Here is a 56,149-nt window from a genome sequence, read left to right on the forward strand (position 1 = left end):
CGGCAAGCCAGCTCCCACAGGTACTCCACTTGGCTGGAAATTACCGCGGCCTGGTGGGAGCTGGCTTGCCGGCGATGGGGCGCAAAGCGGCCCGAATTTCAATCAGTGCCGGTCTTCCCGGTTACAAGAGCGATAACGGGTAATTGAAGATCAAACGGTTCTCATCGAACTCGTTATTGCTGTAATCCCGTCGTATCGACGAATTTCGCCATTTCACACTCAAATCCTTGAACGCCCCGCTCTGGATCACGTACGCCAACTCCGTTTCACGCACCCACTCCTTACCATCGGTCACCACCCCGCTGTGCACGTCGCGCCCGCTGATATAGCGGTTCATCAAGGTCAGCCCCGGCACCCCGACGGTGACAAAGTTGAAGTCATGACGCACTTGCCACGAGCGCTCGTTGGCATTGTCGAAGCTGGAGTTGTAACTGTCGTTGGCCAAGGTGCCGCCACTGGTGCCGTTGACCCGCATCCAGGTATCGCCATCCACTTTCTGCAAACCTACCCAGAAGGTGCTGCCGCCGTACTTGGCCGAGAACATTCCCGAGTAGGTCTTGTTGTCCAGTTCGCCGGCGCGTTCGGAGCCGTCCTCAGCGCCATGGAAGTAGCCCAGGTTTGCACCCAGGGTCCAGTCACCCACCGGCTGGCTGTGGCTCAGTTGCAGGTATTGCTGCTGGTACACGTCCTTCAGTACCGCATTCCACAGCCCTACCAGCGTGCGGTCCTGGTTGAACTTGTACTCGCCGCCGACGAAGTTGAACCGGTCCGACACGCCAGCGCCGTAGCTCATGTCCTCCATGCTGGCGTCGTTACGCGGGCTGTTGCCGCGGAACTGGCCGCCGTACAGGGTCAGCCCTGCGATTTCATTGGAGGTGACCTGCCCGCCACGGAATGTCTGCGGCAACGAGCGACCGTCGTCCGAGCGAAGAATCGGCAGCACCGGCATCCACTCACCAATCTTCAGCTCGGTCTTGGAAATACGCGCCTTGCCCGCCACCGCCAGGCGCCCGTAGTCGTCTGCCGGCTTGCCATCGTCATGGCGGGGCAGCAACGCCGTGCCGTAGGTACCGCCGCCGCCGTCGAGCTTGACCGACCACAGCCCCAACACATCCACGCCGAACCCGACGGGCCCCTCGGTGAACCCCGAACGGGCATCGAGAATGAAGCTTTGCGTCCACTCCTCGGCCTTGCTTTGCGGGTTGCTGGGGTTGGTGAAGTTACGATTGATGTAGAAGTTGCGCAGCCCGAGGGTGGCCTTGCTGTCCTCGACAAATCCCGCAGCCAGGCTGGTGCCCGGCAGGCCGGCGATGACCCCGGCGCCAAGCAGGGCGAAGGGCAAGGTGTGGCAGATTTTCATTATTGTTGTGCTCCCTAAGGGTGTGGCAGCCCGTCCACCGGGCACGCGCAAGCGGCCTGCGGCGGGGGCGGGTAGTTAACGGGCCGGTCAGGGCCAGGGGTGAATGCGCGGTAACCGGGCGCTACGTAGCGGCGGGTGTACGCGAGCTGGCCGGGCGAAGAGGGGTATGCAACAGACGTGGGTGGAGCGGGATGGGTGTCGACATGGGATCGTCCACTGATTGTTGTTTTTGTTATGTGTTGTCGTACAACTGTGGCGATTATTAGCAAGGGGGAGGCGGACTGTCAACGGCTGATAGCTGAGCCGGGAGGGTCCCGGTTGCTGCATTCCACGCCCCGTACGCGGGACATGGTTTACAAATCAAATCCGATTGGCTGTGGACCCTGCCGCTAGCCTGCGCTATCTTCAGATCTGGCCTCGCCCTCGACCACTCAGACTGGCATGTCCAGTCCCGGCATCCTAGTTGGTGCCGTACCCCTCCTGTCGGCGTGGGCGGGGCCTCTTCCTTTTTCGCAACGCTCATCGGCTAATATCGAGCGCTCCCTGGCGCCACGGCCGCCAGCTAGCTTGGCACATCCCCCCTGCTACGCGATTCCCTGTAGGAGCGGCCTTGTGCCGCGAAAGCTTACAAAAAGGCTGCTGAGCGACTTGAGTAGGCTTCAAGGATTTGGCGGTCCCAGGTCGCAATCTCAAAGTAAAACACCGCCTCAAAGCCAGAGCTCTGCTTCGGTGGGAGCGGGCATGCCCGCGAAGAGGCCAGCACAGGCGAAACCGTCCGCTGACTTGCTATGCTTCCTCTACCAATAAAAAAGGCTGCCAATCGGCAGCCTCCTCGATGTTCAGCCCGGACAATCAGTCCCAGCTCAAAGCACCACCCGTCTGATACTCAATCACCCGCGTCTCAAAGAAGTTCTTCTCTTTCTTCAAGTCCATGATCTCGCTCATCCATGGGAACGGGTTGGTAGTCCCTGGATACTCTTCTTTCAGGCCAATCTGGGTCAAACGACGGTTGGCGATGAACTTGAGGTAGTCCTCCATCATCGCCGCGTTCATGCCCAGCACGCCGCGTGGCATGGTGTCACGGGCGTATTCGATCTCCAGCTGGGTCCCTTGCAGGATCATCTGGGTCGCTTCTTCCTTCATCGCCGCATCCCACAGGTGCGGGTTCTCGATCTTGATCTGGTTGATCACGTCGATACCGAAGTTCAGGTGCATCGACTCGTCACGCAGGATGTACTGGAACTGCTCGGCAACGCCGGTCATCTTGTTGCGGCGGCCCATGGACAGGATCTGGGTGAAGCCGCAGTAGAAGAAGATGCCTTCCAGTACGCAGTAGTAGGCGATCAGGTTGCGCAGCAGCTCTTTGTCGGTTTCGACGGTGCCGGTGTTGAATTCCGGGTCGGAGATGGCGCGGGTGTACTTCAGGCCCCAGGCGGCTTTTTTAGCGACCGACGGGATCTCGTGGTACATGTTGAAGATCTCGCCTTCATCCATGCCCAGCGACTCGATGCAGTACTGGTAGGCGTGGGTGTGGATCGCCTCTTCGAAGGCCTGGCGCAGGATGTACTGGCGGCACTCCGGGTTGGTGATCAGGCGGTACACGGCCAGGGCAAGGTTGTTGGCAACCAGCGAGTCGGCGGTGGAGAAGAAGCCGAGGTTGCGCATGACGATGCGGCGCTCGTCTTCGGTCAGGCCGTCCTGGCTCTTCCACAGGGCGATGTCGGCGGTCATGTTGACCTCTTGCGGCATCCAGTGGTTGGCGCAGCCGTCCAGGTACTTCTGCCAGGCCCAGTCGTACTTGAACGGTACCAGCTGGTTCAGGTCGGCGCGGCAGTTGATCATGCGCTTTTCGTCTACCGCGACACGGGCAGAAGAACCTTCCAGCTCGGCCAGGCCTTCGGCCACGTCGAGGGCGTCGAGGGCAGCTTTGGCACGTTTGACGGCTTCGGAGTCAGACGCGGTAGCAGCGCGAGCTTCCAGAGCGGCGGCACCACCGGCGCTGTCGAGCTTGTCGAGGGTGGCGGCGGCAGCGGCCTGCGCAGGGGTGTTGCCTTTAGCGGCTACTTCGCCGTCTTCGTTATCGAATTCGTCCCAGCTCAGCATGGTTTGGCTCCTGCTTGAGGGTCGCCCTGGGGCAACCGGTTGGATTTTAAAAAATGTGATGCCTGACGCAAGGCCGGTAACGGCGAATGGACAGCTCGAGAGGCTGACTCTCGTTTACATCTGAATGTGTTCTGGCTTGTACCTGGCCAGGCCTCGGGGAGGGGCCAGGACAATTGAATGGCGCTCTTTTCAGAGGGCGCAAAGTATACCGGAATTCACCTTCGATCGGGGCGCATGTCTTGCGGGCGAGGGTAACTTTTTCGACCGGTTTTGCGTGCATCCGTTCACGAAATGGCTGTGTTCTTCTACGGGGGGAGAGTGTAGCGCCAACCTATATGTTGTGCCAGTTTAAATTTTAGGACACACCATATAGTGTTTCTGAGGGATTATCTTGTGTGTTCGGGCCTCATCGCCGGCAAGCCAGCTCCCACAGGCACCGCGCCTGACCGCAGGGCGATGCAGTACCTGTGGGAGCTGGCTTGCCGGTGATGAGGCCGGGGCAGGCAACACTAGCAGCGGTGGCTGCGCAGCGTTTCGACGACATGCGTCTTGGGTTGTTTGCGTGCTACTTCTACCGAGGTAAAACGGCCGGTTTCAGCATTACGACCAATCTTGCGAGTTGCCACTTTTTTCCGTGCCATGGGCTTGCGTCCTGTTTTGAGAGGTGCTGATCTTTTACCGAGCCGCGCGAGCGGTGGGCAAAGGGCAGGGTTTCTCTGAGGCACGGATACAAAAATGCCGCGCGGGGCACCCGTAGGCACCCCGCGCGGCATTCAGGCCTTACTGGCAGGCTTCGCAGTCAGGTTCGTCGATCGCGCAGGCCTTCGGCACTGGCGCCGGGCCGGCTGCCTGGACCGGGGCGCTGTCGCCACCGCTGGAAACGGCGTTGAGCTTGCCGGTGTTGATGGTCGACTTCTCGGTGCTGGTCGCAGCCAGGGCACGGAGGTAGTAGGTGGTTTTCAGGCCACGGTACCAGGCCATGCGGTAGGTCACGTCCAGCTTCTTGCCCGATGCCCCCGCGATGTACAGGTTCAGCGACTGAGCCTGGTCGATCCACTTCTGGCGACGGGAAGCAGCGTCGACAATCCACTTGGTCTCGACTTCGAACGCGGTGGCGTACAGGTCTTTCAGCTCTTGCGGGATACGCTCGATCTGCTGCACCGAACCGTCGTAGTACTTCAGGTCGTTGATCATGACCGAGTCCCACAGGCCGCGGGCCTTCAGGTCACGGACCAGGTACGGGTTGATCACGGTGAACTCGCCCGACAGGTTCGATTTCACGTACAGGTTCTGGTAGGTCGGCTCGATCGACTGCGACACGCCGGTGATGTTGGCGATGGTCGCGGTTGGCGCGATGGCCATGATGTTCGAGTTACGAATACCTTTTTGTACGCGAGCACGCACCGGCGCCCAGTCCAGGGTCTCGTTCAGGTCGACGTCGATGTACTTCTGGCCACGGGCTTCGATCAGGATCTGTTGCGAATCCAGCGGCAGGATGCCTTTGGACCACAGCGAACCCTGGAAGGTCTCGTAGGCACCACGCTCGTCGGCCAGGTCGCAGGACGCCTGGATCGCGAAGTAGCTGACCGCTTCCATCGACTTGTCAGCGAACTCGACGGCAGCGTCGGAGCCGTAGGCGATGTGCTGCAGGTACAGTGCGTCCTGGAAGCCCATGATGCCCAGGCCGACCGGGCGGTGCTTGAGGTTCGAGTTACGCGCTTGCGGCACCGAGTAGTAGTTGATGTCGATCACGTTGTCGAGCATGCGCACGGCAGTGTTCACGGTGCGTTGCAGCTTAACGGTGTCCAGCTTGCCGTCGACGATGTGGTTCGGCAGGTTGATCGAGCCCAGGTTGCAGACCGCGATCTCGTCCTTGTTGGTGTTCAAGGTGATCTCGGTGCACAGGTTCGAGCTGTGAACCACGCCTACGTGCTGCTGCGGCGAACGCAGGTTGCACGGGTCCTTGAAGGTCAGCCACGGGTGGCCGGTCTCGAACAGCATCGACAGCATCTTGCGCCACAGGTCTTTGGCCTGGATGGTCTTGAACACCTTGATCTTGTTGTACTCGGTCAGGGCTTCGTAGTACTCGTAGCGCTCTTCGAAGGCCTTGCCGGTCAGGTCGTGCAGGTCTGGCACTTCCGAAGGCGAGAACAGGGTCCACTTGCCGTCATCGAAGACACGCTTCATGAACAGGTCAGGGATCCAGTTGGCGGTGTTCATGTCGTGGGTACGACGACGGTCATCACCGGTGTTCTTGCGCAGCTCGATGAACTCTTCGATGTCCAGGTGCCAGGTTTCCAGGTAGGCACACACGGCCCCCTTGCGCTTGCCACCCTGGTTGACGGCAACGGCGGTGTCGTTGACCACTTTCAGGAACGGTACGACGCCCTGGGACTTGCCGTTGGTGCCCTTGATGTAGGAGCCCAGTGCACGCACAGGGGTCCAGTCGTTGCCCAGGCCACCGGCGAATTTCGACAGCATGGCGTTGTCGTGGATCGCGTGGTAGATGCCCGACAGGTCGTCCGGCACGGTGGTCAGGTAGCAGCTGGACAGCTGCGGGCGCAGGGTACCGGCGTTGAACAGGGTCGGGGTCGAGGCCATGTAGTCGAAGGACGACAACAGGTTGTAGAACTCGATCGCACGGGCTTCCTTGTCTTTCTCTTCCAGCGCCAGGCCCATGGCCACACGCATGAAGAACACCTGAGGCAGCTCGAAGCGCACGCCATCCTTGTGGATGAAGTAACGGTCGTACAGGGTCTGCAGGCCCAGGTAGGTGAACTGCTGGTCGCGCTCGTGGTTGATCGCCTTGCCCAGTTTTTCCAGGTCGAAGTCGGCCAGGGCCGGGTTCAGCAGCTCGAACTCGATACCTTTGGCGATGTAGGCCGGCAGGGCCTTGGCGTACAGGTCAGCCATCTCGTGGTGGGTGGCGCTGTCGGCTACGTTCAGGAAGCCAAGGCCTTCGGCGCGCAGGGTGTCCATCAGCAGGCGGGCGGTAACGAACGAGTAGTTCGGCTCGCGCTCTACCAGGGTACGGGCGGTCATCACCAGGGCGGTGTTGACGTCCTTGATGGCGACACCGTCGTACAGGTTCTTCAGGGTTTCGCGCTGGATCAGGTCGCCATCGACTTCGGCCAGGCCTTCGCAGGCTTCGCTGATGATGGTGTTCAGGCGGGCCATGTCGAGCGGCGCCAGGCTGCCGTCGGCCAGGGTGATGCGGATGCTCGGGTGCGGCTCGACCACGGCGTCGGTGTTGGCGCGGGTGGCACGCTCCTTGGCGCGCTGGTCGCGGTAGATCACGTAGTCGCGGGCAACTTTCTGCTCGCCGGCGCGCATCAGGGCCAGTTCTACCTGGTCCTGGATTTCTTCGATGTGGATGGTGCCACCCGATGGCATGCGACGTTTGAACGTGGCGGTAACCTGTTCGGTCAGGCGCGCGACGGTGTCGTGGATGCGCGACGAAGCGGCGGCAGTGCCGCCTTCAACTGCAAGGAACGCCTTGGTGATGGCAACGGTGATCTTGTCGTCGGTGTAGGGGACGACAGTACCGTTACGCTTGATCACGCGCAGTTGGCCAGGGGCGGTGGCGGCCAGATCCTGGTTGGAATCGGCGGCCTGCGGCACCTTGGCCTGCGGGTTCTCGCGAGTTGTGTCGGTTTGCATGGGTGGGTGTCTCCACAGTTTCTATATTGTTCAGGCGCCTTTTGGGCGCCCACCGTTCCGTCCACTTGCTCGATGACCCGGCGGGGATGCGCAGTGCATGCGCATCCGCCCGCACGGGCGTACCGACTTCGGGACAGACTCAGGAATAAGGGGCAATAGCTTGCCGCTCCCTGGCCGAAGTCAAAGGTTCTGGGTACATCCCAAAAACCGGTGCTGATGAGTGCCAGGCGTTGCCTGCAACACTCATACCCGAACAACGCCCTGAAAGGGCTTGCCTCGGTCGCCTCCGCAGGAGCGGTTTGGCTGCTGAAATCACCTGAAGTTCAGCCCGGAAAATCGCTTGATTTTGCGGGTTGACTTTTGTGTGTGATTTTGCGCGAACCCCTATATGTAGTGGTTCGCAGCGTTCGGGATACAAGATAATGCGGTATTGGGGGCTTTGCAAGGCGAGCGCCTGTGGATAACGTGTGCGTACTTTGTGAGTGAATGGTGGGTATTCGCTGTAGGCCTTGTGCCAAGTGGTTTGCAGTATTTTTCTGCGTGGTGACGCCCTTGGGCAGTTTTTTTCGGGCGGGATACCTGTCACAAAAAACGGTTCAGTTCAGGGGGCGGTAGTGCATGTCTGAAGATCTGGGGTGCCTGGGAGATCGAGCGCCGCCCATCTACAGCCATACTCTCAGCTGCCCTTACACGATCCCAAGAACAACAAGGCCAAAGCCATGGACCACCCCGTACCCCGCATCCTCATTGTCGAAGACGACCAGCGCCTGGCCGAGCTCACCGCCGAGTACCTGCAGGCCAACGGCTTCGAGGTCGCGGTGGAGGGGGATGGCGCCCGTGCCGCGCGGCGTATCGTCGACAGCCAACCCGACCTGGTCATCCTCGACCTCATGCTGCCTGGCGAGGACGGCCTGAGCATCTGCCGCCGGGTGCGCAGCCAGTACCCCGGGCCGATCCTCATGCTCACTGCACGCAGCGACGAACTCGACCAGGTCCAAGGCCTGGACCTGGGTGCCGACGACTACGTCTGCAAACCGGTACGCCCACGCCTGCTGCTGGCGCGTATCCAGGCCCTGCTGCGGCGCAGCGAAGCGGTGGACAGCAAGCGCCAGGAGGTGACCTTTGGCGAACTGCGTATCGACAACCGACTGCGCGAGGCGCGCCTGGGCGAACAGCTGATCGAGCTGACCGGCGCCGAATTCGACCTGCTCTGGCTGCTGGCCAGCAACGCCGGCCGGGTACTGACCCGCGAACAGATCTTCACCGCGTTGCGTGGCGTGGGCTACGACGGCCAGGACCGCTCCATCGACATACGTATCTCGAAGATCCGCCCCAAGATCGGCGATGACCCGCTTCAGCCACGGCTGATCAAGACCCTGCGCAGCAAGGGGTACCTGTTTGTCGGCGAAGCGCCATGAACAACTCGATCTTTCTGCGTATCTACGGTGGCATGCTGGCTGTGCTGGTGCTGGTGGCGCTGCTCGGCGTGCTCACCCTGCACCTGGTCAACGAAGTGCGCGCCGCCCAGCACCGCGAGGGCCTGGCCCAGGGCACGTTCAGCCTGATGGCTGACAACCTGGCGCAGCAGAATGCAACCGAACGCAAGCGCTCGCTGCTGATCTGGGAGCGATTGCTCGGTGTGCCGCTGGCGCTGCAGCCGATGACTGCGCGCAGCCTCGACGGAGGCCAGCGGGCGCGCCTGTATCGCGGGCTGGTGGTGGTCGAGAAGACTGGCCCGCATGCGGCGCAAGTGCTGCGCAAGGTCGGCCAGGAAGACCTGATGCTGGTGGCGCAGATCAAACAGATAAGCGAGCAACTGGCGCGGGCCACGCTGTATCTGTTGGCCGACGAACTGGTGCGCTACCCGATCACCGAGCAGCAGCAGCGGCTGGCCCAGATCAAGCAGGAGAAGGGCTTTGGCTTTGGCGTCGCGCTGCAGCGCATCGAGCGGGTAAGCCTGGACGATGACCAGCGGCGTCGGGTCGAGGAGGGCGACACAGTCATGGCGCTGGGCAAGGATGGCGACTCGATCCGTGTGTCTGCCGGGCTGGCAGGCTCGCCCTGGGTGCTGGAAATAGGCCCGTTGTACCAGCTCAACCCGTATCCGCCGCAGTTGCTGATCCTGATTACCTTTCTCGGCCTGTGCCTGATCGGCCTGGTGGTCTACCTGCTGGTGCGCCAGCTGGAGCGCCGCGTGTCGGGCCTGGAGATTGCCGCCACACGCATCGCCCAGGGCAGCCTGGACACCCGCGTGCCCGCAGGCGACGCCGACTCGGTAGGGCGCCTGGCCGCCGCCTTCAACGGCATGGCCGAGCACCTGCAGCGCTCGCTGAGCATGCAGCGCGAGCTGGTGCGGGCGGTGTCCCACGAGTTGCGTACGCCGGTTGCGCGCCTGCGCTTTGGCCTGGAGATGATCGAAAGTGCCACCACCGAACAGGCACGGGCCAAGCATCTGGCCGGCATGGACGGGGATATCCAGGACCTCGACAAGCTGGTCGACGAAATGCTGACCTACGCCCGCCTGGAGCAAGGCGCGCCGGCTTTGAAGTTCCAGCGGGTCGACCTGGACGCCTTGCTCGCGCGGGTGATCGAAGAGCTGGCACCGTTGCGTGCCGAGGTGCGGGTAGTGCGCGGCGACTGCCAGGGCGCGGATGCCGAAGGCGCCTGGGTCGAGGCCGAGCCGCGGTACTTGCACCGGGCACTGCAGAACCTGGTCGGCAACGCCATGCGCCATGCCGGTTCTGAGGTGCGCGTGAGTTACCAGTTGGGGCAGCAGCGGTGCCGCATTGATGTCGAAGATGACGGCCCCGGCATCCCCGAGGGCTTCTGGGACCGTATCTTCACCCCGTTCACCCGCCTGGACGACAGCCGCACCCGTGCTTCGGGTGGGCACGGCCTGGGCCTGTCGATCGTGCGGCGAATCATTTACTGGCACACGGGCCGGGCGACGGTGGGGCGCAGCGAAGCGTTGGGTGGCGCCTGCTTCAGCCTGAACTGGCCACGCCAGCAAGCGCCACAGTAAAGGTCATACGCTGACCAGGCTGAGCAGGTGGCCGTCCTGCAGGCAGAATTGGCCTTGCAACTCGGCGCCTTGGCGCCACTGCGGCGACAGGTCGGTGAGCAGGCGCAGGCGGGCCAGGCCTTCGGTGGACCAGTCCAGCACTTCGGCGTGTTCGAAATAGAAGCGCTGGCGGGTCAGCGGGTAGAGGGTCTTGAACAGGCTTTCCTTCAGCGAGAAGGTCAGGGTGACCGTCAGGTCGAGTTGACGGCGGTCCAGGCGTTCGAGCTCGGGCGGGGTGAGGATTTCGGCCATCAGCCGTTCGGCGCGTTCGTCATCCAGCAAGGCCTCCTGATCCAGGCCCAGGCCCTGGCAACTGCCCTCGGCGGCGACTACGGCGGCGGCCCAGCCTTTGCCGTGGGTGATCGAGCCGCGAACGCCCGCCGGCCAGATCGGCGAGCGGTCCTCATGGGTGCCGGGCACGTAGTCGCGACCGTCCAGGCGCTGCAGCGCCGCGCGCGCGCATACGCGACCGGCCAGGTACTCAGCCTGGCGCTTGGCCACCGAGCGCTGCAGGCTGGCACTGGGCACGACGCCGGCGCGCTGGAAGTCGTCGGGTGCCAGGCGGGCAGGGTCGAAGGCACAACTGACCAGCACCGCGCCGGGCAGCGGGCGGGGCAGGGGCCAGTGGTGCTGGAGTGGGGCGCAGCAGGCGGGGAGAGTGTTCATGGGGCTATTGTGCCAGCCGCAGCGGCGGTGTGGGAGGTGGGATTGCTGGGGCTGCGTTGCAGCCCATCGCCGGCAAGCCAGCTCCCACAGGTGCTGCGCAGCGCTTGAGGTTTGCGCAGTGCTTGTGGGAGCTGGCTTGCCGGCGATGGGCCGCACAGCGGCCCCCCGACAATCGTTATTTGAACACCTTCTTGAAGAACGCCTGCATGTCCGCCCAGGAGCTCTCGTCCGCCGCCTTGTTATAGCCAATGTCCGGCCCCCCATGTTCGCCATGGCTCAGCCGGTCAGCATCGGGGTTGGTAAACCCATGCTTGGCGCCGTCAATGCTGACGAACTGGTAGTTGACCTTGGCCGCATCCATTTCTGCCTTGAACGCGTCCACCTGCTGCTGGGCGACCATGCTGTCCGCAGCGCCATGTTCAACCAGGATGTCCGCCCGTACTACGCCAGGCTTGGCCGGCGTCTGGGTGGCCAGCGCGCCATGGAAGCTCACCACGCCGTCCAGCTTCTCGCCCCTGCGTGCGGCATCAAGCACCACCTTGCCGCCAAAGCAGTAGCCCACAGCGCCCAGTTGGTGCTTGTTGACGTTCGGCTGCTTTTTCAGCAACTCCAGGCCCGCGTCGAAGCGCGCTGCTGCCGCGGCCGGGTCCTTCATCGCTTCGGCCATGAATGCCTGGGCATCCTGCGGATGCTCGGTGTGCTTGCCATCGCCGTACATGTCGATGGCCAGCGCTTTGTAGCCCAGGGCCGCCAGATCTCGTGCACGGCGCTTGGCATAGTCGTTCAGGCCCCACCATTCATGCACCACCACGATGCCTGGGCGTTTGTCGTCCAGCGCATCGTCGTAGGCGTAGTAGCCGACCAGGCGATTGCCGTCGGCGTCCTGGTAGGGAATTTCACGGGTCACTACCGCCGCTTGGGCGAGGGCGGCGCTGCACATCAGGGTCAGGGCCAGCAGGGCACGCATCTTTACTACTCCTTGTCTTGCAGACAGTTCGTTCAGCCGAGGTTCAGCCAGGGTTCAGTCGCGGTTCAGGGTGCCCTCCTTACTCTAGCTTCCAGACCGAAACAGCGCACCCAACTGGAGTTACCAGCCATGAAAACCTTCAACACCCTGCTTGCCGCCATGGCCGTCTGCGCCGCTGGCATCACCACTGCCCAGGCCGCCGACGACAACTTCGCCAGCCTCACCTACGGCCAGACCAGCGACAAGGTTCGCAAGTCCGGCCTGCTACAGCGCAACACCGACCAGCTCAATGCCGATGGCATCATCGGCAAGGACGACACCTGGGGTGTACGTGTGGGCAAGATAAACGATCAGGGCCGCTACTACATGACCTACGACAACGTCTCGGGTGACCACAGTGGCCTGAAGCTGCGCCAGGAAAACCTGCTGGGTAGCTACGACCTGTTCCTGCCGGTGGGCGATACCACCAAACTGTTCGGCGGTGGCAGCCTGGGCATGACCAAGCTCACCCAGGACTCGCCAGGCGCCAGCCGGGATACCGACTACGGTTATGCCTACGGCCTGCAGGCCGGTGTGATCCAGGACATCACCGACAAGGCTTCGGTGGAACTGGGCTACCGTTACCTGCGCACCAATGCCGCGACCGAAGTGGGCGCGCATGGCGGGCCGAAGGACGGCACCCTGCGTCTGACCAGCAGCGCGCAGACATACCTGGCTGCTTCCTACAAGTTCTGACGGGCGAGCCGCGTTATCCTGTACCGGCCCTTTCGCAGCACAAGGCTGCTCCTACAGGAATACCACCCCCTGTAGGAGCAGCCTTGTGCTGCCGAGGCCGGTACAGGCAATCCACATTAAGGAGCTGCACATGAAACTGCTGGTGGTCGAGGACGAAGCCCTGCTTCGCCATCACCTCTACACCCGCCTAGGCGAAAGCGGCCATGTGGTCGAGGCGGTCGCCGATGCCGAGGAGGCGCTGTACCAGGCCGGGCAGTACCACTTCGACCTGGCCATCATCGACCTGGGCCTGCCCGGTATCAGTGGCCTGGAACTGATCACGCGCCTGCGCAGCCAGGACAAGACTTTCCCCATTCTCATCCTCACCGCCCGCGGCAACTGGCAGGACAAGGTCGAGGGCCTGGCCGCCGGTGCCGACGACTATCTGGTCAAACCGTTCCAGTTCGAAGAGCTCGAAGCGCGGCTGAATGCCCTGTTGCGCCGCTCCAGCGGCTTCACCCAGTCGACCATCGCCGCAGGCCCCTTGGTACTCGACCTCAACCGCAAGCAGGCCACCCTCGACGACCAGCCCCTGGCGCTGACCGCCTACGAGTACCGCATTCTCGAATACCTGATGCGCCATCATCAGCAGGTGGTGGCCAAGGATCGCCTGATGGAGCAGCTGTACCCAGGCGACGAGGAGCGCGACCCCAATGTCATCGAAGTACTGGTCGGCCGCCTGCGCCGCAAGCTTGAGGGCGAGCACGGCTTCAAACCCATCGACACCGTGCGCGGCCTGGGCTACCTGTTTACCGAGCGCTGCCGATGATCCGCTCGCTGCGGGTACGCCTGATGCTGGCCGCCGCAGTACTGGCCTTGCTGTTCATGCTGGCGCTGCTGCCGGCCTTGCAGAAGGCCTTCAGCCTGGCGCTGCAGGAGTCGATCGAGCAGCGCCTGGCTTCGGATGTGACCACGCTGATTTCCGCCGCGCGCATCGAGCATGGTCAGTTGCAGATGCCGGCCCTGCTGCCGGACGAGCGCTATAACCTGCCGTACACGGGCCTGCTCGGTTATATCTTCGACCGCGACGGCAATCTGGTCTGGCAGTCGCGGGCCACCGCCGACCGGCACATCAACTACCGCCCGCGCTATGACGGGCGCGGCAATGAGTTCGCCCGCATTCATCAAGCAGATGGCGAAGAGTTCTTTGTCTACGACGTCGAGGTAAAGCTGCTGGGTGGCCAGAGTGCCGCCTACAGCATTGTCGCCCTGCAGCCGGTGAGCGAGTACAAGGCCACCCTCAATGGCCTGCGCGAGAAGCTCTACCTGGGCTTCGGTGCAGCCTTGCTGGCGCTGATGGTGCTGCTATGGGCTGGCCTGACCTGGGGCCTGCGCTCGTTGCGCCGGCTTAGCCACGAGCTGGATGAAGTGGAGTCGGGCGCGCGCGATGGCCTGAGCGGCGAGCACCCGCGCGAGCTGCTGCGCCTCACCCGTTCGCTCAACCGCCTGTTGCGCAGTGAACGTGAGCAGCGCACGCGCTACCGCGACTCGCTGGACGACCTGGCGCACAGCCTGAAGACGCCGCTGGCGGTGTTGCAAGGCGTGGGCGAAAGCCTGCAGCAGCGCAGCGGTGAGCGCGAGCAGGCGCGGGTGCTGCAAAGCCAGATCGAGCGCATGAGCCAGCAGATCGACTATCAGCTGCAACGCGCCAGCCTGCGCAAGAGCGGCCTGGTGCGCCACAGCGTGAGGCTGCGGCCGTTGCTCGACAGCCTGTGCAGCACCTTGGCCAAGGTGTACCGGGACAAGCGGGTGAACGTGACGCTGGAGCTGCCCGATGCGGCGCAGGTGCCGATGGAGCAGGGCGCCTTGCTGGAAATGCTCGGCAACCTGCTGGAAAACGCCTACCGCCTGAGCCTGGGCCAGGTGCGCGTGAGCCTTGAGCAGGCGCCCGGGCAGCTGACCTTATGTATCGAGGACGATGGGCCGGGGGTGCCGGCCGACCAGCGTGAGCGCATTCTGGAGCGCGGCGAGCGGCTGGACAGCCAGCACCCCGGGCAGGGGATCGGGCTGGCGGTGGTCAAGGACATTGTCGACAGCTATGACGCCGAGCTCAGCCTGGGGGATTCGCCCTTGGGTGGCGCGGCGTTCAGGATCACTTTCCACCTGGACTGATTTTTTCGCCTGTACCGGCCCATTCGCGGGTAAACCCGCTCCCACAGGGATCGCACAGCCTTCGAATGCTGGGCGGATTCCCGCCATCCCCCCTGTACAAAACCCGCCACCGGGCGGAAATCCGCCAGCCTTCCTCAGGCAAATCGCCCTGTCGTTGGGCATTTATCCCTAGCAAATACGGCCCTTGCACCCTTCATGGGCATTTTGGCACCACCCTTGCTATTGATCCTGGCAGAGGCCTGCCCAGGCAGCTCGAACACAACGACAAATCCCTCCAAGTGCAGGAGGGTTAGCGATTCAGGTGCCCCATCACCCTGGGAAGGGTGAACCGGCACACTTGAGGAAAATGAGCCATGACGACACGTCAGCCGCTGTACAAATCCCTGTATGTCCAGGTGATCGTTGCCATCACCATCGGCATCCTGCTCGGCCACTACTACCCGGAAACGGGCGTCGCCCTCAAACCCTTGGGTGACGGCTTCGTCAAACTGATCAAGATGGTCATTGCCCCGATCATCTTCTGCACCGTGGTCAGCGGCATCGCCGGCATGCAGAGCATGAAGTCGGTCGGCAAGACTGGCGGCTACGCGCTGCTGTACTTTGAAATCGTCTCCACCATCGCCCTGATCATCGGCCTCGTCGTCGTCAACGTGGTCAAGCCGGGCGCTGGCATGCACATCGACGTCAGCACCCTGAACGCCAGCAGCGTGGCCGCCTACGCCGCCGCCGGCGCCCAGCAGACCACCGTCGGCTTCCTGCTCAATGTCATCCCCAACACCGTGGTGGGTGCCTTCGCCAACGGCGACATCCTGCAGGTGCTGATGTTCTCGGTGCTGTTCGGCTTTGCCCTGCACCGCCTGGGCAGCTACGGCAAGCCGTTGCTGGACATGATCGACCGCTTCGCCCATGTCATGTTCAACATCATCAACATGATCATGAAGCTTGCCCCGATCGGTGCTTTCGGCGCCATGGCCTTCACCATCGGCCAGTACGGCGTGGGTTCGCTGGTGCAACTGGGCTACCTGATGGCGTGCTTCTACATCACCTGCCTGCTGTTCGTGCTGGTGGTGCTGGGCGGTATCTGCCGCGCCCACGGCTTCAGCGTGCTCAAGCTGATCCGCTATATCCGTGAAGAGCTGCTGATCGTGCTGGGTACTTCCTCCTCGGAATCGGCCCTGCCACGCATGCTGGCCAAGATGGAGCGCCTGGGCGCGAAGAAGTCGGTCGTCGGCCTGGTTATTCCGACCGGTTACTCGTTCAACCTGGACGGCACCTCGATCTACCTGACCATGGCTGCGGTGTTCATCGCCCAGGCCACCGACACCACCATGGACATCACCCACCAGATCACCCTGCTGCTGGTGCTGCTGGTGGCTTCCAAAGGTGCTGCCGGCGTCACCGGTTCGGGCTTCATCGTGCTGGCCGCCACCCTGTCGGCTGTTGGCCACCTGCCGGTAGCTGGCCTGGCGCTGATCCTCGGCATCGACCGCTTCATGTCCGAAGCCCGCGCACTGACCAACCTGGTGGGCAACGCTGTTGCCACCGTGGTCGTGGCCAAGTGGGTCAAGGAAATGGACAACGACAAGCTGGCCTCGGAGCTCGCTTCCGGTGGTGCACCGCTGGTCGATACCCGTCCGACCGATGACCTGGGCGTGGCCGAAGGCCCGGCTCGCTGATCGCGCGGCTATAGAACGAAAGAGGCGACCCTAGGGTCGCCTTTTTCATGTGCGCTGTTCGCGTCGGTGGGCGGTCAGGCCAGCACCACCTCCAACACCCGGATCACCTCCGGCTGAGGGTAATGCCACCTCACCTGCACATCCCAGAACTTCACCCCGTACACCCGCTCGGCTGGTGGTACCTGGTAGGCCGGGCGCGGGTCTTGCGCCAGGCATTGTTCGATCAGTTCTACCAGCGGTTCAGCCAGCCGCAGTGCATGCTCGCGGGCCTGGGGCAGGGCGTTGTCGCCCCACTGCACGGCAATCGCGGCGGGCGCTGCGTTGGCCATCTGGTTGCAGGCGTCTGTAATGCAGTCGGCGTACGGCACATATGGCTTGATGTCCAGCACCGGCGTGCCATCGAGCAGGTCGATCCCGGACAGCAACAGGCGCCCGGGCTCCACACCCTCCAGGCGCACTACCGACTGGCCGATGCCGTTTGGCCGGTGGGTGGCACGGGTGGCGAACACCCCCATGCTCTTGTTGCCGCCCAGACGCGGTGGCCGCACTTTCAGGCGCGGCTTGTCCTCGAGGGCCTGGTGAAACAGGAACAGCAGCCAGACATGGCTGACCTGCTCCAGGCCTTCGACCGCATCACCCTGGTCGAACGGCGGCAGCAGTTCGAGCACGCCCCGCGCAGCAGGCGCCAGTTGGGGCTGGCGCGGGATGGCGAATTTCTCCTTGAAGCAGGAGCGGACGATGCCGACGGGTGCAACCGTATGCTGCATGGCCACTTAGCCGCGCACGCGCTGGGTCAGGCCTTTGAGGAAGTTGCGCAGCAACTGGTCGCCGCACGGGCGGTAGTTTTCGTGGCCGGCCTTGCGGAACAGCGCGCTCAGTTCAGGCTTGCTGACCGGGAAATTGACCGACTTGAGGATCACGTGCAGGTCGTCTTCCTTGAGCTCGAAGGCCACCCGCAGCTTCTTGAGGATGAGGTTGTTGGTCACTGGCAGCTCGACCGGCAGTGGCGGGCGGCTGTCGTCCTTGCCACGGCGGTGGATTACCAGGCCATCGAGGAAGTGCGCCATCACCCGATCAGGGCAACGGACGAAGCCTTCCTCTTCTTCTTTCTTCAGGTAGGTGGCCAATACCAAAGGGTTCACCTCGAGGCCGGAAAGCCCGATGATCTCGGCCATCTTGGCGTCGTTCACCTTGAGCATGTAGCGCAGGCTGCGCAGGACGTCGTTGTGGTTCATTGCTGCAGAATCCTGTTCAGGTGCCACGCTTGTGCGTGGCGTGTTGCTTAGAAACGTTCGGTAGTCGCCACGTAGCGCCATTGGCCGAGGGGCAGCTTGCCCATCGACACACCGCCCAGGCGAATGCGGCGCATGCTTACCAGCTCCAGGCGCAGGTAGGCGCACAGCTCGGCGATCTGCCCGGGTTGGGGGTTTTTCAGCACCATGCGCAGGTGGGTCTCGTTCTGCCAACTGGCCTTGGCCTTGGGCAGCTCGCGGTCATTGCGCGTGGCACCGCGCGCCAGGCGTTCCAGCGCCTGAGGTGTGGTCTCGCCGCGCACTTCGACAATGAACTCCTGCTCCAGGCGACGCAGGTCGGCCTCGATCTTGCGGCTTACCCGCCAGTCCTGGGTGAATACCTGCAGGCCGCTGGCGCCGCGCTCGAGCGGTGCCACGCAGGCCTGGCGGTTAAAGTGCCCGTGCAGGGCGCGCACGCCTTCGCGGTGCGCCTCGCTGAGGGTGCCCATGTTCATGCTGGCGCGGGCGCTTTCGCTGTCCACGCCGGCCGCCTGGTTGAGCAGCAGGGTTACCGGCTCCAGCGCTTCGACGCGGGCACCCGGGAGCAGCTCGACGCGCTGGTCCTCTACCTTGAACTGCGGCTGCTCGACCACCACGCCGTCGACCGTGACCCAGCCACCTTCGATATAGAGCTCGGCATCGCGGCGAGAGCAGCCAAGTTGCTCGATAAGGCGTTTGGACAGGCGGACGGGTTCGGACATGACGGCAATTCGCAAAGGCAGGGAAAGGCCAGCATTGTACCTGCCTGAGCGGCAGAGGGGCTGGGAATCTGTGTCATTTACGCCGTTTTGCTCAGGCGCATGTGCAGGAGGGGGTAGGGCTGGCCCAGGCCGTCGGTTTCCGATCGGCCAATTACTTCGAAGCCTTCGTGTAGGTAAAAGCCCAAGGCCTGAGGGTTTTGCTCGTTGACGTCCAGGCGCTCGGCGTTCAGCTCGTCGATGGCATAGTGCAGCAGGCGCTTGCCCACCCCTTTGCCACGGTAATCCGGTGCAACAAACAGCATGTCCACGCGCCCGTTGGCGACCCCGGCAAAGCCACAGATGCGCTGCCGGTCCCTGCAGCAGATCAGCATCACTGCGTCGAGGTAGCGGCGCAGTACCTGTTCTCGCAGTAAAACAATGTAGCCCTCTGGCAGGAAATCGTGAGTGGCACGTACCGAGTCCTCCCACACCTGCACAAGCTCGCCGTAGTCGCGCAAGTGCGGGGTTTGTAGCGTCAGTAGCGATGGCATGCCGGTGGTCCTCCATGGCGATCAGGAAAACATAGCAGGCCAACCACCGGTCGGCTTGTTCGCGCGGCGCTGGAAGCGCGGGGCGCAGGGGTCTATTAGTTAAGCGTGGGAAAAAATCCCACGCAAAGAAAAGAAAACACTGAAAACAAGATTTCTGCTGATTTGGCGTTCTCGTGGCGACGACCTGGAGACGGACTATGCAAATCCACCTGCTGTTCAAGAAGGCTTTACTGGCGGTTGCCGTGGCTGGCGTGCTGTCGACGTCCATTGTTTTGATCCCTGACTCGATTTCTCATGGCTCCAGCGCCTACGCCAAAGATGGCGGTGGTGGTGGTGGTGGCCACGGCGGCGGCGGAGGCGGCGGGGGTGGTGGCCACGGTGGTGGCGGCGGAAGCGGCGGAGGTGGTGGCGGCCACGGTGGTGGCGGCGGAAGCGGCGGAGGTGGTGGCGGCCACGGTGGCGGCGGCGGAAGCGGTGGTGGAAGTGGCGGCGGTGGTGGCCACGGCAGTGGCGGTGACGGCGGCGGCCATGCCGGCGGCCATGCCGGCAACAGTGGCAGCGGCCATGGCAACTCCGGCCTGGGCCACGCCGGTGATTCAAATGCTGGGCGCAGCGGCAACCATGCTGAAGCGGGTGACGATCATGGCAATCACGTGGGTGGTGAGCCCGGGGATGATCATGGTAATCATGCCGGCGGCGAGCCTGGCGATGATCACGGCAATCACGTTGGTGGTGAACCTGGTGATGATCACGGCAACCATGTGGGTGGCGAACCGGGTGATGACAACAGCAGGAGCTGACAGGCGTTGATCAGCCCAACTCTGCCCCCTTCGATGTTAAGCGCACTGCGGCGTGTCATGCGCCCGCTGGTGCGCTTGATGTTGCGCAAAGGGGTTACCTACACGATGTTCGCTGACCTGCTCAAGGAGGTGTTCGTCGACGTAGCCCATCGTGAGTTTCGTCTGGACGGCACCCCGCCCACTGACAGCCGCGTAAGCCTGCTTACAGGCGTGCATCGCAAGGATGTCCGGCGGCTGCGCAGCGAAGGTGGCATGGCACTCGAGGCCTTGCCGGCGAACATCACCCTGGGCGCACAGTTGGTCAATGCATGGACCTCCCGCCCGCCGTTCTGCTCGGCACCTGGCCAGGCACTGGCACTGCCGCGTTTGGCAAGTGTGGGTGGCGAGTGCTCATTCGATGCCCTGGTGGCCACGGTCAGCACAGATATCCGCGGGCGTGTGGTGCTGGATGAGTGGTTGCGCCTTGGCATCGTCCGGCTTGATGAGCAGGATCGTGTGCACCTGCAAGCCCAGGCGTTCGTGCCGCAGAAAGGTTTCGATGAAAAAGCCGCGTACTTGGGCCACAACCTGCATGACCATGCCAGCGCAGCGGTGCACAACCTCAGTGGCCAGGGCCTGCCGTTCTTCGAACGCAGTGTGCACTACGATGCTTTGAGCCCCGCCAGCGTCGAGCACGTGCGTGAAGTGGTTGCCAAAGATGGCATGCAGACGCTGCTGGCCTTCAGCCGGCTCGCAGCAGAGCTGGAAAACGTTGATGAGCCCAGCGCGGAGCAACGTCAGCGCATCACTGTCGGGCTTTATTTCTACACTGAAGCTACCGACCCCGAATTGTCCAAGACGCCAGGCCCATGACCCCCCTCACGCGCTGCCTCCGTGCCGTTGCCGTTGCCCTGGTCCTGGGGTTGAACCTGGCGGCGCCTGCCGAGGTGGTTGCAGCACCGGTTTGTGTCAGCCGCGACGAAGTGGGCATGGCCGGTGCCACAGGCCTGCAGTTTCCGGGGGGGACAGGCGGTACCGGTGCACGCAGTGAAAACGGTGGTATCGGCGGCACTGGCGCGCCTCTCCCGCAACGCCCTGGCGGCACCGGCGGCACTGGCGCGGTGGCCGAAGGTGTGGACGGCACCTACTTTGATCACGGTAACGGCGGGGTAGGTGGTACCGGTGCGCCGATCCTGCGCCCAGGCGGTACCGGTGGTACCGGCATCGTCGGCACCATCACCGGGTTTGCTTCGATCTGCGTCAATGGCATGGAAGTGCACTATGGCAAAGACGTGCCGGTGAGTGAAAACGGTGCGCCCGCCAGCAGTGCTCACTTGGCGATCGGGCAGGTTGTAGCGGTGGAGGCAATTGCCACCCAGCGCGGTCTCCAGGCAGGGCGTATTTCTATCCTCAACGTCTACGAAGGGCCGCTGACGGCGCTCCCCAATGCTTCGGCGCCCCTGCGGGTGATGGGCCAGCCTGTGCGGCTCGCCGCAGGCGCGCGGGTGGCTGAAGGGCTGCGTGCAGGCGAGCCGGTCCGGGTCAGTGGCCTGCGCGATGCCACGGGCGAAGTGGTGGCAACCCGTATCGAACGGGCGCCGGGCCTCAGAGAGGCCAGTGCCATTGGTGCAATCGACCGCCCAGGCAGCCTGCAAGGGTTGGCGCTGGGCACCCGCGTAGCCCCCGCGCGCGAAGTGCTGGTGCGCGGCCAGTGGACCGGGCGCCAGCTGGAAGTGGCACAAACCCGTCCAGACCCGAGCCTGCCGTTTGCTGGCCGCGTCCAGCAGGCGGTGGTCGAAGGGTTGGTGCAGCGCGTGCAGGCACGGCAACTGGTGGTCGCGGGCATCAATGTGACGCTGGGGCAGGGCACCGTGGTTGTCGGCAGGCAGCCTGCAGTGTTGGCGCTCGATCAACGCGTTCGGGTCAGCGGCGTGCTCAGTGGTACTCACGAGTTACGGGCCACCCGTGTGGAATTCCAGGATGACCGTGCTGACAACCCGGACCGAGGCCATTCGGGGCACGGCGGCGAGCACGACAGCAGTGATTCAGGCGGCTCCGACAATAGCGGCCATGGAACAAGCGAGGCGATCAGTGTTCGCAGCGAAAGCAGTGATGATCACAGTGGGCGCAGTACCGTTGAAGACGCCAGTGGTCACGGCAGGTCTGAAAGCGTGGACAAGTCTGGCAAGTCAGAGCATGTCGAAACCGTGGAGCAGCCCGAGAGCAGCAACAGTGGGAAGGGTGATCGGGTAGAGAAGATTGAAGTCGAGAAAGTGGAAAAGGTTGAGAAGGTTGAGAAGGTTGAGAAGGTCGAGAAGGTTGAGAAGGTCGAAAAGCCTGAAAAAGTCGAGAAAGTAGAAAAAGTTGAGAAGGTCGAAAAAGTCGAAAAGCCTGAAAAAGTCGAAAAAGTCGAAAAAGTCGAAAAAGTCGAAAAGGTAGAGAAAGTAGAAAAGCCTGAAAAGGTAGAGAAGGTGGAAAAAGTCGAGAAATTCGAAACCATCGAAAGGCCGGAAAAGGTAGAGACCGTCGAAAAAGTAGAGCATCCGGAGCGATCCGGGCGTTAGGCAACTAGGCTGGGGAAGTCCGACCACACTTCCCGAATGGGTACTGAGGTGCAGATGAGACCCGCGCTCCCTCTTTTTGCCTGCCTGCTGTCATGCACCAGTGCGTCGACCGTGGCCGATACCTTCAGCACCGCCATCGGCATGGACTACTCAAGTGGCGACTATGGCACAGGTACCACTTCGGAAATCTGGTACGTCCCCGTGGTCGGCAAATATGAAACCGGCCCCATGACCTACAAGGTCACCTTGCCCTGGTTGCGTATCACCAACCCGGAAGTAGGCCCCAATGGTGACCCCCTGCCCGGAGGTTGCCGGGATGTGGAAAGCGGGCTGGGTGACACGGTCGTCAGCGCCGGGTATGCCCTGCTGGATGGCAGTGACGGCGGCCTGATGCTCGACCTGATCGGCAAGGTCAAATTCCCCACCGCCGATGAAGACCAGTGCCTTGGCACCGGTGAATACGACTACACCGCCCAGGTCGACATCACTCAGGGCTTTGGCCCGGTCACAGGCTTCGCGACATTGGGCTGGAAGAAGTTCGGCGACCCGCCCGACAGCGACTTTGACGACCCGGTATTTATCAGCCTTGGCTTCGCCCTGCCTGTGGCTGCAGGTACTTCCGCGGGCGCCTCCTACGACTGGCGGCAGAAAGTGGTCTCGACCGGTTCGCAGATCAAGGAACTCACCCTGTTCCTGACCCACAAGCTCAACCAGCAATGGAAAGTCCAGCTCTATGCGGTCAAAGGCTTCTCTGATGCCAGCCCGGATGCAGAGGGGGGCCTGATGCTGTTTCACACGTTTTAACGAAAAAAGCCCCCGCGCCGGTCATTCTCGCGGGGAATGCCAGGGCAGGGGCTTTTCAGGTTTCAGCCGTTTTAGATGGGCTCTGCCCACATGTCGTATTCGTCGGCATCCACTACACGGCAACGCACTTTGTCGCCTGGCTTGAAGCCATGGTCGCCATCGATGAACACGCTGCCGTCGATTTCCGGGGCATCGAAGAAGCTGCGGCCAACCGAACCTTGCTCCTCAACTTCGTCGATCAGCACTTCGATTTCCTTGCCGATGCGCAGTTGCAGGCGGGCGGTGCTGATGGCCTGCTGGTGGGCCATGAAGCGGTCCCAGCGCGCTTGCTTGATGTCGTCCGGCACTTCTTCCAGGCCCAGGTCGTTGGCCGGGGCGCCTTCTACCGGCGAGTACTGGAAGCAGCCCACACGGTCGAGCTGGGCTTCGGTCAGCCAGTCCAGCAGGTACTGGAAGTCTTCCTCGGTCTCGCCCGGGAAGCCGACAATGAAGGTGGAGCGGATCACCAGCTCAGGGCACTGTTCGCGCCAGTTCTTGATGCGCGCCAGGGTGCGGTCTTCGAAGGCAGGGCGCTTCATCGACTTGAGCACTTTCGGGCTGGCGTGCTGGAACGGGATGTCCAGGTACGGCAGGATCTTGCCGGCGGCCATCAGCGGGATAACGTCGTCGACGTTCGGGTACGGGTACACATAGTGCAGGCGTACCCAGGCACCCAGGCTGCTCAGGGCCTCGCACAGTTCGAGCATGCGGGTCTTGACCGGGCGGCCGTTCCAGAAGTCGGTCTTGTACTTGACGTCGACGCCGTAGGCGCTGGTGTCCTGGGAAATCACCAGGATCTCCTTGACCCCGGCCTTGACCAGGCGCTCGGCCTCGCTCAGCACTTCACCCACCGGGCGGCTGACCAGCTTGCCGCGCATCGACGGGATGATGCAGAAGCTGCAGCTGTGGTTGCAGCCTTCGGAAATTTTCAGGTACGCATAGTGGCGCGGGGTCAGCTTGATGCCCTGTGGCGGCACCAGGTCGATCAGTGGGTTGTGGTCCTGGCGTGGCGGTACCACTTCGTGCACGGCGTTGACCACCTGCTCGTACTGCTGTGGGCCGGTGACCGACAGCACGCTGGGGTGCACGTCACGGATGCTGCCTTCCTCGACACCCATGCAGCCGGTGACGATGACCTTGCCGTTTTCCTTGATCGCTTCGCCGATCACTTCCAGCGACTCGGCCTTGGCGCTGTCGATGAAGCCGCAGGTGTTGACCACCACCACGTCGGCGTCCTCGTAGGTGGGCACGACTTCATAACCTTCCATGCGCAGCTGGGTGAGGATGCGCTCGGAATCGACCAGGGCTTTTGGGCAACCCAGGCTTACGAAACCTACCTTGGGGGTGGCGGGCGTGGTGGACATGACTAACCTCGGTATTGAATGCAGGTCGCCCGGCCGGAATCGCGGGCGATCTTGACGGGCGCTTTTTGGCGCCTCTGATCAAAAAGTGCGCAATTCTAGCGAGCGCAAGGTCGCTTGACCAGCAGAAATACGACGAACGCTGCGCTATGCTTCGCGCCGTTGCGTGAAGGTGCCTTCGGGGGCCAGGCGCGCGAGTGAATACTAAAGGCCGAGATGGCCGTCTGCGGGAGTGGTCGATGGTTCAGGCAAGCAGTCACGCCGAGGGCGGGCACGCGGGGAAGCAGGGGGCGGCGCGGTCGCTGGGCCTGCTCGTGGCGGCGGTCGGGGTGGTTTATGGCGATATTGGCACCAGCCCGTTGTATACCCTCAAGGAAGTCTTCACCGGCGGCTACGGGGTGCCGGTCAACCATGATGGCGTGTTGGGGATCCTGTCGCTGATCCTGTGGTCGCTGTTGTGGGTGGTGTCGTTCAAGTATGTGATGTTCATCCTGCGCGCCGACAACCAGGGCGAGGGTGGCACCATGGCGCTGACCGCGCTGGCGCGGCGGGCTACGGCCGCCTACCCGCGGTTGCGTACGCTGATGGTAATCTGCGGTTTGATCGGCGCTTCGCTGTTCTATGGCGACAGCATGATCACCCCGGCGGTATCGGTGCTCTCGGCCGTGGAGGGCATGGGCCTGGCGTTTGACGGAATCGACCACTGGGTGGTGCCGATTTCGCTGGTGGTGCTGGTGGCGCTGTTCCTGGTGCAGAAGCACGGCACCGAGAAAATCGGCAAGCTGTTCGGCCCGATCATGGTCACCTGGTTCGTGGTGCTGGGCGCATTGGGCGTGCACGGCATCTCACAGAGCCCGGAAGTGCTCAAGGCCTTCAACCCGGGCTGGGCGGTGAACTTCTTCGTGGTTCACCCAGGCATGGGCGTAGCCATCCTCGGTGCCGTGGTGCTGGCGCTAACCGGTGCCGAGGCGCTGTATGCCGACATGGGCCATTTTGGTCGCAAGCCGATCGCCCGGGCCTGGTTCATCCTGGTGCTGCCCGCGTTGGTGCTCAACTATTTCGGCCAGGGTGCACTGCTGCTGCAAAACCCGGAGGCGGCCCGCAACCCCTTCTATCTGCTGGCGCCGAGCTGGGCGCTGCTGCCGTTGGTCGGGTTGGCCACAATGGCCACTGTGATCGCCTCGCAGGCGGTCATTTCCGGGGCCTTTTCCCTGACCCGACAGGCCATCCAGCTGGGTTACATTCCGCGCATGCAGATCCAGCACACCTCCAGCGACGAGCAGGGCCAGATCTACATTGGCGCCGTGAACTGGACGCTGATGGTGGGCGTGGTGCTGCTGGTGATCGGCTTCGAGTCGTCCGGCGCCCTGGCGGCGGCCTACGGCGTGGCAGTAACCGGCACCATGCTGATGACCACCATTCTGGTGTCGGCGGTGATGCTGCTGTTGTGGAAGTGGCCGCCGGTGCTGGCAGTACCGATCCTGGTGGGCTTCCTGTTTGTGGATGGGCTGTTCTTCGCCGCCAACGTGCCGAAAATCTTCCAGGGCGGTGCCTTCCCGGTGCTGGCTGGCGGTGTGCTGTTCCTGCTGATGAGCACCTGGAAGCGCGGTAAGCAGATCCTGGTGGAGCGCATTGACGAAGGTGCGCTGCCATTGCCGCTGTTCATCAGCAGTATCCGCATTCAGCCGCCGCACCGGGTCGAAGGGACGGCGGTGTTCCTCACTGCCCGGTCGGATGCAGTGCCCCACGCCTTGTTGCACAACATGCTGCATAACCAGGTGCTGCACAGCCAGGTGGTGTTGCTGACTGTGGTCAGCGAGGACCGGCCGCGGGTACCGGAGCAGGAGCGCTTCGAGGTGGAGGCTTATGGTGACGGGTTCTTCCGAGTGCTCTTGCACTTTGGCTTCATGGACGAGCCCGACGTGCCGGCGGCATTGAAGCTGTGCCATCTGGACGATCTGGACTTCACCCCGATGCGCACCACTTACTTCCTCAGCCGCGAGACGGTAATCGCTTCGCGGCTGGAAGGGATGTCGCGCTGGCGGGGCAACCTGTTCGCGTTCTTGCTGAAGAATGCCAACGGTAACCTGCGCTTCTTCAACCTGCCGCTTAACCGGGTGATCGAACTGGGGACCCAGGTCGAGATCTGATTGCCAAGGGCTGCTATGCAGCCCATCGCCGGCAAGCCAGGCTCCCACAGGGGCAGCACAACGGTGGAGCTGTGCGCAGTAGATGTGGGAGCCTGGCTTGCCAGCGATGGGCCGCAAAGCGGCCCCAATCATTATCAGTTCTGTTCGGCGACGCTGGACTTGCCCTGGCGTGTCTCGATCTCACCAATCAAGCGCTTGGCCAGCGCCGGGTAGTTCTCATCAAAGTGGTGCCCCCCAGGCAGCTTCAGGCGCTCACCCACCGCAGTCTTTTCGGTGCAACCGCTTTCGTCGGTCTCTTCCACGCCATACACGCACACCACCTTGGCGGCCGGCAGCCTGGCCATTTCCGGTCCGGTTGGTGCTTCCTGGCCTTCCTTGCCCAGCCAGCCCTCGACCTCGATCTCGAAGCTGCCGCTGCGGGCAAAGGCCAGCAGCATCACTGCGTCGATGCGTTGCTGGTCCTCCACCGGCAGGCGGTTGTAGATTGCCGGCAGCACATCGGCACCGAACGAATAGCCAGTCAGTACAAAGCGCTTGGTACCCCACTTCTGCCGGTAATGTTGCATCAGCTCGGACAGGTCGGCCGCACTTTGCTCCGGGGTCTTGTGCTGCCAGTAATAGCGCAGGGTGTCGATACCCACCACCGGGTAGCCCAGCTTGGCCATTTCCCCGGCGACATCGCGGTCCAGGTCACGCCAGCCGCCGTCACCGGAGAGGAACAGGGTGACTGTGTCGGTGGTCTGCCCGGCCGGCACTTCTACCACGGGGATGGCCAGGGCGTTGCCATCGTGGCCTACCAGCGCCTGGGTCAGCTGGGCCTTGAGTACTTGTGGCAAGTGGATGTCGTAGTCACTGATGCTGGTTTCGGCATTGGCCTGGTCGCGTACGAACGCGGCACTGGCGTCATCCGGGTTGTCGTTCCAGGCGACGTTCCAGTGGCCATGCGCAGCCGCTGTGGGCAGCGGTGCCTGGCAGCCGGGTTGCTCGACGGTGAAGTCCACGGAAATAGCCCGGGCCTTGTCATCGTTCTGGCTGGCCAGCCAGCGCCAGGCCTGGGCGGCGCCAGGGCCGATACCAGCGACCAATGTCGGCTTGTCCGACAGCTCGGCCAGGGCCTGGCCCATGACCTGTTGCTGCTTGCTGCAGTCGTTAGGCGGCAAAACCACCTGCACCAGCTGAGCTTCACCGGCCTGGCTCAGGTCAAGCAACTGCTTGTCCGTCAGCGCCTGATCCTGTGGCACACCGATGGCCACCCGGGCCTTGGGGTGCACGCCCGGGGTCACGCGGGTGATGCTGGCGCCATTGCTGCTCAATTGCTCCAGGCGCGCCTCGGGGGCCGGACGCGTCCACAGCCAGAATGCCAGCACCCCTCCCAGGGCGGCCAGCAGCAGAGTAACCAGCAGGTACAGCCAAAAGCGTCGGGTCATCAACGTTTCACCAATCCAGTCAGGCCGCCTGCAATCAGGGCGGCAGTATCGGCCAGTGCCACAAGCGGGTCGAGCCCGGCCGGCACGGCCATGTAGCGGGGTTCCCAATCCGGTTGGAACTTGTCCTTGAAGCGTCGAAGCCCCTGGAAGTTGTAAAGCTGTTCGCCACGGCGGAACACCATCGAGCCCAGGCGCTGGGTCAGGGGCGCGCCACGCCGCGGCTGCAGGCCTGAAAGCGGCACCATGCCCAGGCTGAAGCGGGAATACTCATGGCTTTTGTAGTGCAGGATCAGGCCGATCATCATGAACTCCATGGTCAGCTTCGGTGCCTCGGGGTGTGCACGCATCAGGTCGAGGCTGGCCAGCTCGTTGCTGTGGGTCTCCAGCAGGTTGGCGAACGCCACCGGCCGGCCCTGGAAGCGGATCAGGGCGATGCGGAAATGCTGCAGGTACTCCGGGCTAAAGCGCCCCAGCGAGAAGCCTTTTTCGCGCACGCTTTTACCGCCGAGCCAGGCATCGGAAATTTCCTTCAGCTCTGCCAGCGGGGCGTGGCCAGGTTCGTGAATTTCGAGGCTCAGGCCGTCGCGGCCACCGCGGTTCCACGTGTAGCGCAGGTCCTTCATCTCTTTGCCCTTGGCTTCGAGGTCGAAGCGGCGCAAGTCCACCCGGGCTTCTTCGCCCAGCTTCAGTGCGGTCAGGCCAATGTCCATATAGAACGGCAGGTTTTCGGCGCGCACCTGGTAGAACACTGGCCGGGCGTGATGCAGGTCGCACAGGTCACGGAACTGCCAGATCATTTCGGCGCGTTCCTGGGCCGGGCCGATCGGGTCGTACAGGGCCACCAGGCTACGGCCGCGACGCGCGTACATAAGGAAGGCATTGTCGCGTGGGTGAAACAGCAACGCCTTGTCGCCGGTCAGGGCCAGGCCGCCGTCGGGCTGGTCGGAGGCCAGCAGGATACGGTTGGCGCGCTGCAGTTCTTCGTCGTCGGGCAGGTGGATCACCGGCGGCGCGGTGCGCAGCAGCCAGGTCAGCGCCAAGGCAGCCAGCAGCAAGGCGCTGCCCATGGCGGCGCGCAGGCCGCGCGGGGCATCGGCGTCGAGGGTGAACTGCCACCACAGCTGATGGCTGTAGGGCACATCCTGGTAGGCAAACAACAGCAGCCACACCGATGCGCCGACCGCACAGGCACTGGCCACCAGGAACACTGGCGAAAATGGCAGCTCCAGCAGGCGGCTGGGGCGGTAGAACGAGCGACGGAACAGGGCCAGCAGGGCCGCGGTGAAGGTCAGCAGGCAAGCCTCTTCCCAGTCAAAACCCTTGAGCAGCGACAGCAGGGCACCGACCAGGAGCAGCACGGTGGTCAGCAGCCAGGCCGCGGACAGCCGCCGGCGCAGGCCTTGGGCCAGCAACAGGCACAGCACGCCGATCAGGCTCGCGCCAAAGTGCGAGGCATCGATCAGCCGGTGCGGCACCAGGAAGCCCATGTGCTCCAGGCGCGTGTCGATCTCGGGCGTGACGCCGGAAAACAGCAGCACCACCCCAGACAGGAATACCATTATCGACAGGATGGGGGCGGCCATCCCGGAGGCGGCCTTGATGGCCTGCTGCGCGAACAGCAGGCGCCGGGCTTCATTGGCCAGCAGCAGTACGCAGGCCAGCAGCAGGGGCAGCACCACATAGATCAGCCGGTACAGCAGCAGGGCGGCCGCCAGCGGCGCGGCACCGAGCTGGTCGGCAAAGGCCGCCAGCAGGATGGCTTCGAACACCCCGACGCCGCCCGGTACGTGGCTGAGCACCCCTGCGGCCAGGGCCAGCAGGTACACCATCACAAACGCGCCAAAGGGTGGTGCTTCGGGCAGCAGCAGATACAGTACGGTGGCGGCCGCTGCCACATCCAGCGCGGTAATCAGCAGTTGCAGGGCGGCCAGGCGCGCGCCCGGCAGGCGCAGTGTGCGGCGGCCCAGTTGCACCAGCAGGTTATTGGCCAGCGGCTGTTCGGCCAGGCGCCGGCGGTACAAGCCGAACACCAGCAGGGCGGACGCCACCAGCACGGCGGCGGCGATACCTGCCAGCAGGCCAGGCGCCAACCCCAGTGCGGTCGAGGCTGCCGGCAGGTCGCTCAAGGTTGCCAAGGCGGCGAGGGGGGGCAGCGCGCAGCCCAGCGACAGGCTGGCAAACACGGTCATGCGTGCGACTTCGCCAGCGCCCAGCCCCTGGCGTGCATACAGGCGGTAGCGCACCGAGCCACCCGAAAGCATCGACAGGCCGATGGCGTTGCCGATGGCAAAGGCGCTGAAGCCGCCAAGCACCAGGCTGCGTGCCGGCAGTTTCACGCCGGCATAGCGGCTGGCCGACCACTCGTAACCCAGCAGGATCACGAAGCCGATCACGGTCGCCAGCAAGGCACCCAGCACTGACTGGGCCGGTACGCTGAGCATGGCATCGTGCAAGGCATAGATGTCCAGCTCGCTCAGCAGGTGGCGGCAGGCAATCAACGCCATGGTGAACAGCACCAGGGTCACTGCCAGGCCGATGGGCTGGCGGTAGCGGCTCACGCGTTCGAGCAAGGGCAGACGCTGCACGGCACCCGGTAGCGCCGAGGCCAGTGGCACCGGAGGTTCGGGGTTGTGAGAAGTCATAGGTTGCCTCGGGCATGCAGCGCGAGGTTGAGGGGAGGTACGGCCAAGTGAAAGTCCCTTAGGAAAACGTATCCAATGTTACTCCAGCCTCAGGCGCTTTCAGCGGCTTGGCAGGGTTAAAGATAGTTCATCCTGGGCTGGATGCCTCAAGCCTGCGGGTTGGCTGGAGGGCGGGAAAATCGATGCGACTAAAAGCAGGGAGGGCAGAAGCAACAAACCCCGCGCTGCTGTTACACAGGCGGGGTTTGTTCTGACGAATATGGTTGCGGGAGCCGGATTTGAACCGACGACCTTCGGGTTATGAGCCCGACGAGCTACCAGGCTGCTCCATCCCGCGTCAGTGGGGCGGATTCTACAGCGTGTGGTTTGTATGTCAAGCGCTAAGCTTTGATTTGTCGATGTTTTTCCGATGATACTTTTCAGCGGACAAAGAAAAAGGCCACTGCGTTAACAGTGGCCTTTTCTTGAACTTGGTTGCGGGAGCCGGATTTGAACCGACGACCTTCGGGTTATGAGCCCGACGAGCTACCAGACTGCTCCATCCCGCGTCTGTGGGGCGCATTCTACAGTTTGCTGAGTGGGTGTCAAGCGCTAAGCTTTGATTTATCAAAGGTTTTTCGGTTTTACTTTTTAGAAGGCAAAGAAAAAGGCCACTGTATGAACAGTGGCCTTTTCTTGAATCTGGTTGCGGGAGCCGGATTTGAACCGACGACCTTCGGGTTATGAGCCCGACGAGCTACCAGGCTGCTCCATCCCGCGCCTGTGAGATCGAATTCTACGGATTTACGCCACAGTGTCAAGCAGTTTCATTGAAAAATCCTTTTTTGTTCAAACCCTTAGCGCTCGTCAGCAGCAAGCGGCTCAGGCGCGACGGGGCTTTCAGGCAGTTTGTCGTGTGATGCAGCGGGTAAGGTGTTTCAGGCAGGTCGCATGCGATACTATCTGTATGAATTTACAGTGCTGACGGCCATCCATGTCCTTGCGCAAGATCATCCACGTCGACTGCGATTGCTTCTACGCCGCGATCGAGATGCGTGACGACCCCCGCCTGGCCGGGCGGCCCATGGCGGTTGGGGGCTCGCCTGAGCACCGTGGGGTGATCGCTACCTGCAACTATGAAGCGCGTGCCTATGGTGTGCGCTCGGCCATGTCGTCACGGCATGCACTGAAGCTGTGCCCCGACCTGTTGATCGTCAAGCCGCGCTTCGAGGCCTACCGTGAGGCCTCGCGGGAAATCCATGCGATCTTCCGCGACTACACCGAGCTGATCGAGCCTTTGTCGCTGGACGAAGCCTACCTGGATGTAAGTGACAGCCAGTGGTATTCGGGCAGTGCCACGCGCATCGCCGAGGATATCCGCCGGCGTGTCGCCCGCACCCTGCATATCACCGTGTCGGCGGGCGTGGCGCCAAACAAGTTCCTGGCCAAGATTGCCAGTGACTGGCGCAAGCCCAACGGGCTGTTCGTGATTACCCCGGGCGAGGTGGAGGCCTTTGTCGCCGCCTTGCCGGTGGCCAGGCTGCATGGGGTGGGCAAGGTGACGGCAGATAAACTGACGCGGCTGGGCATCGAAACCTGCCTTGACCTGCGTGAATGGTCGCGCCTGGCACTGGTGCGTGAGTTTGGCAGCTTTGGCGAGCGTTTGTGGGGGCTGGCGCGGGGTATAGATGACCGTGCAGTACAAAATGACAGCCGCAGGCAGTCGGTCAGTGTGGAAAACACTTACGACACCGACCTGCCGGACCTGGCCAGTTGCCTGGCGCGGTTACCCGAGCTGCTGGAGAGCCTGAACGAGCGTATTGCCCGTATGGACAGCAGTTATCGGCCGGACAAGCCGTTCGTCAAGGTCAAGTTCCATGACTTCAGCCAGACCACGATGGAGCAGGCAGGGGCCGGGCGGGACCTTGAAAGTTATCGACAGCTTCTGGGGCAGGCATTCGCCCGGGGTGGCAAGCCGGTGCGCTTGCTGGGAGTAGGGGTGAGGTTGCGCGATTTGCGCGGAGCGCATGAGCAGTTGGAGCTGTTTACGCCTGAATGAAAAGGGGCCGCATAGCGGCCCCTTCTTTTACTGCACGCCCGGATCTGCCACCAACCGGCCAGTGGCCTTGGTCAGCGATTGCAGAAATTCCTGCTGCAGCTCCGGATCGTTGCGGGTCAGCTCGATCAGGCTTTGTTCCATTTCACTGGCTTCTTCTTCAAGGCCCAGCTCCGACAGACGCTTGACCCGATGTACCCACTGGCCGACATCATCATCTTCGAGGTCGTCGAAGATCAGCTCATGGGCTTCGAGCAGCTTGTTGCGCAAGGTGGCGCTGACCAGCAGGCTGGCATCACCCCGCACCGCGTTGTCCTCGTCGAGTACCTGAAGGTGCAGGGTGCCGACGTGGTTAAGGTTCTGCTCGGAGAACGGGCTGTCGAGCAGGTTCAGGCGCAGCACGCCGTTCCTGTCGGTGGTCAGCTCGTGGGTCATCTTGCCGGCCTTGACCTCGACCAGGCGTTCGCTCCAGGGCACGCTGGTAGATTCCTCGCGCTTGCCTTTCTGCACTTCGCTGATCCCGGCCAGGTTCTGCTGGGCACGCCCGTTGGATGGCACGTTCATGAACGGGTTGAGCCCGTCCACGCCATAGCTCAGCCAATCATGGGTGATGCTTTCCGGCAGGTTGCCCAAGGCGAAGACGTTGACCACGTTGGCGCCGACGCCCGCTACCACGGCCACTGCACCCAGCGGGATCTCGTAGACCTCCCGCCAGGGCTGGTAAGGCGTGTAGCGGTCATAGCGACGGGTGACTTCGAACTCGGTGACTTCGAAGCGCTTCTGCTCATGCACGCGTACACGTCGTTGCGGCAGCTCCATCACCTTTGGCTCGCCGACATCGATCTGCAGGGTGTGCTCGAGCAATTTGCGCTCGACGCGCTCCTCGTGGTCGCTGCGCTGGGACATCTGGTTGGCGCAGCCGCTGACGAGCAGGGCGCCGCACAGTGCGGCGCCCCCCAGGGTAAAGGTACTTCGCTTGAACATGATCACTCGTGCATTGGTTATCAGCGGCGAACGCGGGCCTGCAGGAAGCTCAGCACTTCATTGAGCGGCAACGCCTGGGCGTCCTGCTCGGTGCGGTGCTTGTACTCCAGGTTGCCTTCGGCCAGGCCGCGATCGCTGACGACGATGCGGTGTGGAATGCCGATCAGCTCCATGTCGGCAAACTTGATGCCTGGGCTGGTCTTCTTGTCGCGGTCGTCCAGCAGCACTTCAAAGCCGGCAGCGGTCAGTTCGGCGTACAGCTTGTCGGTTGCCTCGCGAACCACCTCGGTTTCGTAGCGCAGCGGTACCAGGGCGATCTGGAACGGCGCCAGGGCATCGTTCCAGATGATGCCCTTGTCGTCATAGCTCTGCTCGATGGCAGCGGCGACCACGCGGGACACACCAATACCGTAGCAGCCCATCGACAGAACCACCGGCTTGCCGTTCTCTCCCAGTACCTGGCACTTCAGCGCTTCGCTGTACTTGGTGCCCAGCTGGAAGATGTGGCCCACTTCAATGCCGCGCTTGATCACCAGGGTGCCCTGGCCGTCCGGGCTTGGGTCGCCTTCAACCACGTTACGCAGGTCGGCGACCTGTGGAACCGGCAGGTCGCGCTCCCAGTTCACGCCGAAGTAGTGCTTGTCGTCGATGTTGGCGCCGATGCCGAAGTCGCTCATCAGGGCAACCGAACGGTCGATGATGCATTCCAGCGGCAGGTTCAGCGGGCCGAGCGAGCCGGCACCGGCGCCAATGGCGTCGCGCAGTTCGGCTTCGGTGGCCATGACCAGAGGGTCGGCAACCTGTTCCAGCTTGGTGGCCTTGATTTCGTTCAGCTCGTGGTCGCCGCGAACGATCAGTGCAATCAGCTTGCCTTCTTCAGCGCCGCGCACGATCAGGGTCTTGACGGTCTTCTCGATCGCCAGGCCGTGGTTTTCAACCAGTTGTGCGATGGTCTTGGCCTCTGGCGTGTCGACCAGGCGCAGCTCCTCGGTAGGGGCAGGGCGCACGGTTTCACGCGGGATGGCCTCGGCCTTCTCGATGTTGGCGGCGTAGTCGGAGCTGTCGCTGAAGATCACGTCGTCTTCGCCGGACTCGGCCAGTACGTGGAATTCGTGCGAGTAGCTGCCACCGATCGAGCCGGTGTCGGCCTGCACTGGGCGGAAGTCCAGGCCCAGGCGGGTGAATACGTTGCTGTACGCCTGGTGCATGCGGTCGTAGGTTTCCTGCAGGGAAGCCTGGTCGGCATGGAACGAGTAGGCGTCCTTCATGATGAACTCGCGGCCGCGCATCAGGCCGAAGCGCGGGCGGATCTCGTCACGGAACTTGGTCTGGATCTGGTACATGTTGAGCGGCAGCTGTTTATAGCTGGACAGCTCGTTACGGGCCAGGTCGGTGATGACTTCTTCGTGGGTCGGGCCAACGCAGAAGTCGCGCTGGTGGCGGTCCTTCAGGCGCAGCAGCTCAGGGCCGTACTGTTCCCAGCGGCCGGACTCCTGCCACAGCTCGGCAGGCTGGATGCTTGGCATCAGCACTTCCAGGGCACCGGCGGCGTTCATTTCCTCACGCACCACGGCCTCGACCTTGCGCATTACCCGCAGGCCCATCGGCAGCCAGGTGTACAGGCCGGAGGCCAGTTTGCGGATCATGCCGGCACGCAGCATGAGCTGATGGCTGATGACCACTGCGTCGGCAGGGGTTTCTTTCTGGGTGGCGAGCAAATATTGACTGGTGCGCATGGTTAGCCGTGTCGATTGCCTAAGACGTTGAAATAGCCCCGCATTGTACGGGGGCGAAACGAAGGCGTACAGGATGCCCCAGGGCGGGCCGCTTGTCAGCCAAGAAAAAGCCCGGCGAGATCGCCGGGCTTTTTCAGGTGCGGAGCACTGCAAGCCAGGCTTACAGGATGCTCAGCGGGTACTCCACGATCAGGCGCAGTTCGTCGATCGAGCTCGAACCGTAGTAAACGCCGTCGCTGGAGCGGTAGGTGGCCTGACGCACGCGCAAGCTCAGGTCTTTGGCCGGGCCGCTCTGCAGTACGTACTTGACGTCTACGTCGCGTTCCCATTCCTTGCCGTTGTTGGTGCTTTCGGTAGTGGCACCCGAGCCGCGAACATAGCGGGTCATGAAGGTCAGGCCAGGTACGCCGTATTCGGCGAAGTTCAGGTCGTAGCGCGCCTGCCAGGACTTCTCGTCTTCGGCGTTGAAGTCGGAGCGGGCAACGGAGTTGGCCAGGAAGATGGTGCCGCCACCGTCGACGCCGTAAGCGTAGTCGCCGTCGCCGCTGACCTTCTGGTAAGCCAGGGTGAAGGTGTGGGCGCCAATGTTGTAGGCGGCCGAGAGGCTGGCTGCAATGTTGTCCAGTTCGTTGCTGCCGTCAGCCTTGCTGACGAATGCGCCGGTCAGGTTGTCGCCGATGGACTTGGTGTCATAGATGTTGAAGTCGAACACCAGGCCTTGCTTGTCGCTGATCGGCAGCGCCCAGTTGATGTTGCCGTACCACTTGCGGAAGTGGTCTTCAATGCGCGAGTAGTAGACGCTGGTGCTGAGGTTGTCGTTGATGGCATAGGTGCCACCGAAGACGTTGGCCTCGGTCAGGCGCAGGCTGTCGTGGTAAGTCTGAGCCTGGGCGTTCAGCGCGGTGAAGTGACCGGCGTGCAGGGTGAGGCCATCGATTTCGTTGCTGGTGATCAGGCCACCTTCAGCAACCTCTGGCAGCAGTCGGCTATCGTCGGTGGCCAGTACCGGCAGGGCGGTGAACTGGTCGCCAAACTTCAGTACGGTATTGGACACGCGCAGTTTTACTGCACCGCCGCCTTCGGAGTAGTCATCTTGCGAACGGCCATCGGAGGCAGTCGGGAACAGGCCGGTGCCGGCGCGGCCTTTGCCGCTGTCCAGTTTCAGGCCCAGCATGCCGATGGCGTCAACGCCGAAGCCTACGGTGCCCTGGGTGAAGCCCGATTCGAAGGTGCCCAGGAAGCCCAGGCCGGTTTCTTCGACGCGGCTCTTGCCGCTGTCGTTGTTACGGAAGTCACGGCTGAAGTACAGCATGCGGGTTTTTACGTTCAGCTTGCTGTCTTCGAGGAAACCTTTGGACTCGTCTTGTGCCGAGGCCATTGCCAACTGCGAGGTCCCTGCCGCAACGGCCAGGGCGATCATGCTCCACTTCATCACGCGCATCGTGATTTGCTCCTTTGGTTTTTAGGAAGAGTACCGCCGCGCCCAAGTGTTTTAGTTATAGGGTGCAGCTCTTTCTTGTTATGTCGGCGAAAATGTATAGCACGCTGACTGTTGTTGGCGATATGGCTATATAGACTCTTTACGGAACTTTTTTGCCATGTCGCTTTTAGGTATTTCCATGTCGCAAATCACGCCCCGGTTTATGGGCCGTATAACGCCAGCGCTGTTCCTGTCACCGTAACGAATCTGTAACTACGGATTCTGGTTGAGGAAACTCCCTGGTAACCAATGCCGCTGTTGTTATTTGTCGCGTACACCTGCCACTGCAGATGTCGTGCCGACTTGGCGTGAAGTGAATGCAACAAGCGTGCTCAAAATTCGCAACACTTCATGAAATTTTCACAAAATCTGCTACCGAGGGTCGGAAAGTGCCGTAAACACGGGGCGAAGGCTGCCTCAGGGCATGATGGAGTCGAGAATCATTAAAATTTAAAAAGCTGTCATGAAAGTCAATGTGTTACCGCAACTTGTTCATCCAGAGTCGTTTGTGGGGTGACAAGTGTGGTGGCGGCGCGCAGGCGGCCTCATTTTGGTGCGAAAAGTAGCGCTGTGTTACCGGGAATGTGCAAGGTATCCTTGCAGGCCTGTTTTCCGCTTGAAAGCGGGTTGTTTTTGCCTGAAGGAGATATGCCGTGTTCGTCCTGGATTCGCGTTTGCAGCAGGATTCCCTGGTGCTGGGGGAGTTTGCGTTGTGCCAGCTGTTGCTGAGCAAGGATGCCAACTACCCATGGTTCATCCTGGTGCCCAAGCGCGCCGGCATCAGCGAGCTGTTCGAGCTGGAAGCGGCAGAGCAGCAGCAGTTGTGGCAGGAAACCACCCTGCTGGCTGAAGCACTGAAGGCCAGCTACGGCGCCGACAAGATGAACGTGGCCACCCTGGGCAATGTGGTCAGCCAGTTGCACATGCACGTGATCGTGCGCCAGCGTGACGATGCCGCCTGGCCAGCACCGGTGTGGGGCAAGTGCCCGGCCGTGGCCTACCGCGACGACCAGTTGCAAGCCATTCGCCAGCGCGTGCGTGGGCTGCAGCTTGCTGGCTATCAGGAGGCCTGACATGTCGCTGGAATTGCGAATCGTCGAACTGGAAACCCGCCAGGCGTTCCAGGATGACACCCTGCAGGCGTTGAATGATGTGGTGGTCGAGCAGGCGCAGGTGATCGAGCGGCTGAAATTACAGGTGGCCGAACTGATCAAGCGCCATGAAGAGATGGTCGGCCAGTACGGCACCGAGGGGGAGGAGGCGCCGCCGCCTCATTACTGATCACACGAATCCTGGTGGGCGCGGGCATGCCCGCGCCCACCAGGAGCGCTATCGCAAGACAATCAGCGGCGGGTAACTGCCACCACATCTTCGGCCTGCAGGCCCTTGTCGCGGTGCATCACCGAAAACTCCACGCGCTGGCCTTCGACCAGGATGCGGTGGCCTTCGCCGCGTATGGCACGAAAGTGCACGAAGATGTCATCACCCGAATCGCGGGAGATGAAACCAAAGCCTTTCGAGGTGTTGAACCACTTCACCGTGCCGGTATCACGGTTGCCAGCATCCTGGGCGGCATGCTGGCTGCTGCGTGCCTTGCGCGGGCTGCGGGCAAAGCCCACCGCCAGGTGCAGGGCCACGGCCAGTGCCGCACAGACCAGCGCCGCGAGGTTGCCCATTTCCGGGCGAGCCAGCAGCGTCAGGGTCTGCAGCACCACCGCCACCACCAGCAGGGCGCAGGCAAGGTGCTGCAACTGCTGACGGGCGCCGCGGTAGTACAGCGGTACGACCGGGGCCAGGACCAGGTTGAGCAGGCCGAGCAGGGCAAGGTAGACCGCGTCGGGTTGTTGCAGGAAGGGTGTTGCATCGGTTTTCAGGCTGGGTATGAGCGATAGCAGCAAGGCTGCCACGCCCGTCACCAGATGGACGATCTTGAACATGGAGTTGGCTCACAGTTGATAAGGCCGATCACAGGAAGAGCTGGCAGCACGGTGCGCATGAGGTGTAGGGCGCGAACACGTGACAAGCCAGCCTATGCACCCGGCAATGACAGTCCGCACGGGTGGCACGGTGCCTATTTAACAGCAAAGGCGAAGGCTACTCAAACCGCAGGCCTCAGTGGCGATGTGTTGCGCCATGTCACAGGCAGTGTGGGGCAAGTGTTGCTACAGTGGTCGGCGTCCGCTTGAGTCTCAAGCCTTATGGAAAGGGGAACTTCAATGGCAATCGATATCGGTATCAGTGAAGAAGATCGCAAGTCCATCGTCGATGGGCTGTCCCGCCTGTTGTCGGATACCTACGTGCTGTATCTGAAAACCCATAATTTTCACTGGAACGTCACCGGTCCGTCGTTCCGCACCCTGCACCTGATGTTCGAAGAGCAGTACAACGAACTGGCACTGGCGGTCGATTCGATTGCCGAGCGCATCCGTGCCCTGGGCTTCCCTGCGCCGGGGTCTTATGCATTCTATGCACGGCATTCCTCTATCAAGGAGGAGGAAGGCGTACCACCGGCGGACGAGATGATCCGCCAGCTGGTCCAGGGCCAGGAGGCCGTGGTGCGTACTGCGCGCAGCATTTTCCCGGTAGTGGACAAGGTCAGTGACGAGCCAACTGCCGACTTGCTGACCCAGCGCATGCAGGTGCACGAGAAAACCGCGTGGATGCTGCGGGTATTGCTCGACGGCAAGTAATCAACAAGCGGCAAGTCCCCGGCAGGTGCAGCACAAGGCTGCGCCTGTCGGTAACTGTGCGGGAAGACTTTGCCGCTGCTCTAAACCTGCTGCCCAGCGCTTCATTGGTCACCTGTTACCGGTGACGAGGAAGTAGGGCGCATGATGCAAGCGAGCAAGCGTGTGGCTGGTCAGGGGAGCTGGCCAGGAAAACAGTGCATTGATCCGTTCAAGGCAGATTTCGATATGTTGCAGACGCAGCCGGTGTCACGTTCGGTGCGGCTCAACGGTTTTTCCACCTGTCTGCGTCTGGAGGCCGTCTACTGGGGCATACTGGAACGCATCGCCGCCGCCAACCGCTGTTCGGTCAGTGCGGTGTTGTCCTACGTGGACCGCGAAGTGCACCTGCGCCAGGGTGGGGTGCGCAACTTCAGTGGGCTGATTCGGGTAATCTGCGTTGCCTGGCTGCAAGACCCGCCAAGTGTGCGCTGATCGCCTGGCGGGCTGCGCAGTGCTTGCTAACCATATATAATCCCGCTTTTTGCTGCCTTGGCAGCGAGCGTTGTGGTTGACGAGAGACACCCATGCCCCTTTATGACTATCAATGTGCATCCTGCGAGCACCGCATGGAAGCACTGCAGAAGATCAGCGCCGCGCCGCTGACCGATTGCCCGGCCTGCCAGGCGCCGGCGCTGAAGAAGCTGCTGTCGGTGCCAGGCTTCCGCCTGAGCGGTAATGGTTGGTACGAAACCGACTTCAAGACCGGGGCGAAAAAGAATCTTGCAGGCGGCGACAAGGCCGACTGAGTTGAATGCTGTGACCGGGTCTTGCAGTATTAGCCCTCCGGGCGGCCAAGGCCTCCACCGAATACACGAATCACGAGAAGCGAAACCACCATCATGATGCGCAGCCATTATTGCGGCCAACTGAACGAGAGCCTGGACGGCCAGGAAGTCACCCTTTGCGGCTGGGTCCATCGTCGCCGCGACCACGGCGGGGTGATCTTCCTCGACATCCGTGACCGCGAAGGCATGGCCCAGGTCGTGTTCGACCCGGATCGCGCCGAAACCTTCGCCGCCGCCGACCGCGTGCGCAGCGAATACGTCGTGCAAGTCACCGGCAAGGTGCGCAAGCGCCCTGACGGCGCGGTGAATGCCAACATGGCCTCCGGTGCCATCGAGATCCTTGGCTACCAGCTGACCGTGCTGAACGAAGCAGAAACCCCGCCGTTCCCGCTGAACGAATACTCCGACGTCGGCGAGGAAACCCGCCTGCGTTACCGCTTCATCGACCTGCGTCGCCCGGAAATGGCCGAGAAGCTGCGTCTGCGTTCGCGCATCACCACCAGCATCCGTCGCTTCCTCGATGAAAACGGCTTCCTCGACGTCGAAACGCCGATCCTGACCCGTGCCACCCCGGAAGGCGCGCGTGACTACCTGGTGCCAAGCCGTACCCACGCCGGTAGCTTCTTCGCCCTTCCGCAGTCGCCCCAGCTGTTCAAGCAGCTGCTGATGGTCGCCGGCTTCGACCGCTACTACCAGATCGCCAAGTGCTTCCGTGACGAAGACCTGCGTGCTGACCGCCAACCGGAATTCACCCAGATCGACATCGAGACCAGCTTCCTCGATGAAAGCGAGATCATGGGCCTGACCGAGAGCATGATCCGCAAGCTGTTCAAGGAAGTGCTGGACCTGGAATTCGGCGAATTCCCGCACATGACCTTCGAAGAAGCCATGCGCCGTTACGGCTCCGACAAGCCAGACCTGCGTAACCCGCTGGAACTGGTCGACGTTGCCGACCAGCTGAAGGATGTCGACTTCAAGGTATTCGCAGGCCCGGCCAACGATCCGAAGTGCCGCGTTACCGCCCTGCGCGTGCCTGGCGCCGCCAGCATGCCGCGCAGCAAGATCGACGAGTACACCAAGTTCGTTGGCATCTACGGTGCCAAGGGCCTGGCGTACATCAAGGTCAACGAGCGCGCCAAGGGCGTCGAAGGCCTGCAGTCGCCGATCGTCAAGAACATCCCTGAAGCCAACCTCAACGTGATCCTCGATCGCGTTGGCGCGGTCGATGGCGACATCGTTTTCTTCGGTGCCGACAAGTTCAAGATCGTCAGCGAGGCCCTGGGCGCACTGCGCATCAAGGTCGGCAACGACTTCAACCTGCACACCTGCGAGTGGGCACCGATGTGGGTCGTCGACTTCCCGATGTTCGAAGAGAACGAAGACGGCAGCTTCACCGCGCTGCACCACCCGTTCACCGCGCCGAAGTGCTCGCCGGAAGAGCTTGAGGCCAACCCGGCCACAGCCCTGTCCCGTGCCTATGACATGGTCCTGAACGGTACTGAGCTGGGTGGCGGTTCGATCCGTATCCACCGCAAAGAGATGCAACAGGCTGTGTTCCGCCTGCTGGGCATCGAAGCGGCGGAACAGGAAGAGAAGTTCGGCTTCCTGCTCGACGCCCTGAAGTTCGGTGCGCCGCCGCACGGTGGCCTGGCCTTTGGTCTGGACCGCTTGGTCATGCTGATGACCGGCGCCCAGTCGATCCGTGAAGTGATCGCCTTCCCGAAAACCCAGAGCGCCGCGTGCGTCATGACTCAGGCCCCTGGCCTGGTCGACGCCAAGGCCCTGCGCGAGCTGCACATCCGACTGCGCGAACAGACCAAGGTCGAGTAAGCGGTCCCCGGGCGCATCCACATGGATGCGCCTTTGCGTTTCGGCGCAGGTATTTTCCCGTCCCGCCCCGTACAGGGGCGGGGCTGTTTGTGATTCAAAGTATTCGGAGTCGTTATGGCTGGTCATTCCAAGTGGGCGAACATCAAGCACCGCAAAGAGCGCCAGGATGCCAAGAGAGGCAAGGTCTTCACCAAGTGGATCCGCGAGCTGACCGTGGCTGCCAAGCAGGGTGGTGCTGACCCGGCATCCAACCCGCGCCTGCGTCTGGCGCTGGACAAGGCCTTGGGCGCCAACATGAGCCGCGACATCATCGATCGCGCCGTGGCCCGTGGTGCCGGCACCAACGAAAGCGACAACGTCGAAGAGCTCAGCTACGAAGGTTACGGTCCGGGTGGCGTGGCGATCATGGTCGAGACCATGACCGACAACCGCAACCGCACCGCCGCCGCCGTGCGGCATGCCTTCACCAAATGTGGCGGCAACCTGGGTACCGACGGCTCGGTGGCCTACCTGTTCGAGCGCAAGGGGCAGATCAGTTTTGCCCCGGGCGTGGATGAAGACGCGCTGATGGAAGCGGCGATGGAAGCCGATGCTGACGACGTGGTGGCCAACGATGACGGCTCGTTCGACGTGTTCACCTCGTTCAACAGCTTCTATGCCGTGCGTAACGCCCTGGAAGAGGCTGGTTTCAAGGCCGATGACGCAGAAATCGTCATGCAGCCGACCACCAGTGCCGAGCTCGACCAGGACGGTGCTGAAAAGGTGCTCAAGCTGATCGACATGCTCGAAGACCTGGATGACGTGCAGAACGTCTACTCCAATGCCCAGATTTCCGACGAGATCATGGAAAATATCGGCTAAGGTCTCCTGACCCTTCGCGTCAAGGCTGCTATTGGGGCCGCTGCGCAGCCCATCGCCGGCAAGCCAGCTCCCACAGGTACAGTGCATTTCTTAAGGCCTGCACTGTACTCGTGGGAGCTGGCTTGCCGGCGATGGGTCGCGCAGCGGCCCTAATGGTCTTGAACCGTGAGCTTTGAACGACAGGCACTATGACTCTGATTCTTGGTATCGACCCCGGTTCGCGCATCACCGGCTACGGCGTAGTACGCCAGACCGCCCGTGGTTGCGAGTACGTGGCGTCGGGCTGTATCCGCACCGGCAGCGGCGAGCTGCACGAGCGGCTGCAGATCGTTTTTCGTGGTGTCAGTGAAATCATCGCGCAGCACGAACCGGTGACCATGGGCATCGAGCGGGTGTTCATGGCGCGCAATGCCGACTCGGCGCTGAAGCTCGGCCAGGCCCGCGGCGCGGCTATCGTCGCTGCCGCCGAAGCCGGCCTGGAAATCGCTGAATACAGCGCCACACAGGTCAAGCAAGCGGTGGCCGGCACCGGTGGGGCCAACAAGGAGCAGGTGATGATGATGGTCATGCACCTGCTGAAACTGACGCAAAAGCCGCAGATCGACGCCTCCGATGCTTTGGCCATCGCGTTGTGCCACGCTCACACCCGTTCCAGCCTGGTGCCCCATGGGCTGGCAACGGCGCGGCGGCGCGGCGGGCGCTTGCGTCTGTAGGCGCTTCATGCGCTGATACACATTTTGTTCGGGTGATGCGTTCACCCGTTGCATTTGCTGATAGGGTTGAGCGGTCTTTGACCGGCTCCCCGAGAGGAAGGATCGGAACGTGATTGGACGTTTGCGCGGCACCCTGGCGGAGAAACAGCCGCCGCACCTGATTATCGACGTCAACGGCGTGGGTTACGAACTGGAAGTTCCCATGACCACGCTGTACCGTCTGCCCAAGGTGGGCGAACCCGTCACCGTGCACACCCATCTGGTCGTGCGCGAAGACGCCCACTTGCTCTATGGGTTTGCCGAAAAGCGCGAGCGCGAGCTGTTCCGCGAGCTCATCCGGCTTAACGGCGTGGGCCCGAAGCTGGCACTGGCGCTCATGTCCGGCCTGGAAGTCGATGAGCTGGTGCGCTGCGTGCAAGCCCAGGACACCTCGGCCCTGGTACGCGTGCCCGGTGTCGGCAAGAAAACCGCCGAACGCCTGCTGGTCGAGCTCAAGGACCGCTTCAAGGCCTGGGAAACCTCCCCGGCCATGTTCACCCTGGTGTCCGATGGCCCGCTGCCGGCCGCCAGCGAGTCGAGCGCCGAGGCTGATGCCGTCAGCGCCCTCGTCTCGCTGGGCTACAAGCCGCAGGAAGCCAGCAAGGCGATCGCCGCGATCAAAGACAAGGCCGGCCTGAGCAGTGAAGAGCTGATCCGCCGCAGCCTTAAAGGGATGATTACCAAGTGATCGAAGCCGACCGCCTGATCGCCGCCAGTGGCCGCGACCGCGAAGAGGTCCAGGACCGTGCGATTCGCCCGCTGAGCCTGGACGATTACATCGGCCAGCCGGTGGTGCGCGAGCAGATGGCGCTGTTCATCCAGGCCGCCCGTGGCCGTAGCGAGTCGCTCGACCACACGCTGATCTTCGGCCCGCCGGGGCTGGGCAAGACTACCCTGGCCAACATCATTGCCCATGAAATGGGTGTGTCGGTGAAGAGCACCTCGGGGCCGATCCTGGAGCGCCCCGGCGACCTGGCGGCCATGCTGACCAACCTCGAACCGCACGACGTGCTGTTCATCGACGAGATCCACCGGCTGTCGCCGGTCGTCGAAGAGGTGCTGTACCCGGCCATGGAGGACTTCCAGCTCGACATCATGATCGGCGAAGGGCCGGCGGCCCGTTCGATCAAGCTCGACCTGCCACCGTTTACCCTGGTGGGGGCTACCACCCGTGCCGGCATGCTCACCAACCCCTTGCGCGACCGCTTCGGTATTGTCCAGCGCCTGGAGTTCTACAGCGACAAGGACCTGGCCACCATCGTCAGCCGTTCGGCCAACATCCTTGGCCTGGTCATCGAAGACCAGGGCGCCTACGAGATTGCCCGGCGTGCCCGTGGCACGCCACGTATCGCCAACCGCCTGCTGCGCCGCGTGCGCGACTACGCCGAGGTGCGCGGCAAGGGCCAGATCACCAAAGCCGTGGCCGACATGGCGCTGAACCTGCTGGATGTCGACGAACGTGGCTTCGACCATTCCGACCGCCGCCTGCTGTTGACCATGATCGAGAAGTTCGATGGCGGCCCGGTAGGGGTGGACAACCTGGCTGCGGCCATCAGCGAAGAGCGTCATACCATCGAAGATGTGCTGGAGCCGTACCTGATCCAGCAGGGCTACATCATGCGCACGCCGCGCGGTCGCGTGGTCACCCGGCATGCCTACCTGCACTTTGGCCTGAATATTCCCGGGCGTTTGGGGGAGGGCGGTGATTTTTCCGAGCCAGGCGATGAATGACAGATCAAAAGCGACTTTTCGTGGTCCTACCGCTGGCATGCAAAGGGTGCGCTGGCAATAAGACATTAATGAAGAAAAAACAGTTGCCACAGCGGATTGGCAAGCTGAGGAGTAAGCACTAGAGTATGCGCGCGCAAAATCAGCTCGAACCGTTCGCACACCGTTGTCGCGTCTATTACGAAGATACCGATGCGGGCGGCGTGGTGTACTACGTCAACTACCTGAAATTCATGGAGCGCGCGCGCACCGAACGCCTGCGGCACCTGGGTTTTTCCCAGTCGCAGCTGGCCGAAGACAACCTGCTGTTCGTGGTCCATTCCAGCGAAGCGCGCTACCACGCGCCGGCGCGGCTGGACGACGCGTTGCGGGTGACCGCGCAAGTACTTGAACTCAATCGCGCCAGCCTGCGCTTTGTACAGCAGGTCTGGCGGGAAAAGGATGAAACGCTGCTCTGCGAAGGGCAGTTCCTGGTGGCCGCCGTGCGCGCCGACACTTTCAAACCCCGAGCCATACCCCCCCAGCTGCGCGACGCCTTGGCGGCGGACGGCTCGGGTAACCAATCGAATGCAGGAGAATAAGCGTGGAAGCTAACGTCGTCGACCATACCTCCATGTGGAGTCTGGTCAGCAATGCCAGCGTAGTGGTACAGCTGGTAATGCTGATCCTGGTGGCCGCCTCGGTCACCTCATGGATCATGATTTTCCAGCGCAGCACCATGCTGCGCGCCGGTCGTCGTGCGCTGGATGCCTTCGAGGAGCGCTTCTGGTCGGGCATTGACCTGTCCAAGCTGTACCGTCAGGCAGGCAGCAACCCAGACCCGGATTCCGGCGTCGAGCAGGTGTTCCGTGCCGGCTTCAAGGAGTTCTCGCGCCTGCGTCAGCAGCCGGGCGTTGACCCGGACGCCGTCATGGAAGGCGTTGGCCGTGCCATGCGCGTAGCCATTTCGCGCGAGGAAGAAAAACTCGAGCAGAGCCTGCCGTTCCTGGCCACCGTCGGCTCCACCAGCCCGTACATCGGCCTGTTCGGTACCGTATGGGGGATCATGAACTCCTTCCGCGGCCTGGCCAGCGCCCAGCAGGCCACCCTGGCCACCGTTGCCCCGGGTATCGCCGAAGCGCTGATCGCCACCGCCATCGGCCTGTTCGCAGCAATCCCGGCGGTAATCGCCTACAACCGTTTCGCCGCGCGCAGCGAAGTGCTGATCGGTCGTTACTACACCTTCGCCGACGAGTTCCAGGCGATCCTGCACCGCAAAGTGCACACCAGCGAAGAGTAATCAGGTAGAAGCCCATGGCCCGAGTTCGCCACAAACGCAAGCCCGTCGCCGAGATGAACGTGGTGCCCTACATCGACGTGATGCTGGTGCTGCTGGTCATCTTCATGGTGACGGCGCCCATGCTCAACCAGGGCGTGAAAGTCGACCTGCCCAAGGTTTCCAGTGAAGCCTTGCCGCAGGACAACAACGTCCAGATCCTCACCATCTCCATCAAGGCCGACAAGACCTACTACTGGAACCTTGGCAGCGAAGTCGACACCGACAAGCAGATGGACAAGGCCATGACCTTGCCTGACATGACCAATGCAGTGACCAAGATCATTGCTGCCGGCCGTGACCAGGGCAAGCAGACCCAGGTGTTCATTCGTGGCGACAAGGCTGTCGACTATGGCGCGGTCATGGGTGCCATGGGCGGGTTGCAGAAGGCCGGTGTCGGTAACGTTGGCCTGATTACCGAGGCGCCCTGATGCAACAGCGAGAGCCATCCGCCTCGGAAAGCTACTTCTGGCCCAGTGTCTGGGCCATTGGCCTGCATGTGCTGGTGTTTGCCATGCTGTTCGTCAGTTTCGCCATGACGCCTGAGCTGCCGCCTTCCAAGCCGATCGTTCAGGCTACCCTGTACCAGCTCAAGTCCAAGAGCCAGGCGACCACCCAGACCAATCAGAAGATTGCCGGGGAAGCGAAGAAAACCGCTTCGCGCCAGACCGAAGTCGAGCAGCTGGAGCAGAAGAAGGTCGAGCAGGAGGCCGTGAAGGCCGCGGAACAAAAGAAGGCCGACGCCGCTCAAAAGGCCGAGGAGGCTCGCGAAGCTGCCGAGGCGAAAAAAGCCGAAGACGCTGCCAAGGCTGCCGAAGCCGCCAAGGCTAGCGAGGCCAAGAAAGCCGCAGAAGCCAAGAAGGCCGATGAGGCGAAGAAGGCCGCCGAGAAGCAGCAGGCCGACATCGCCAAGAAGAAGGCCGAGGAAGAAGCCAAGAAAAAAGCCGAAGAAGAGGCCAAGAAAGAGGCCGCTGAAGAGGCGAAGAAACAAGCCGCCGAGGATGCCAAGAAAAAGGCAGCCGAAGAGGCCAAGAAGAAAGCAGCCGAGGACGCCAAGAAGAAGGCGGCGGCCGAGGACGCGAAGAAGAAGGCAGCTGAAGAGGCCAAGAAAAAGGCCGCTGCAGACGCCCAGAAGAAAAAGGCACAGGAAGCGGCCCGCAAGGCGGCAGAAGACAAGAAAGCCCAGGCCCTGGCCGAGCTGTTGTCCGACACCACCGAGCGGCAGCAGGCGCTGGCCGACGAGCAGGGTGACCAGGTGGCCGGCGACTTCGACGACCTGATCCGTATGCGCGCGGCCGAGGGCTGGGCGCGTCCGCCTTCCGCGCGCAAGGGCATGACGGTGGTCCTGCAGATCAACATGTTGCCGGACGGTACCATCACCAGTGTCAGCGTGGCCCGTTCCAGTGGTGACGGCCCGTATGACAGTTCGGCGGTGGCTGCGGTGAAGAACATTGGTCGTTTGACCGAGATGCAGGGTATGAAGCCGAGCGATTTCAACCAATATCGTTCGTTCAAGATGACATTTACACCTGAGGATCTAGCGTTGTGATTAAACGTCTGAGAGGACTGCTGGTCATGCTGTGCTGCGTGGCAGGCATGGTCGTGGCAGAGGAAAAGAACATCCTGGTCACCAGCGGCAGCGATCGGGCGACGCCCATCGCGGTAGTGCCGTTCGGTCTGCAAGGTGGTAGCGTGCTGCCCGAGGACATTGCCGACATCATTGGCAACGACCTGCGCAACTCCGGCTACTACTCGCCGATTCCACGGCAGAACATGATCAGCCAGCCATCGCAGGCCAGCGAAGTCATCTTCCGTGACTGGAAAGCGCTGGGTGCCCAGTACGTGATGGTCGGCAGCATCGTGCCATCGGGCGGTCGCCTGCAGGTGCAGTACGCCCTGTTCAACGTCGCCACCGAGCAGCAAGTGCTGACCGGCAGCGTCGCGGGCAGCACCGACCAGCTGCGTGACATGGCGCACTACATTGCCGACCAGTCGTTCGAGAAGCTGACCGGCATCAAGGGTGCGTTCTCTACCCGCATGCTGTACGTGACGGCCGAGCGTTTCTCCACCAACAACACCCGCTATACCCTGCAACGTTCGGACTACGACGGTGCGCGTGCGGTCACCCTGCTGCAATCGCGTGAGCCGATCCTGTCGCCACGCTTTGCGCCAGATGGCAAGCGTATCGCCTATGTGTCGTTCGAGCAGAGACGCCCGCGCATCTTCATTCAGAACATCGATACCGGCCGCCGCGAGCAGGTGACCAACTTCGAAGGCCTGAACGGCGCGCCAGCCTGGTCGCCGGACGGTTCGCGCCTGGCGTTCGTACTGTCGAAAGACGGCAACCCGGACATCTATGTGATGAACGTGGCGTCGCGCCAGATCAGCCGAGTTACCGCAGGCCCAGGTATCAACACCGAGCCGTTCTGGGGTAAAGATGGCAATACCCTTTACTTCACCTCCGACCGTGGCGGCAAACCGCAGATCTACAAACAGTCGGTCAGTGGTGGTGGTGCCGAGCGCGTAACCTTCGTGGGCAACTACAACGCCAACCCGAAACTGTCCGCTGACGAAAAGACTCTGGTGATGATCCATCGCCAACAGGGCTTTACCAACTTCAAAGTGGCGGCACAGGACTTGCAGCGCGGAAGTGTAAAGATTCTCTCGGAAACAAGTCTTGATGAGTCTCCCACTGTTGCGCCAAACGGCACCATGCTAATCTACGCCACCCGCCAGCAGGGCCGGGGAGTCTTGATGCTCGTGTCGCTTAATGGCCGCGTGAGGCTCCCACTTCCTACCGCTCAAGGCGAAGTCAGAGAACCGTCCTGGTCCCCTTACCTGAACTGATTGCGGCGTAATACGTTTTGCTTAACACACTGGGGTTTCATTAGGAGTTTCACGATGGAAATGCTGAAGTTTGGTAAATTCGCTGCGCTGGCTCTGGCCATGGCCGTAGCAGTAGGTTGCTCCTCGAAGGGCGGTGACAACGCAGGCGAAGGCGCTGCTGTAGATCCGAACGCTGGCTACGGTGCCAACACTGGCGCTGTTGACGGTTCCCTGAGCGAAGAAGCCGCCCTGCGCGCAATCACCACCTTCTACTTCGAATACGACAGCTCGGACCTGAAGCCAGAAGCCATGCGCGCTCTGGACGTTCACGCCAAGGACCTGAAGTCCAACGGCAACCGCGTTGTCCTGGAAGGCAACACCGACGAGCGCGGCACTCGCGAGTACAACATGGCTCTGGGTGAGCGTCGTGCCAAGGCCGTTCAGCGTTACCTGGTTCTGCAGGGCGTTTCCCCTGCTCAGCTGGAACTGGTCTCCTACGGTGAAGAGCGTCCTGTTGCCACTGGCAACGACGAGCAATCCTGGGCTCAGAACCGTCGCGTAGAACTGCGTAAGTAAGTTCTTATGCGTATGTGCCGCCGTGTAGTAACCGTCCTCGCACTCAGCCTGCCGCTCGCGGCCTGGGCTGAGGTCCCTGTAGTAGATGACAACGCAGGCAGCTATCCGCCTGTGGGTTATGGCACGAGCGGCGCCTATGCCGGGTCAGGGGCTTCGGCCCCTGCCTCTGCACAAGGCCAGCTGTTCATGCAGCTGCAACAGATGCAGGACCAGCTTTCCCGCCAGCAAGGCATCATCGAAGAGCTGCAGAACGATGTGTCGCGCATGAAGCAGGAAAACCTGGAGCGATACCAGGACCTGGACCGTCGCATCAACAGTGGCGCTGCACCTGCCGCGACCCCTGACAATTCCTCCGGTGGTGGTGCTTCAAATGCCGCCCCAGATGCAGCAGCTGGTGCTGCTGCGCAACAACCGGCCGCCAGTAGCGAGCCCGGCGATCCAGCGAAAGAGAAGCTCTACTACGATGCTGCTTTCGACCTGATCAAACAGAAAGACTTTGACAAGGCCAGCCAGGCGTTCAATGCCTTCCTGCGCAAGTACCCCAACAGTCAGTACGCCGGCAACGCGCAGTACTGGCTGGGTGAAGTGAACCTGGCCAAAGGCGATCTGCCGGGTGCCAGTCAGGCCTTCGCCCAGGTCAGCCAAAAGTATCCCAAGCACAGCAAAGTGCCGGATTCGCTCTACAAACTGGCCGACGTCGAGCGCCGCATGGGCCATACCGACAAGGTCAAGGGCATCCTGCAGCAGGTCATCACCCAGTACCCCGGCACCTCCGCCGCGCAACTGGCCCAGCGTGACTTGCAGAAGCTCTGAGCCCTGTAGCTGTACCGCTCGAAAGAAACCCGCGCCAGTCGCGGGTTTTTTCGTTAGAATCACTGCCCTTTTTTCGTAAACACGCTGCTGCGGATAACGCCATGTCGAGTCCGCGACAGTGCCTGACGGAGGCGGACAGCCTGTTTAGCTGTCACGCCCGTGGCGAGCATGCAAGACACATTACGCATCACAGAAGTCTTTTACTCTTTGCAGGGTGAAACGCGAACGGCTGGCTTGCCCACCGTATTCGTGCGCCTTACCGGCTGCCCCCTGCGCTGCCAGTACTGCGACAGTGCCTATGCCTTCACTGGCGGCACTATTCGTACCCTGGATTCGATCCTTGAGCAGGTTGCCGGCTTCAAGCCCCGCTACGTTTGTGTCACTGGTGGCGAGCCACTGGCTCAGCCCAACGCCTTGCCGTTGCTACAGCGCCTGTGTGATGCCGGTTACGAGGTGTCGCTGGAAACCAGTGGTGCGCTGGATATCGCGGGCACCGACACCCGCGTCAGCCGCGTTGTCGACCTGAAGACCCCGGGTTCCGAAGAATCGCACCGTAACCGTTACGAGAACATCGAGCAGCTGACCCGCAACGACCAGGTCAAGTTTGTCATCTGTTCCCGTGAGGACTATGACTGGGCGGTTTCCAAGCTGATCCAGTACAACCTGGCTGAGCGTGCCGGTGAGGTGTTGTTCTCGCCGAGCCACCACCAGGTGAGTGCCAGCGACCTGGCCGACTGGATCGTCGCCGACAACCTGCCTGTACGTTTCCAGCTGCAGTTGCACAAGCTGCTGTGGAACGACGAACCCGGACGTTGATTGAGAGTAAAAAGCACATGACTGAGAAACGCGCGGTAATCCTGCTGTCTGGCGGCCTCGATTCGGCCACCGTCGTAGCCATGGCCAAGGCCGAAGGCTACAGCTGCTACACCATGAGCTTCGACTATGGCCAGCGCCACCGGGCCGAGCTGAATGCTGCTGCCCGTGTCGCCCGGGACCTGGGCGTGGTCGAGCACAAGGTCATCGGCCTGAACCTGGACGGTATCGGTGGTTCGGCGTTGACCGACAGCAGCATCGAAGTGCCGGAAGCCCCGAGCGAAGGCATCCCGGTCACCTACGTGCCGGCGCGTAATACCGTGTTCCTGTCGCTGGCCCTGGGCTGGGCAGAAGTGCTGGAGGCGCGTGACATCTTCATCGGCGTCAATGCCGTGGATTACTCCGGTTACCCCGATTGCCGCCCCGAGTTCGTCGAAGCCTTCGAGCGCATGGCCAACCTGGCAACCAAGGCCGGTGTAGAAGGGCAGGGCTTCCGTATTCAGGCGCCGCTGCAGAACATGAGCAAGGCGCAGATCGTGCAGGCTGGTATGGCCCGCGGCGTGGATTACAGCCTGACCGTTTCCTGCTACCAAGCCGACGATGATGGCCGCGCTTGCGGAAAATGTGACAGCTGCCGCCTGCGCGCCGACGGCTTCAAGGCGGCCGGTGTAGCAGACCCGACCCGGTATGCTTGAAAAAACCTTGATGGGGTATTGATTTCTCGTTAGAAATCAGTATTATACGCGCCATCAATCGGGTCGTTAGCTCAGTTGGTAGAGCAGTTGGCTTTTAACCAATTGGTCGTAGGTTCGAATCCTACACGACCCACCATACGCAGTATGTCAAAGCCCGCTACCAGAAATGGTCGCGGGCTTTTTCGTTTTCGGGATCCTGGGGCCGCTTTGCGGCCCCAGCTTACTCAGCCCACTCCGGGTCGCCGGTGAACACCACCGTCAGCCAGCGGTCCGGCCCTTCGCCGCCTACCGCATCACCAATCTCGTTGCGCCACGTATCCCATTCATCGATGGTCTTCGCGGCCATTGTCTTTGGCACGATGAAATACAGCTCGATCTCCCGTGAGCGCCCAACCTTGGCGACATAGGCGCGGTACGACTGCAGCCCGTGGCGGGCGACGAAGGCCTTGGCCACTTCATCGACGTGCAGCTTGAGGTCGCCGGGGGTAACCAGAAAGATTTCAGATAGCGCCTGGCGCACCACCGACAGCGGCAGCGGAATGATCACCAGGCACACCAGCGCCAGTACCGCCGGGTCGATGTACGGCGACACCCACTCCAACGACGTGCCTTGCACCGCGTAACCAAAGCAGAAGGCGATCAACAGCGCGGCAGTGATGCTGGCCGACATCACCCAGCCCTTGACGTCCATGCGCACAAAGTCTGACTTCAGCTTGCGATTGGCGCGGGCTTCGACGACGGCGATGGTCACGCAGGTGATCACGGTCAGTACCGCATAGACCATGGCAATGCCGAACTCCAGGTGGCGGCCGCCTTCGAGCAGGCTGCTGACGGCGTTTATCAGCGCGTAGATGGCCACACCGCTTAGCAGGATGCCGTTGAGTGCCAGCACCATCGGTTCCAGGTGCCAGAAGCCCATGGTGAAGCGCTCGCGCAGCTTGCGCGACATTTGCACGCTGGTGGTGTGCGAGGTGATCAGCTTGACCACTACAAGCGACAGGCCGCTCATGCTGGCGTCGACCAACGAGTACACGCCGTCGAAGACGATGGAGAACGACCCGGAAGCCAGGCCGAAGGCGATACCGATGGTGGCGATGAACAGGGTGACGGCAATCGAGGTACGTAACAGGCCCTGTTCGCTGGTGATGTCGAAGAAGGTGGATCGGGTTGGATTAGGCATAAGTTGTGCTCAAGAATAACAATGGTGCGGTGCCTGTCAGGGCCTCTTCGCGGGCACGCCCGCTCCCACAGGAACTGCACAGCCCCTTAGGGTTACGCCGAACCTGTGGGAGCGGGCGTGCCCGCGAAGAGGCCCCGACAGGCTAAACGCGAAACTGCTCCATCAGCGCCTGCTGCTGGTTGGCCAGCCGGTTCAGGGCTTGGCTGATGCGTGCTGATTCATCGGCCTGCCCGGCCAGCGATTCTGTCACATCTCGAATGCCGGCCACGTTACGGTTCACTTCCTCGGCCACCGCGCTCTGCTCTTCCGCCGCCGAGGCAATCTGCAAGTTCATGTCGCTGATCACCGCCACGGCCTCGCCAATACGCTGCAATGCCGGTAATGCCTGCTCCATGCGTGCCGCACTATCCTGGGCCTGGCGTTGGCCTGCATGCATGGCCCCCACCACGTCCTGGGTGCCTTGCTGAAGGCCTTCGATGACCTGGCGAATTTCCTCCACCGACACCTGCGTGCGCTGCGCCAGGCCGCGCACCTCATCGGCGACCACGGCAAAACCACGCCCGGCTTCGCCCGCGCGGGCGGCTTCGATGGCGGCATTGAGTGCCAGCAGGTTGGTCTGCTCGGCAATGGCGCGGATCACCTCCAGCACCGAACCGATCTGGCCGCTGCGGCCTTCGAGTGCTCGCGCCTCGTCCATGGCCGTGTTCATGCCGGCAGCCAGGCGATCGATGCCCTCGCGGGTGCTGTCGATCAGTTGCAGGCCTTCGCGGCTGGCCTGGTCGGCGGCACGTGCGGCCTGGGCTGCTTGCGATGCGTTGTGGGCGACATCCAGGGCAGTGGCGCTCATCTCGTTGGCTGCCGTGGCTACTTGTTCGATTTCACGGTGCTGCTGCTGCATGCCATTGCTGGTCTGGCTGGCGATGGCGGCCGACTGGTCGGCGGTGCCGCGGGCCTCCTGCAGCGAGCCTTTGACCTGGGCAATGACCGGCTGCAGCTTGTCGAGGAAGCGGTTGAACCAGTGGGTGAGCTGGCCCAGTTCGTCCTGGCGGGCGTAGTCCAGGCGGCGCGTGAGGTCGCCTTCACCGCTGGCGATGTCTTGCAGGCGTGCGGCGACGGCCAGGATTGGCCGGGTAACGCCGCGTGCGGTCAGCCACACCAGCAGCAAACCTGCGATGGCGGCGCCAAGGCCGATCAGCAGGCTGGTGAGGTTGGCATTCTGGTTGTGCGCATCCAGGCGCTGGTTGAGGGCCACGGCGGGTGCCTGCAGCACGCTTTCTGGCAGCTCCAGCAACACCTGCCAAGGCGCGGCGTCAGGGATGGGGGCGAAGGGGTGGGCTACGCGCAGCAGGCCGTCGGCCACCGTATTGTCCATGGGATTGCCGAGCGCGCTGGCATCGCGGCTGTTGCCTGCCAGCAGGCCGGCTGCGCTGGCGATGCTGACATGGCCCTGGCCATCAAACAGCTCGCGGCGGCCGTCCAGGCTCAGTTGCTGCAGGTTGGCCAGGCCGATGTCCAGGCCGACCACGCCGACCACCTTGCCATGCTCCAGCAGCGGCAGGGCAATGCTGGTCATCAGCACCTGGCGGCCATTGACCTCGTCGAGGTACGGTTCGAGCATGCAGGCACGGGCGGTGTCCTGCGGGCAGGTCAGCCAGCGGTTCTTGGCCGCACCGTTGCTGCCGATGCTGGCATCGCCGAGCATCGCTTCCGGCATGGCTTCAAGTTCCAGGGTGCCGGGGCGAGGCTGCGACCAGTACATCGAGAAACGCCCCCGTTCATTGCTGCCCATGGCGTCCTGGCCGAGGTGCTGGCTGTCCTGCTGGTCCAGCGCGTTGGGCTGGAACACCAGGTACAGGCCGATCACATCTGGGTTGCCGGCCAGGCTGGCGCGGGCCTGGCGTGTCAGCTCGGCCCGCAGGTCGCTGCCGCCTCGGGCCTTGAGCACCTGCACCAGGCGGGCAAAGCCATTGCCGTACTGGTAGGCGTCCATGAAGTAGCGCTGCACCCGCAGGGCCTGGGTTTCGGCATGGGCCTGCAGGCGCTGGCGCGCGCTGCTGTCGAGCATGGCGGTGTTGGCCTGGTTGACCAGGGCAGCGCTACGCTGCGCCTGGGTCAGTGACGTGGCCACCAGCAGGGCGACGATGGCCAGCAGGCACAGGCCGGCGAGCAGGGTGATCTTCCACTGGATGGAGAGGCGACGCAGCGGCATGAGGGCTTTCCTTTTCGATCAAGTACAACGCCCGCGGTCAGGCGCGGGCGTTGTAGGCAGCGTGGTTCATTCGGCGACGTAGTTGGGCGGTGCCGACCGGAAGGCTTTGGTCAGCCAACCCAGGTAGATCAATC

Annotated in this window: 51 protein-coding genes and 4 tRNA genes (1 of these 55 cut by a window edge); 32 read left to right on the forward strand and 23 right to left on the reverse strand. The window is 62.4% G+C overall.

The window, feature by feature from the left end; genetic code table 11:
- Positions 1 to 121 precede the first annotated feature (121 nt).
- The 4 genes from ACN6NG_RS05280 to ACN6NG_RS05295 all read right to left on the reverse strand — a co-directional run bounded on the left by ACN6NG_RS05280 (position 122) and on the right by ACN6NG_RS05295 (position 7,123).
- Positions 122 to 1,360 (reverse strand): OprD family porin, encoded by a 1,239-nt coding sequence (locus ACN6NG_RS05280; RefSeq protein WP_063424748.1) that lies wholly within the window; start codon positions 1,358 to 1,360, stop codon positions 122 to 124.
- An 852-nt stretch (positions 1,361 to 2,212) separates the two neighbouring features.
- Positions 2,213 to 3,463, reverse strand: a complete 1,251-nt coding sequence (locus ACN6NG_RS05285) for a ribonucleotide-diphosphate reductase subunit beta (protein WP_016498293.1) — start codon at positions 3,461 to 3,463, stop codon at positions 2,213 to 2,215.
- Between the two features lie 509 nt (positions 3,464 to 3,972).
- Positions 3,973 to 4,104, reverse strand: coding sequence for a hypothetical protein (locus ACN6NG_RS05290; RefSeq protein WP_269669256.1), 132 nt, complete (start codon positions 4,102 to 4,104; stop codon positions 3,973 to 3,975).
- 139 nt (positions 4,105 to 4,243) lie between these two features.
- Positions 4,244 to 7,123 (reverse strand): ribonucleoside-diphosphate reductase subunit alpha, encoded by a 2,880-nt coding sequence (locus tag ACN6NG_RS05295; RefSeq protein WP_016498294.1) that lies wholly within the window; start codon positions 7,121 to 7,123, stop codon positions 4,244 to 4,246.
- Between the two features lie 719 nt (positions 7,124 to 7,842).
- Between ACN6NG_RS05295 and ACN6NG_RS05300 the strand changes: the two genes are divergently transcribed.
- Positions 7,843 to 8,541, forward strand: coding sequence for a response regulator (locus ACN6NG_RS05300; protein ID WP_016498295.1), 699 nt, complete (start codon positions 7,843 to 7,845; stop codon positions 8,539 to 8,541).
- A complete protein-coding gene (locus ACN6NG_RS05305) occupies positions 8,538 to 10,145 on the forward strand; it encodes an ATP-binding protein (protein WP_474313138.1) in 1,608 nt (535 codons plus the stop codon). The genes ACN6NG_RS05300 and ACN6NG_RS05305 overlap by 4 nt, the downstream gene beginning before the upstream one ends.
- Before the next feature lie 3 nt (positions 10,146 to 10,148).
- Here the strand turns inward: ACN6NG_RS05305 and ACN6NG_RS05310 are convergent, their stop codons facing one another.
- Positions 10,149 to 10,850 carry a 4'-phosphopantetheinyl transferase family protein gene (locus ACN6NG_RS05310; protein ID WP_197898721.1) on the reverse strand — a complete coding sequence of 234 codons (702 nt, stop codon included), beginning with the start codon at positions 10,848 to 10,850 and terminating at the stop codon, positions 10,149 to 10,151.
- Between the two features lie 175 nt (positions 10,851 to 11,025).
- Positions 11,026 to 11,817, reverse strand: coding sequence for a dienelactone hydrolase family protein (locus tag ACN6NG_RS05315; protein ID WP_474313140.1), 792 nt, complete (start codon positions 11,815 to 11,817; stop codon positions 11,026 to 11,028).
- 129 nt (positions 11,818 to 11,946) lie between these two features.
- On the opposite strand from ACN6NG_RS05315, the gene ACN6NG_RS05320 reads away from it, so the two are divergent.
- The 4 genes from ACN6NG_RS05320 (at position 11,947) to ACN6NG_RS05335 (ending at position 16,379) form a co-directional block, all read left to right on the forward strand.
- Positions 11,947 to 12,552, forward strand: a complete 606-nt coding sequence (locus tag ACN6NG_RS05320) for an outer membrane beta-barrel protein (protein WP_016488681.1) — start codon at positions 11,947 to 11,949, stop codon at positions 12,550 to 12,552.
- A gap of 130 nt (positions 12,553 to 12,682) precedes the next feature.
- Positions 12,683 to 13,360 (forward strand): response regulator, encoded by a 678-nt coding sequence (locus ACN6NG_RS05325; protein WP_016498299.1) that lies wholly within the window; start codon positions 12,683 to 12,685, stop codon positions 13,358 to 13,360.
- A complete protein-coding gene (locus tag ACN6NG_RS05330; RefSeq protein WP_063427457.1) occupies positions 13,357 to 14,703 on the forward strand; it encodes an ATP-binding protein in 1,347 nt (448 codons plus the stop codon). The genes ACN6NG_RS05325 and ACN6NG_RS05330 overlap by 4 nt, the downstream gene beginning before the upstream one ends.
- A 353-nt stretch (positions 14,704 to 15,056) precedes the next feature.
- Entirely contained in the window at positions 15,057 to 16,379 is a 1,323-nt protein-coding gene (locus tag ACN6NG_RS05335) for a dicarboxylate/amino acid:cation symporter (protein ID WP_016488678.1), read from the forward strand.
- Positions 16,380 to 16,453: 74 nt separating this feature from the next.
- Here ACN6NG_RS05335 and tsaA read toward each other — a convergent pair whose 3' ends face one another.
- The 4 genes from tsaA to ACN6NG_RS05355 all read right to left on the reverse strand — a co-directional run bounded on the left by tsaA (position 16,454) and on the right by ACN6NG_RS05355 (position 18,902).
- A complete protein-coding gene (gene tsaA, locus ACN6NG_RS05340; protein ID WP_063427455.1) occupies positions 16,454 to 17,146 on the reverse strand; it encodes a tRNA (N6-threonylcarbamoyladenosine(37)-N6)-methyltransferase TrmO in 693 nt (230 codons plus the stop codon).
- Between the two features lie 6 nt (positions 17,147 to 17,152).
- Positions 17,153 to 17,614, reverse strand: a complete 462-nt coding sequence (locus ACN6NG_RS05345; protein ID WP_016498302.1) for a YehS family protein — start codon at positions 17,612 to 17,614, stop codon at positions 17,153 to 17,155.
- Between the two features lie 47 nt (positions 17,615 to 17,661).
- Entirely contained in the window at positions 17,662 to 18,372 is a 711-nt protein-coding gene (locus ACN6NG_RS05350) for an rRNA pseudouridine synthase (protein ID WP_063427453.1), read from the reverse strand.
- 77 nt (positions 18,373 to 18,449) lie between these two features.
- Positions 18,450 to 18,902, reverse strand: coding sequence for a GNAT family N-acetyltransferase (locus ACN6NG_RS05355; protein ID WP_049277698.1), 453 nt, complete (start codon positions 18,900 to 18,902; stop codon positions 18,450 to 18,452).
- 197 nt (positions 18,903 to 19,099) lie between these two features.
- On the opposite strand from ACN6NG_RS05355, the gene ACN6NG_RS05360 reads away from it, so the two are divergent.
- From ACN6NG_RS05360 to ACN6NG_RS05375, 4 genes are read left to right on the forward strand one after another with little or no spacing between them, the layout of a single operon-like run.
- Positions 19,100 to 19,702, forward strand: a complete 603-nt coding sequence (locus ACN6NG_RS05360) for a hypothetical protein (protein WP_474313144.1) — start codon at positions 19,100 to 19,102, stop codon at positions 19,700 to 19,702.
- A gap of 57 nt (positions 19,703 to 19,759) precedes the next feature.
- Positions 19,760 to 20,554 (forward strand): DUF6502 family protein, encoded by a 795-nt coding sequence (locus tag ACN6NG_RS05365; protein ID WP_474313146.1) that lies wholly within the window; start codon positions 19,760 to 19,762, stop codon positions 20,552 to 20,554.
- On the forward strand, positions 20,551 to 22,245 hold the full coding sequence (locus ACN6NG_RS05370; protein WP_474313148.1) for a DUF5666 domain-containing protein: 1,695 nt from the start codon (positions 20,551 to 20,553) through the stop codon (positions 22,243 to 22,245). Before ACN6NG_RS05365 ends, ACN6NG_RS05370 begins: the two co-directional genes overlap by 4 nt.
- A 54-nt stretch (positions 22,246 to 22,299) precedes the next feature.
- Entirely contained in the window at positions 22,300 to 23,049 is a 750-nt protein-coding gene (locus ACN6NG_RS05375) for a hypothetical protein (RefSeq protein WP_353455873.1), read from the forward strand.
- Positions 23,050 to 23,120: 71 nt separating this feature from the next.
- Here the strand turns inward: ACN6NG_RS05375 and rimO are convergent, their stop codons facing one another.
- On the reverse strand, positions 23,121 to 24,452 hold the full coding sequence (gene rimO, locus ACN6NG_RS05380; RefSeq protein WP_059394723.1) for a 30S ribosomal protein S12 methylthiotransferase RimO: 1,332 nt from the start codon (positions 24,450 to 24,452) through the stop codon (positions 23,121 to 23,123).
- A 236-nt stretch (positions 24,453 to 24,688) separates the two neighbouring features.
- Between rimO and ACN6NG_RS05385 the strand changes: the two genes are divergently transcribed.
- Positions 24,689 to 26,599, forward strand: a complete 1,911-nt coding sequence (locus ACN6NG_RS05385) for a potassium transporter Kup (protein ID WP_063427441.1) — start codon at positions 24,689 to 24,691, stop codon at positions 26,597 to 26,599.
- 134 nt (positions 26,600 to 26,733) lie between these two features.
- Here ACN6NG_RS05385 and ACN6NG_RS05390 read toward each other — a convergent pair whose 3' ends face one another.
- The 5 genes from ACN6NG_RS05390 to ACN6NG_RS05410 form a co-directional block, all read right to left on the reverse strand.
- Complete coding sequence (locus tag ACN6NG_RS05390) at positions 26,734 to 28,026, reverse strand: virulence factor family protein (protein ID WP_474313151.1); 1,293 nt, start codon at positions 28,024 to 28,026, stop codon at positions 26,734 to 26,736.
- Positions 28,026 to 30,668, reverse strand: coding sequence for a bifunctional lysylphosphatidylglycerol flippase/synthetase MprF (gene mprF, locus ACN6NG_RS05395; protein ID WP_474313152.1), 2,643 nt, complete (start codon positions 30,666 to 30,668; stop codon positions 28,026 to 28,028). The genes ACN6NG_RS05390 and mprF overlap by 1 nt, the downstream gene beginning before the upstream one ends.
- Before the next feature lie 260 nt (positions 30,669 to 30,928).
- A tRNA-Met gene (locus ACN6NG_RS05400) sits at positions 30,929 to 31,005 on the reverse strand.
- 134 nt (positions 31,006 to 31,139) lie between these two features.
- A tRNA-Met gene (locus ACN6NG_RS05405) sits at positions 31,140 to 31,216 on the reverse strand.
- A 134-nt stretch (positions 31,217 to 31,350) separates the two neighbouring features.
- Positions 31,351 to 31,427: transfer RNA gene (locus ACN6NG_RS05410), tRNA-Met, on the reverse strand.
- A 220-nt stretch (positions 31,428 to 31,647) separates the two neighbouring features.
- Here ACN6NG_RS05410 and dinB point away from each other — a divergent pair.
- Positions 31,648 to 32,706 (forward strand): DNA polymerase IV, encoded by a 1,059-nt coding sequence (gene dinB, locus ACN6NG_RS05415; RefSeq protein ID WP_162465281.1) that lies wholly within the window; start codon positions 31,648 to 31,650, stop codon positions 32,704 to 32,706.
- Positions 32,707 to 32,733: 27 nt separating this feature from the next.
- Here the strand turns inward: dinB and ACN6NG_RS05420 are convergent, their stop codons facing one another.
- The 3 genes from ACN6NG_RS05420 to ACN6NG_RS05430 form a co-directional block, all read right to left on the reverse strand.
- Positions 32,734 to 33,687: a hypothetical protein gene (locus ACN6NG_RS05420; RefSeq protein ID WP_016498315.1), complete on the reverse strand. Its 954-nt coding sequence runs from the start codon at positions 33,685 to 33,687 to the stop codon at positions 32,734 to 32,736.
- A 20-nt stretch (positions 33,688 to 33,707) separates the two neighbouring features.
- Positions 33,708 to 35,423 carry a proline--tRNA ligase gene (locus tag ACN6NG_RS05425; protein WP_016498316.1) on the reverse strand — a complete coding sequence of 572 codons (1,716 nt, stop codon included), beginning with the start codon at positions 35,421 to 35,423 and terminating at the stop codon, positions 33,708 to 33,710.
- Between the two features lie 160 nt (positions 35,424 to 35,583).
- Positions 35,584 to 36,864, reverse strand: a complete 1,281-nt coding sequence (locus tag ACN6NG_RS05430; RefSeq protein ID WP_016488662.1) for an OprD family porin — start codon at positions 36,862 to 36,864, stop codon at positions 35,584 to 35,586.
- Positions 36,865 to 37,556: 692 nt separating this feature from the next.
- On the opposite strand from ACN6NG_RS05430, the gene ACN6NG_RS05435 reads away from it, so the two are divergent.
- Positions 37,557 to 37,976, forward strand: a complete 420-nt coding sequence (locus tag ACN6NG_RS05435) for an HIT family protein (protein ID WP_016498317.1) — start codon at positions 37,557 to 37,559, stop codon at positions 37,974 to 37,976.
- 1 nt (position 37,977) lies between these two features.
- Complete coding sequence (locus tag ACN6NG_RS05440; RefSeq protein ID WP_016498318.1) at positions 37,978 to 38,184, forward strand: SlyX family protein; 207 nt, start codon at positions 37,978 to 37,980, stop codon at positions 38,182 to 38,184.
- A gap of 62 nt (positions 38,185 to 38,246) precedes the next feature.
- Here ACN6NG_RS05440 and ACN6NG_RS05445 read toward each other — a convergent pair whose 3' ends face one another.
- Positions 38,247 to 38,840 carry a cold-shock protein gene (locus tag ACN6NG_RS05445; protein ID WP_016488659.1) on the reverse strand — a complete coding sequence of 198 codons (594 nt, stop codon included), beginning with the start codon at positions 38,838 to 38,840 and terminating at the stop codon, positions 38,247 to 38,249.
- Between the two features lie 279 nt (positions 38,841 to 39,119).
- Between ACN6NG_RS05445 and ACN6NG_RS05450 the strand changes: the two genes are divergently transcribed.
- The 18 genes from ACN6NG_RS05450 to ACN6NG_RS05535 all read left to right on the forward strand — a co-directional run bounded on the left by ACN6NG_RS05450 (position 39,120) and on the right by ACN6NG_RS05535 (position 52,762).
- A complete protein-coding gene (locus ACN6NG_RS05450; RefSeq protein ID WP_003254783.1) occupies positions 39,120 to 39,593 on the forward strand; it encodes a Dps family protein in 474 nt (157 codons plus the stop codon).
- A 141-nt stretch (positions 39,594 to 39,734) separates the two neighbouring features.
- Positions 39,735 to 40,064 carry a ribbon-helix-helix domain-containing protein gene (locus ACN6NG_RS05455; RefSeq protein WP_016488658.1) on the forward strand — a complete coding sequence of 110 codons (330 nt, stop codon included), beginning with the start codon at positions 39,735 to 39,737 and terminating at the stop codon, positions 40,062 to 40,064.
- Between the two features lie 92 nt (positions 40,065 to 40,156).
- The gene (locus ACN6NG_RS05460) at positions 40,157 to 40,378 is read left to right on the forward strand and encodes an FmdB family zinc ribbon protein (protein WP_016498320.1); all 222 of its coding nucleotides are present in this window, start codon (positions 40,157 to 40,159) and stop codon (positions 40,376 to 40,378) included.
- A gap of 93 nt (positions 40,379 to 40,471) precedes the next feature.
- On the forward strand, positions 40,472 to 42,247 hold the full coding sequence (aspS, locus tag ACN6NG_RS05465) for an aspartate--tRNA ligase (protein ID WP_016498321.1): 1,776 nt from the start codon (positions 40,472 to 40,474) through the stop codon (positions 42,245 to 42,247).
- Between the two features lie 114 nt (positions 42,248 to 42,361).
- A complete protein-coding gene (locus ACN6NG_RS05470) occupies positions 42,362 to 43,108 on the forward strand; it encodes a YebC/PmpR family DNA-binding transcriptional regulator (RefSeq protein ID WP_043201932.1) in 747 nt (248 codons plus the stop codon).
- 188 nt (positions 43,109 to 43,296) lie between these two features.
- A complete protein-coding gene (gene ruvC / locus ACN6NG_RS05475; RefSeq protein WP_016498323.1) occupies positions 43,297 to 43,821 on the forward strand; it encodes a crossover junction endodeoxyribonuclease RuvC in 525 nt (174 codons plus the stop codon).
- Between the two features lie 109 nt (positions 43,822 to 43,930).
- A complete protein-coding gene (gene ruvA, locus ACN6NG_RS05480; RefSeq protein ID WP_016498324.1) occupies positions 43,931 to 44,548 on the forward strand; it encodes a Holliday junction branch migration protein RuvA in 618 nt (205 codons plus the stop codon).
- The gene (gene ruvB / locus ACN6NG_RS05485) at positions 44,545 to 45,591 is read left to right on the forward strand and encodes a Holliday junction branch migration DNA helicase RuvB (protein WP_016488653.1); all 1,047 of its coding nucleotides are present in this window, start codon (positions 44,545 to 44,547) and stop codon (positions 45,589 to 45,591) included. Before ruvA ends, ruvB begins: the two co-directional genes overlap by 4 nt.
- A gap of 125 nt (positions 45,592 to 45,716) precedes the next feature.
- Entirely contained in the window at positions 45,717 to 46,169 is a 453-nt protein-coding gene (ybgC, locus tag ACN6NG_RS05490) for a tol-pal system-associated acyl-CoA thioesterase (RefSeq protein ID WP_016498325.1), read from the forward strand.
- Between the two features lie 2 nt (positions 46,170 to 46,171).
- Positions 46,172 to 46,867 carry a protein TolQ gene (gene tolQ, locus ACN6NG_RS05495; RefSeq protein ID WP_008090219.1) on the forward strand — a complete coding sequence of 232 codons (696 nt, stop codon included), beginning with the start codon at positions 46,172 to 46,174 and terminating at the stop codon, positions 46,865 to 46,867.
- Between the two features lie 14 nt (positions 46,868 to 46,881).
- The gene (gene tolR, locus ACN6NG_RS05500) at positions 46,882 to 47,334 is read left to right on the forward strand and encodes a protein TolR (RefSeq protein ID WP_012273765.1); all 453 of its coding nucleotides are present in this window, start codon (positions 46,882 to 46,884) and stop codon (positions 47,332 to 47,334) included.
- Positions 47,334 to 48,452: a cell envelope integrity protein TolA gene (gene tolA / locus ACN6NG_RS05505; protein ID WP_016498326.1), complete on the forward strand. Its 1,119-nt coding sequence runs from the start codon at positions 47,334 to 47,336 to the stop codon at positions 48,450 to 48,452. The genes tolR and tolA overlap by 1 nt, the downstream gene beginning before the upstream one ends.
- A 26-nt stretch (positions 48,453 to 48,478) precedes the next feature.
- On the forward strand, positions 48,479 to 49,750 hold the full coding sequence (gene tolB / locus ACN6NG_RS05510) for a Tol-Pal system beta propeller repeat protein TolB (RefSeq protein ID WP_063427433.1): 1,272 nt from the start codon (positions 48,479 to 48,481) through the stop codon (positions 49,748 to 49,750).
- A 54-nt stretch (positions 49,751 to 49,804) separates the two neighbouring features.
- Entirely contained in the window at positions 49,805 to 50,305 is a 501-nt protein-coding gene (gene pal / locus ACN6NG_RS05515) for a peptidoglycan-associated lipoprotein Pal (protein ID WP_012273762.1), read from the forward strand.
- A 6-nt stretch (positions 50,306 to 50,311) separates the two neighbouring features.
- Positions 50,312 to 51,118 (forward strand): tol-pal system protein YbgF, encoded by an 807-nt coding sequence (gene ybgF / locus ACN6NG_RS05520; RefSeq protein ID WP_016498328.1) that lies wholly within the window; start codon positions 50,312 to 50,314, stop codon positions 51,116 to 51,118.
- Positions 51,119 to 51,286: 168 nt separating this feature from the next.
- Complete coding sequence (gene queE, locus ACN6NG_RS05525; protein ID WP_041167623.1) at positions 51,287 to 51,934, forward strand: 7-carboxy-7-deazaguanine synthase QueE; 648 nt, start codon at positions 51,287 to 51,289, stop codon at positions 51,932 to 51,934.
- A 17-nt stretch (positions 51,935 to 51,951) separates the two neighbouring features.
- Positions 51,952 to 52,626 carry a 7-cyano-7-deazaguanine synthase QueC gene (gene queC / locus ACN6NG_RS05530; protein ID WP_353455870.1) on the forward strand — a complete coding sequence of 225 codons (675 nt, stop codon included), beginning with the start codon at positions 51,952 to 51,954 and terminating at the stop codon, positions 52,624 to 52,626.
- 60 nt (positions 52,627 to 52,686) lie between these two features.
- Positions 52,687 to 52,762: transfer RNA gene (locus tag ACN6NG_RS05535), tRNA-Lys, on the forward strand.
- Positions 52,763 to 52,846: 84 nt separating this feature from the next.
- Here ACN6NG_RS05535 and ACN6NG_RS05540 read toward each other — a convergent pair.
- From ACN6NG_RS05540 to ACN6NG_RS05550, 3 genes are all read right to left on the reverse strand, one after another.
- Positions 52,847 to 53,806: a cation diffusion facilitator family transporter gene (locus ACN6NG_RS05540; RefSeq protein WP_016498331.1), complete on the reverse strand. Its 960-nt coding sequence runs from the start codon at positions 53,804 to 53,806 to the stop codon at positions 52,847 to 52,849.
- 142 nt (positions 53,807 to 53,948) lie between these two features.
- Positions 53,949 to 56,015 carry a methyl-accepting chemotaxis protein McpU gene (mcpU, locus tag ACN6NG_RS05545; protein WP_063427430.1) on the reverse strand — a complete coding sequence of 689 codons (2,067 nt, stop codon included), beginning with the start codon at positions 56,013 to 56,015 and terminating at the stop codon, positions 53,949 to 53,951.
- Between the two features lie 66 nt (positions 56,016 to 56,081).
- Positions 56,082 to 56,149: the 3' portion of an APC family permease gene (locus ACN6NG_RS05550; RefSeq protein WP_016498333.1), read on the reverse strand. 1,285 nt of this gene lie beyond the right edge of the window; only the last 68 of its 1,353 coding nucleotides appear in the window; the start codon falls outside the window, past its right edge — the gene reads right to left on this strand; it ends in the stop codon at positions 56,082 to 56,084.

Source organism: Pseudomonas sp. TSO6, from assembly GCF_056098905.1.

Coding starts and splice junctions, on each gene's coding strand:
- ACN6NG_RS05280 (WP_063424748.1), bottom strand. CDS start 1,360: ATGAAAATCTGCCACACCTTGCCCTTCGCCCTGCTTGGCGCCGGGGTC.
- ACN6NG_RS05285 (WP_016498293.1), bottom strand. CDS start 3,463: ATGCTGAGCTGGGACGAATTCGATAACGAAGACGGCGAAGTAGCCGCT.
- ACN6NG_RS05290 (WP_269669256.1), bottom strand. CDS start 4,104: ATGGCACGGAAAAAAGTGGCAACTCGCAAGATTGGTCGTAATGCTGAA.
- ACN6NG_RS05295 (WP_016498294.1), bottom strand. CDS start 7,123: ATGCAAACCGACACAACTCGCGAGAACCCGCAGGCCAAGGTGCCGCAG.
- ACN6NG_RS05300 (WP_016498295.1), top strand. CDS start 7,843: ATGGACCACCCCGTACCCCGCATCCTCATTGTCGAAGACGACCAGCGC.
- ACN6NG_RS05305 (WP_474313138.1), top strand. CDS start 8,538: ATGAACAACTCGATCTTTCTGCGTATCTACGGTGGCATGCTGGCTGTG.
- ACN6NG_RS05310 (WP_197898721.1), bottom strand. CDS start 10,850: ATGAACACTCTCCCCGCCTGCTGCGCCCCACTCCAGCACCACTGGCCC.
- ACN6NG_RS05315 (WP_474313140.1), bottom strand. CDS start 11,817: ATGCGTGCCCTGCTGGCCCTGACCCTGATGTGCAGCGCCGCCCTCGCC.
- ACN6NG_RS05320 (WP_016488681.1), top strand. CDS start 11,947: ATGAAAACCTTCAACACCCTGCTTGCCGCCATGGCCGTCTGCGCCGCT.
- ACN6NG_RS05325 (WP_016498299.1), top strand. CDS start 12,683: ATGAAACTGCTGGTGGTCGAGGACGAAGCCCTGCTTCGCCATCACCTC.
- ACN6NG_RS05330 (WP_063427457.1), top strand. CDS start 13,357: ATGATCCGCTCGCTGCGGGTACGCCTGATGCTGGCCGCCGCAGTACTG.
- ACN6NG_RS05335 (WP_016488678.1), top strand. CDS start 15,057: ATGACGACACGTCAGCCGCTGTACAAATCCCTGTATGTCCAGGTGATC.
- tsaA (WP_063427455.1), bottom strand. CDS start 17,146: ATGCAGCATACGGTTGCACCCGTCGGCATCGTCCGCTCCTGCTTCAAG.
- ACN6NG_RS05345 (WP_016498302.1), bottom strand. CDS start 17,614: ATGAACCACAACGACGTCCTGCGCAGCCTGCGCTACATGCTCAAGGTG.
- ACN6NG_RS05350 (WP_063427453.1), bottom strand. CDS start 18,372: ATGTCCGAACCCGTCCGCCTGTCCAAACGCCTTATCGAGCAACTTGGC.
- ACN6NG_RS05355 (WP_049277698.1), bottom strand. CDS start 18,902: ATGCCATCGCTACTGACGCTACAAACCCCGCACTTGCGCGACTACGGC.
- ACN6NG_RS05360 (WP_474313144.1), top strand. CDS start 19,100: ATGCAAATCCACCTGCTGTTCAAGAAGGCTTTACTGGCGGTTGCCGTG.
- ACN6NG_RS05365 (WP_474313146.1), top strand. CDS start 19,760: ATGCGCCCGCTGGTGCGCTTGATGTTGCGCAAAGGGGTTACCTACACG.
- ACN6NG_RS05370 (WP_474313148.1), top strand. CDS start 20,551: ATGACCCCCCTCACGCGCTGCCTCCGTGCCGTTGCCGTTGCCCTGGTC.
- ACN6NG_RS05375 (WP_353455873.1), top strand. CDS start 22,300: ATGAGACCCGCGCTCCCTCTTTTTGCCTGCCTGCTGTCATGCACCAGT.
- rimO (WP_059394723.1), bottom strand. CDS start 24,452: ATGTCCACCACGCCCGCCACCCCCAAGGTAGGTTTCGTAAGCCTGGGT.
- ACN6NG_RS05385 (WP_063427441.1), top strand. CDS start 24,689: ATGGTTCAGGCAAGCAGTCACGCCGAGGGCGGGCACGCGGGGAAGCAG.
- ACN6NG_RS05390 (WP_474313151.1), bottom strand. CDS start 28,026: ATGACCCGACGCTTTTGGCTGTACCTGCTGGTTACTCTGCTGCTGGCC.
- mprF (WP_474313152.1), bottom strand. CDS start 30,668: ATGACTTCTCACAACCCCGAACCTCCGGTGCCACTGGCCTCGGCGCTA.
- ACN6NG_RS05420 (WP_016498315.1), bottom strand. CDS start 33,687: ATGTTCAAGCGAAGTACCTTTACCCTGGGGGGCGCCGCACTGTGCGGC.
- ACN6NG_RS05425 (WP_016498316.1), bottom strand. CDS start 35,423: ATGCGCACCAGTCAATATTTGCTCGCCACCCAGAAAGAAACCCCTGCC.
- ACN6NG_RS05430 (WP_016488662.1), bottom strand. CDS start 36,864: ATGCGCGTGATGAAGTGGAGCATGATCGCCCTGGCCGTTGCGGCAGGG.
- ACN6NG_RS05440 (WP_016498318.1), top strand. CDS start 37,978: ATGTCGCTGGAATTGCGAATCGTCGAACTGGAAACCCGCCAGGCGTTC.
- ACN6NG_RS05445 (WP_016488659.1), bottom strand. CDS start 38,840: ATGTTCAAGATCGTCCATCTGGTGACGGGCGTGGCAGCCTTGCTGCTA.
- ACN6NG_RS05450 (WP_003254783.1), top strand. CDS start 39,120: ATGGCAATCGATATCGGTATCAGTGAAGAAGATCGCAAGTCCATCGTC.
- ACN6NG_RS05455 (WP_016488658.1), top strand. CDS start 39,735: ATGATGCAAGCGAGCAAGCGTGTGGCTGGTCAGGGGAGCTGGCCAGGA.
- ACN6NG_RS05460 (WP_016498320.1), top strand. CDS start 40,157: ATGCCCCTTTATGACTATCAATGTGCATCCTGCGAGCACCGCATGGAA.
- aspS (WP_016498321.1), top strand. CDS start 40,472: ATGATGCGCAGCCATTATTGCGGCCAACTGAACGAGAGCCTGGACGGC.
- ACN6NG_RS05470 (WP_043201932.1), top strand. CDS start 42,362: ATGGCTGGTCATTCCAAGTGGGCGAACATCAAGCACCGCAAAGAGCGC.
- ruvC (WP_016498323.1), top strand. CDS start 43,297: ATGACTCTGATTCTTGGTATCGACCCCGGTTCGCGCATCACCGGCTAC.
- ybgC (WP_016498325.1), top strand. CDS start 45,717: ATGCGCGCGCAAAATCAGCTCGAACCGTTCGCACACCGTTGTCGCGTC.
- tolR (WP_012273765.1), top strand. CDS start 46,882: ATGGCCCGAGTTCGCCACAAACGCAAGCCCGTCGCCGAGATGAACGTG.
- tolA (WP_016498326.1), top strand. CDS start 47,334: ATGCAACAGCGAGAGCCATCCGCCTCGGAAAGCTACTTCTGGCCCAGT.
- tolB (WP_063427433.1), top strand. CDS start 48,479: ATGCTGTGCTGCGTGGCAGGCATGGTCGTGGCAGAGGAAAAGAACATC.
- pal (WP_012273762.1), top strand. CDS start 49,805: ATGGAAATGCTGAAGTTTGGTAAATTCGCTGCGCTGGCTCTGGCCATG.
- ybgF (WP_016498328.1), top strand. CDS start 50,312: ATGCGTATGTGCCGCCGTGTAGTAACCGTCCTCGCACTCAGCCTGCCG.
- queE (WP_041167623.1), top strand. CDS start 51,287: ATGCAAGACACATTACGCATCACAGAAGTCTTTTACTCTTTGCAGGGT.
- queC (WP_353455870.1), top strand. CDS start 51,952: ATGACTGAGAAACGCGCGGTAATCCTGCTGTCTGGCGGCCTCGATTCG.
- ACN6NG_RS05540 (WP_016498331.1), bottom strand. CDS start 53,806: ATGCCTAATCCAACCCGATCCACCTTCTTCGACATCACCAGCGAACAG.
- mcpU (WP_063427430.1), bottom strand. CDS start 56,015: ATGCCGCTGCGTCGCCTCTCCATCCAGTGGAAGATCACCCTGCTCGCC.